General features: G+C 41.3%; 57 protein-coding genes, 1 tRNA gene and 1 pseudogene. 11 read left to right on the top strand and 48 right to left on the bottom strand.

What is annotated here, in order from left to right; all coding sequences use genetic code 11:
* Nucleotides 1-22: 22 nt before the first annotated feature.
* From G576_RS0107900 to G576_RS0107855, 10 genes are all read right to left on the bottom strand, one after another.
* Entirely contained in the window at nucleotides 23-211 is a 189-nt protein-coding gene (locus tag G576_RS0107900; protein WP_027974148.1) for a hypothetical protein, read from the bottom strand.
* Between the two features lie 9 nt (nucleotides 212-220).
* Complete coding sequence (locus tag G576_RS0107895; protein WP_027974147.1) at nucleotides 221-1,195, bottom strand: competence protein CoiA; 975 nt, start codon at nucleotides 1,193-1,195, stop codon at nucleotides 221-223.
* A gap of 66 nt (nucleotides 1,196-1,261) precedes the next feature.
* Complete coding sequence (gene rbfA, locus G576_RS0107890) at nucleotides 1,262-1,612, bottom strand: 30S ribosome-binding factor RbfA (protein WP_027974146.1); 351 nt, start codon at nucleotides 1,610-1,612, stop codon at nucleotides 1,262-1,264.
* A 351-nt stretch (nucleotides 1,613-1,963) separates the two neighbouring features.
* The gene (infB, locus tag G576_RS0107885; RefSeq protein WP_027974145.1) at nucleotides 1,964-4,804 is read right to left on the bottom strand and encodes a translation initiation factor IF-2; all 2,841 of its coding nucleotides are present in this window, start codon (nucleotides 4,802-4,804) and stop codon (nucleotides 1,964-1,966) included.
* An 18-nt stretch (nucleotides 4,805-4,822) separates the two neighbouring features.
* Complete coding sequence (locus G576_RS0107880; protein ID WP_027974144.1) at nucleotides 4,823-5,125, bottom strand: YlxQ-related RNA-binding protein; 303 nt, start codon at nucleotides 5,123-5,125, stop codon at nucleotides 4,823-4,825.
* 158 nt (nucleotides 5,126-5,283) lie between these two features.
* Entirely contained in the window at nucleotides 5,284-5,580 is a 297-nt protein-coding gene (rnpM, locus tag G576_RS0107875) for an RNase P modulator RnpM (protein ID WP_027974143.1), read from the bottom strand.
* Nucleotides 5,581-5,593: 13 nt separating this feature from the next.
* Nucleotides 5,594-6,802: a transcription termination factor NusA gene (nusA, locus tag G576_RS0107870; protein WP_027974142.1), complete on the bottom strand. Its 1,209-nt coding sequence runs from the start codon at nucleotides 6,800-6,802 to the stop codon at nucleotides 5,594-5,596.
* Nucleotides 6,803-7,153: 351 nt separating this feature from the next.
* The gene (gene rimP / locus G576_RS0107865) at nucleotides 7,154-7,639 is read right to left on the bottom strand and encodes a ribosome maturation factor RimP (protein ID WP_037618756.1); all 486 of its coding nucleotides are present in this window, start codon (nucleotides 7,637-7,639) and stop codon (nucleotides 7,154-7,156) included.
* A 126-nt stretch (nucleotides 7,640-7,765) separates the two neighbouring features.
* Entirely contained in the window at nucleotides 7,766-8,647 is an 882-nt protein-coding gene (gene scrK / locus G576_RS0107860; RefSeq protein ID WP_027974140.1) for a fructokinase ScrK, read from the bottom strand.
* Between the two features lie 142 nt (nucleotides 8,648-8,789).
* Nucleotides 8,790-10,733 carry a sucrose-specific PTS transporter subunit IIBC gene (locus G576_RS0107855; protein WP_027974139.1) on the bottom strand — a complete coding sequence of 648 codons (1,944 nt, stop codon included), beginning with the start codon at nucleotides 10,731-10,733 and terminating at the stop codon, nucleotides 8,790-8,792.
* A 296-nt stretch (nucleotides 10,734-11,029) separates the two neighbouring features.
* Between G576_RS0107855 and G576_RS0107850 the strand changes: the two genes are divergently transcribed.
* From G576_RS0107850 to G576_RS0107835, 4 genes are read left to right on the top strand one after another with little or no spacing between them, the layout of a single operon-like run.
* Nucleotides 11,030-12,463 (top strand): sucrose-6-phosphate hydrolase, encoded by a 1,434-nt coding sequence (locus G576_RS0107850; RefSeq protein WP_027974138.1) that lies wholly within the window; start codon nucleotides 11,030-11,032, stop codon nucleotides 12,461-12,463.
* Nucleotides 12,464-12,466: 3 nt separating this feature from the next.
* Nucleotides 12,467-13,429, top strand: a complete 963-nt coding sequence (locus G576_RS0107845; protein ID WP_027974137.1) for a LacI family DNA-binding transcriptional regulator — start codon at nucleotides 12,467-12,469, stop codon at nucleotides 13,427-13,429.
* 60 nt (nucleotides 13,430-13,489) lie between these two features.
* Entirely contained in the window at nucleotides 13,490-14,773 is a 1,284-nt protein-coding gene (gene pbp3 / locus G576_RS12555; protein WP_051178057.1) for a D-alanyl-D-alanine carboxypeptidase PBP3, read from the top strand.
* Nucleotides 14,767-15,645 (top strand): RluA family pseudouridine synthase, encoded by an 879-nt coding sequence (locus tag G576_RS0107835; protein WP_037618754.1) that lies wholly within the window; start codon nucleotides 14,767-14,769, stop codon nucleotides 15,643-15,645. The genes pbp3 and G576_RS0107835 overlap by 7 nt, the downstream gene beginning before the upstream one ends.
* Nucleotides 15,646-15,794: 149 nt before the next feature.
* Here G576_RS0107835 and ulaG read toward each other — a convergent pair whose 3' ends face one another.
* From ulaG to gla, 14 genes are all read right to left on the bottom strand, one after another.
* Nucleotides 15,795-16,886: an L-ascorbate 6-phosphate lactonase gene (ulaG, locus tag G576_RS0107830; RefSeq protein ID WP_027974135.1), complete on the bottom strand. Its 1,092-nt coding sequence runs from the start codon at nucleotides 16,884-16,886 to the stop codon at nucleotides 15,795-15,797.
* Between the two features lie 152 nt (nucleotides 16,887-17,038).
* Nucleotides 17,039-18,709, bottom strand: coding sequence for a BglG family transcription antiterminator (locus G576_RS0107825; protein ID WP_027974134.1), 1,671 nt, complete (start codon nucleotides 18,707-18,709; stop codon nucleotides 17,039-17,041).
* A 160-nt stretch (nucleotides 18,710-18,869) separates the two neighbouring features.
* Nucleotides 18,870-19,586, bottom strand: a complete 717-nt coding sequence (locus G576_RS0107820; RefSeq protein WP_027974133.1) for an L-ribulose-5-phosphate 4-epimerase — start codon at nucleotides 19,584-19,586, stop codon at nucleotides 18,870-18,872.
* Nucleotides 19,586-20,449 (bottom strand): L-ribulose-5-phosphate 3-epimerase, encoded by an 864-nt coding sequence (locus tag G576_RS0107815; protein ID WP_027974132.1) that lies wholly within the window; start codon nucleotides 20,447-20,449, stop codon nucleotides 19,586-19,588. The genes G576_RS0107820 and G576_RS0107815 overlap by 1 nt, the downstream gene beginning before the upstream one ends.
* A gap of 5 nt (nucleotides 20,450-20,454) precedes the next feature.
* On the bottom strand, nucleotides 20,455-21,117 hold the full coding sequence (locus G576_RS0107810) for a 3-keto-L-gulonate-6-phosphate decarboxylase UlaD (protein WP_024394540.1): 663 nt from the start codon (nucleotides 21,115-21,117) through the stop codon (nucleotides 20,455-20,457).
* Nucleotides 21,118-21,127: 10 nt separating this feature from the next.
* The gene (locus G576_RS0107805) at nucleotides 21,128-21,613 is read right to left on the bottom strand and encodes a PTS sugar transporter subunit IIA (protein ID WP_027974131.1); all 486 of its coding nucleotides are present in this window, start codon (nucleotides 21,611-21,613) and stop codon (nucleotides 21,128-21,130) included.
* 123 nt (nucleotides 21,614-21,736) lie between these two features.
* The gene (locus G576_RS0107800) at nucleotides 21,737-22,015 is read right to left on the bottom strand and encodes a PTS sugar transporter subunit IIB (RefSeq protein ID WP_027974130.1); all 279 of its coding nucleotides are present in this window, start codon (nucleotides 22,013-22,015) and stop codon (nucleotides 21,737-21,739) included.
* Nucleotides 22,016-22,128: 113 nt separating this feature from the next.
* Nucleotides 22,129-23,547 (bottom strand): PTS sugar transporter subunit IIC, encoded by a 1,419-nt coding sequence (locus G576_RS0107795; protein ID WP_027974129.1) that lies wholly within the window; start codon nucleotides 23,545-23,547, stop codon nucleotides 22,129-22,131.
* A gap of 240 nt (nucleotides 23,548-23,787) precedes the next feature.
* Nucleotides 23,788-25,413, bottom strand: coding sequence for a chaperonin GroEL (gene groL, locus G576_RS0107790; RefSeq protein WP_027974128.1), 1,626 nt, complete (start codon nucleotides 25,411-25,413; stop codon nucleotides 23,788-23,790).
* A gap of 13 nt (nucleotides 25,414-25,426) precedes the next feature.
* Complete coding sequence (gene groES / locus G576_RS0107785) at nucleotides 25,427-25,714, bottom strand: co-chaperone GroES (RefSeq protein ID WP_027974127.1); 288 nt, start codon at nucleotides 25,712-25,714, stop codon at nucleotides 25,427-25,429.
* Between the two features lie 76 nt (nucleotides 25,715-25,790).
* Nucleotides 25,791-26,330, bottom strand: coding sequence for a DUF1697 domain-containing protein (locus tag G576_RS0107780; protein WP_027974126.1), 540 nt, complete (start codon nucleotides 26,328-26,330; stop codon nucleotides 25,791-25,793).
* Nucleotides 26,317-27,246 carry a serine hydrolase domain-containing protein gene (locus G576_RS0107775; protein WP_027974125.1) on the bottom strand — a complete coding sequence of 310 codons (930 nt, stop codon included), beginning with the start codon at nucleotides 27,244-27,246 and terminating at the stop codon, nucleotides 26,317-26,319. Before G576_RS0107775 ends, G576_RS0107780 begins: the two co-directional genes overlap by 14 nt.
* Nucleotides 27,246-27,986, bottom strand: a complete 741-nt coding sequence (locus G576_RS0107770) for a CppA N-terminal domain-containing protein (RefSeq protein WP_027974124.1) — start codon at nucleotides 27,984-27,986, stop codon at nucleotides 27,246-27,248. Before G576_RS0107770 ends, G576_RS0107775 begins: the two co-directional genes overlap by 1 nt.
* Before the next feature lie 114 nt (nucleotides 27,987-28,100).
* Complete coding sequence (gene gla, locus G576_RS0107765) at nucleotides 28,101-28,988, bottom strand: aquaglyceroporin Gla (protein WP_027974123.1); 888 nt, start codon at nucleotides 28,986-28,988, stop codon at nucleotides 28,101-28,103.
* Between the two features lie 159 nt (nucleotides 28,989-29,147).
* Here gla and G576_RS0107760 point away from each other — a divergent pair, with 159 nt between their 5' ends.
* Together G576_RS0107760 and G576_RS0107755 are read left to right on the top strand one after the other, a co-directional pair.
* Nucleotides 29,148-31,436 carry a Xaa-Pro dipeptidyl-peptidase gene (locus G576_RS0107760; RefSeq protein ID WP_027974122.1) on the top strand — a complete coding sequence of 763 codons (2,289 nt, stop codon included), beginning with the start codon at nucleotides 29,148-29,150 and terminating at the stop codon, nucleotides 31,434-31,436.
* A 553-nt stretch (nucleotides 31,437-31,989) separates the two neighbouring features.
* Complete coding sequence (locus G576_RS0107755) at nucleotides 31,990-32,289, top strand: YbaB/EbfC family nucleoid-associated protein (protein WP_027974121.1); 300 nt, start codon at nucleotides 31,990-31,992, stop codon at nucleotides 32,287-32,289.
* A gap of 170 nt (nucleotides 32,290-32,459) precedes the next feature.
* On the opposite strand, the gene G576_RS0107750 is transcribed toward G576_RS0107755, so the two are convergent.
* Together G576_RS0107750 and G576_RS0107745 are read right to left on the bottom strand one after the other, a co-directional pair.
* Complete coding sequence (locus tag G576_RS0107750; RefSeq protein WP_027974120.1) at nucleotides 32,460-33,818, bottom strand: sensor histidine kinase; 1,359 nt, start codon at nucleotides 33,816-33,818, stop codon at nucleotides 32,460-32,462.
* Nucleotides 33,802-34,470: a response regulator transcription factor gene (locus G576_RS0107745; RefSeq protein ID WP_027974119.1), complete on the bottom strand. Its 669-nt coding sequence runs from the start codon at nucleotides 34,468-34,470 to the stop codon at nucleotides 33,802-33,804. The genes G576_RS0107750 and G576_RS0107745 overlap by 17 nt, the downstream gene beginning before the upstream one ends.
* A 186-nt stretch (nucleotides 34,471-34,656) precedes the next feature.
* On the opposite strand from G576_RS0107745, the gene G576_RS0107740 reads away from it, so the two are divergent.
* Both G576_RS0107740 and G576_RS0107735 read left to right on the top strand, forming a co-directional pair.
* Nucleotides 34,657-35,352, top strand: a complete 696-nt coding sequence (locus tag G576_RS0107740; RefSeq protein ID WP_027974118.1) for a CPBP family intramembrane glutamic endopeptidase — start codon at nucleotides 34,657-34,659, stop codon at nucleotides 35,350-35,352.
* A gap of 176 nt (nucleotides 35,353-35,528) precedes the next feature.
* The gene (locus G576_RS0107735; RefSeq protein ID WP_027974117.1) at nucleotides 35,529-36,338 is read left to right on the top strand and encodes a PrsW family glutamic-type intramembrane protease; all 810 of its coding nucleotides are present in this window, start codon (nucleotides 35,529-35,531) and stop codon (nucleotides 36,336-36,338) included.
* Nucleotides 36,339-36,590: 252 nt separating this feature from the next.
* On the opposite strand, the gene G576_RS0107730 is transcribed toward G576_RS0107735, so the two are convergent.
* Complete coding sequence (locus G576_RS0107730; protein ID WP_027974116.1) at nucleotides 36,591-37,898, bottom strand: uracil-xanthine permease family protein; 1,308 nt, start codon at nucleotides 37,896-37,898, stop codon at nucleotides 36,591-36,593.
* A gap of 212 nt (nucleotides 37,899-38,110) precedes the next feature.
* Here G576_RS0107730 and G576_RS0107725 point away from each other — a divergent pair, with 212 nt between their 5' ends.
* Nucleotides 38,111-38,692: a xanthine phosphoribosyltransferase gene (locus G576_RS0107725; RefSeq protein ID WP_027974115.1), complete on the top strand. Its 582-nt coding sequence runs from the start codon at nucleotides 38,111-38,113 to the stop codon at nucleotides 38,690-38,692.
* Between the two features lie 120 nt (nucleotides 38,693-38,812).
* Here the strand turns inward: G576_RS0107725 and G576_RS0107720 are convergent, their stop codons facing one another.
* From G576_RS0107720 to G576_RS0107700, 5 genes are all read right to left on the bottom strand, one after another.
* Nucleotides 38,813-39,622: an ABC transporter permease subunit gene (locus tag G576_RS0107720; RefSeq protein ID WP_037618751.1), complete on the bottom strand. Its 810-nt coding sequence runs from the start codon at nucleotides 39,620-39,622 to the stop codon at nucleotides 38,813-38,815.
* Nucleotides 39,606-40,535, bottom strand: a complete 930-nt coding sequence (locus tag G576_RS0107715) for an ABC transporter ATP-binding protein (RefSeq protein ID WP_027974113.1) — start codon at nucleotides 40,533-40,535, stop codon at nucleotides 39,606-39,608. The genes G576_RS0107720 and G576_RS0107715 overlap by 17 nt, the downstream gene beginning before the upstream one ends.
* Before the next feature lie 10 nt (nucleotides 40,536-40,545).
* Nucleotides 40,546-41,250: a MerR family transcriptional regulator gene (locus tag G576_RS0107710; protein ID WP_027974112.1), complete on the bottom strand. Its 705-nt coding sequence runs from the start codon at nucleotides 41,248-41,250 to the stop codon at nucleotides 40,546-40,548.
* A gap of 108 nt (nucleotides 41,251-41,358) precedes the next feature.
* Nucleotides 41,359-41,946: a 3'-5' exonuclease gene (locus G576_RS0107705; RefSeq protein ID WP_027974111.1), complete on the bottom strand. Its 588-nt coding sequence runs from the start codon at nucleotides 41,944-41,946 to the stop codon at nucleotides 41,359-41,361.
* Nucleotides 41,947-42,009: 63 nt separating this feature from the next.
* Nucleotides 42,010-42,507 (bottom strand): DUF536 domain-containing protein, encoded by a 498-nt coding sequence (locus tag G576_RS0107700; RefSeq protein ID WP_027974110.1) that lies wholly within the window; start codon nucleotides 42,505-42,507, stop codon nucleotides 42,010-42,012.
* Nucleotides 42,508-42,649: 142 nt separating this feature from the next.
* On the opposite strand from G576_RS0107700, the gene aao reads away from it, so the two are divergent.
* Nucleotides 42,650-43,822, top strand: coding sequence for an aminoacetone oxidase (gene aao / locus G576_RS0107695; RefSeq protein WP_027974109.1), 1,173 nt, complete (start codon nucleotides 42,650-42,652; stop codon nucleotides 43,820-43,822).
* Between the two features lie 224 nt (nucleotides 43,823-44,046).
* Here aao and G576_RS0107690 read toward each other — a convergent pair whose 3' ends face one another.
* Nucleotides 44,047-46,077, bottom strand: a complete 2,031-nt coding sequence (locus G576_RS0107690) for a surface-anchored 5'-nucleotidase (protein WP_027974108.1) — start codon at nucleotides 46,075-46,077, stop codon at nucleotides 44,047-44,049.
* A 247-nt stretch (nucleotides 46,078-46,324) separates the two neighbouring features.
* Here G576_RS0107690 and G576_RS0107685 point away from each other — a divergent pair.
* A tRNA-Leu gene (locus tag G576_RS0107685) sits at nucleotides 46,325-46,407 on the top strand.
* Nucleotides 46,408-46,452: 45 nt separating this feature from the next.
* Here G576_RS0107685 and G576_RS12545 read toward each other — a convergent pair.
* The 15 genes and pseudogenes from G576_RS12545 to G576_RS0107620 all read right to left on the bottom strand — a co-directional run.
* Nucleotides 46,453-46,989 (bottom strand): ElyC/SanA/YdcF family protein, encoded by a 537-nt coding sequence (locus G576_RS12545; RefSeq protein WP_051178055.1) that lies wholly within the window; start codon nucleotides 46,987-46,989, stop codon nucleotides 46,453-46,455.
* A gap of 384 nt (nucleotides 46,990-47,373) precedes the next feature.
* Entirely contained in the window at nucleotides 47,374-48,249 is an 876-nt protein-coding gene (gene rsmA / locus G576_RS0107675; protein WP_027974107.1) for a 16S rRNA (adenine(1518)-N(6)/adenine(1519)-N(6))-dimethyltransferase RsmA, read from the bottom strand.
* Nucleotides 48,246-48,713: an HIT family protein gene (locus G576_RS0107670; RefSeq protein ID WP_027974106.1), complete on the bottom strand. Its 468-nt coding sequence runs from the start codon at nucleotides 48,711-48,713 to the stop codon at nucleotides 48,246-48,248. Before G576_RS0107670 ends, rsmA begins: the two co-directional genes overlap by 4 nt.
* Before the next feature lie 12 nt (nucleotides 48,714-48,725).
* Nucleotides 48,726-49,256 carry a DUF1697 domain-containing protein gene (locus tag G576_RS0107665; RefSeq protein WP_027974105.1) on the bottom strand — a complete coding sequence of 177 codons (531 nt, stop codon included), beginning with the start codon at nucleotides 49,254-49,256 and terminating at the stop codon, nucleotides 48,726-48,728.
* Between the two features lie 13 nt (nucleotides 49,257-49,269).
* On the bottom strand, nucleotides 49,270-49,527 hold the full coding sequence (locus G576_RS0107660) for a Txe/YoeB family addiction module toxin (protein WP_027974104.1): 258 nt from the start codon (nucleotides 49,525-49,527) through the stop codon (nucleotides 49,270-49,272).
* Nucleotide 49,528: 1 nt separating this feature from the next.
* On the bottom strand, nucleotides 49,529-49,789 hold the full coding sequence (locus G576_RS0107655) for a type II toxin-antitoxin system Phd/YefM family antitoxin (protein ID WP_037618746.1): 261 nt from the start codon (nucleotides 49,787-49,789) through the stop codon (nucleotides 49,529-49,531).
* A 93-nt stretch (nucleotides 49,790-49,882) separates the two neighbouring features.
* Nucleotides 49,883-50,053, bottom strand: a complete 171-nt coding sequence (locus tag G576_RS12540) for an NUDIX hydrolase (RefSeq protein ID WP_245563029.1) — start codon at nucleotides 50,051-50,053, stop codon at nucleotides 49,883-49,885.
* A 169-nt stretch (nucleotides 50,054-50,222) separates the two neighbouring features.
* On the bottom strand, nucleotides 50,223-53,015 hold the full coding sequence (locus G576_RS0107645) for an SIR2 family protein (protein WP_027974102.1): 2,793 nt from the start codon (nucleotides 53,013-53,015) through the stop codon (nucleotides 50,223-50,225).
* A gap of 198 nt (nucleotides 53,016-53,213) precedes the next feature.
* Entirely contained in the window at nucleotides 53,214-53,441 is a 228-nt protein-coding gene (relB, locus tag G576_RS12535) for a type II toxin-antitoxin system RelB/ParD family antitoxin (RefSeq protein ID WP_051178052.1), read from the bottom strand.
* Complete coding sequence (gene rnmV, locus G576_RS0107635; RefSeq protein ID WP_027974101.1) at nucleotides 53,434-53,997, bottom strand: ribonuclease M5; 564 nt, start codon at nucleotides 53,995-53,997, stop codon at nucleotides 53,434-53,436. Before rnmV ends, relB begins: the two co-directional genes overlap by 8 nt.
* A gap of 163 nt (nucleotides 53,998-54,160) precedes the next feature.
* Entirely contained in the window at nucleotides 54,161-54,934 is a 774-nt protein-coding gene (locus G576_RS0107630; RefSeq protein WP_027974100.1) for a TatD family hydrolase, read from the bottom strand.
* A gap of 143 nt (nucleotides 54,935-55,077) precedes the next feature.
* Entirely contained in the window at nucleotides 55,078-55,248 is a 171-nt protein-coding gene (locus tag G576_RS13935) for a tyrosine-type recombinase/integrase (protein ID WP_245563028.1), read from the bottom strand.
* 43 nt (nucleotides 55,249-55,291) lie between these two features.
* Nucleotides 55,292-55,828: a hypothetical protein gene (locus G576_RS12530; RefSeq protein WP_245563027.1), complete on the bottom strand. Its 537-nt coding sequence runs from the start codon at nucleotides 55,826-55,828 to the stop codon at nucleotides 55,292-55,294.
* A 203-nt stretch (nucleotides 55,829-56,031) separates the two neighbouring features.
* A pseudogene (locus G576_RS13300) lies at nucleotides 56,032-56,205 on the bottom strand (IS982 family transposase); the annotation flags it as partial.
* Between the two features lie 92 nt (nucleotides 56,206-56,297).
* The coding region (locus G576_RS0107620; RefSeq protein ID WP_027974099.1) for an SEC10/PgrA surface exclusion domain-containing protein at nucleotides 56,298-57,671 on the bottom strand (1,374 nt) is incomplete at its 5' end.

The raw sequence follows: 57,671 nt of genomic DNA, 5'->3' as shown, positions 1-57,671 counted from the left end.
CTTTCCTGATATTAAAGGAGGTCTATTTTTCCACCTTGAGCCAGTTTTGATAGTGTTCAATGAGGTTGACAGCCATTTGGGTAGCTAGAGCCACCGAAAAAGCTTCCGTCCCCTCAAATTCTTCAGGCGCAATTTCTAACTTACTTTCCTCGTAGATGGACTTCAAGCTTTCCGCCGACAAGGTTTCTCTAAACGCTTCAAAGCTTTTCATAATATCACCTCATTTTTCTTTTATTGTAACATTTTCAGACGCTTTTGCAAGCGCTTTTTTATAAAAAATGGGCGGATAAAGCCGTTGATATTGTTTATTTTCCAGCTTTTTGTAGTATTGAAAAAAAGCGGTGCAAAAATCCGATAAGTCCTGACTAATCTGGCAAAAACTATCTTTAGCCACAAGAGGTCTAACCTGTGGAAAAAAATCATCGACTGTCTGCGCCAGCAGATTACCACCCAAAACGTAGGCTTCAGCCTGACGTGCCAGCCAACGGGGGTGACGTGCCATAAGACCACGCTGAATCACAGATAAAATAGTCTGATTTTGCTTGACTCTATAGCTGGGCAGAGGCTGGCTCGCAAAAGGACTTCTAAAAAAAGTCATCAAGTCACCATCAAGGGAAGAAACTTTCTCCAGATAGGACAAATTCCCTTCCAAATCTTCATAAATCAGGTATTTCAGCCGAATTTGGCGTTGCTCCTTATCTAATTCCCAGAGGTGAAAGCCCATATTTTGACTGAAATAGAGGAACTGTTTTTGCAAACTAGTGATTTTATTGCCCAACCAAAGCTTTTCTCCTAAAAGCCAGAGCACCTGATAACCAGCTTTTTGATAAGACAAGGTTCGCTCACGCAGACGCCCTTCCGATAAGCGTGAACATTGAACTTCCAGCGCTAGCTTTTCTCCCACAAAAAGGTCTGCAATCTGTCCCAAATCTGGTAAAAGCTTCTCTACCTGAACCATCTCGCTTTTGGCAAGACTCGTATAGAGATCCGCCTTTAAACTCAAGTGCTCCTCAGACTCATTTTCTTGAAAGAAACAACAATTTTTCAAGCTAATATGGGCAAAATGTGGCCGCATTACCTTTCCGTTTTTTAGACGAACAGCTTTTTGGCAAGCCGGGCATAAGAAGTCTTGAGGTTCAGGTATTCCCTCAAGCAGGTTGACTAACTTTCCATTTTTATCTTGTGCTACTAGCATGAATCCTCCTAATTGATTATTCGAAAGACTACAAAAAATAGCCGAAGTTATCGGCTATTTTTTGCTTTAATCACGGTTATCAAGGGCACGAAGCATTTGATCAATCTTGTTTCCGTACTCGATTGAATTGTCCTTCTCAAAAATCAAGTCTGGAATTTTGTACATGGTCAAGTTTTTACCCAGTTCACGCTTGATAGTGCCTGTGGCTTTTTCAAGACCAATTTGAGCTTTTTGATTATCAGAAGCAAGGGTACTGTGGATAGTGTAGTAAACCTTTGCCGCTGACAAATCGCCAAGCATTTGAACATCTGTAATGGTAACATCTTGAACACGTGGGTCACGAACCTTGAGACGCAAGATTTCGTTGACTTCACGCTTGATTTCCATACCAACACGGTCAATACGATGGTTTGCCATTTGATTTTCCTTTCTTTAATTCTTTGGTACTTTTCTTAAATAACAACACGGGCAGTAGAACTCGCTGCGGGATTCTCATCCTTTAGAAAGGATTTAGAGTCCCGTATTTCAGAGCTCATCCACATTCATAACTGCTGATGAACTTATTGCTATAGCGGAAAGTATCACATATTGCTTACTTTTAACAAAAGCTAGGCTAAACCTAGCTTTGTTTTATAAACTATCAACTCTTTAGACAAAGAAGATAAAAACGCGTTTAATCCAAGCACTGCTCCTTGCCTAGCTATAGCTAAGCAAGGAGTAATGACGACAAGTAAACATAGTGATTGCTGTATAAGGGTTAAGGACTCCTTATTTACGTTTAACTTCTTCCATGATATAAGCTTCGATAGTGTCATCTACTTGAAGGTCATTGTAGTTTTCAATCATGAGACCTCCCTCACGGCCGTTGCCGACTTCTTTGACATCATCTTTGAAGTGTTTGAGGCTGGCTAGTTTACCGTCAAAGATAACCACACGATCGCGGATGACACGGACATTTGAGTCACGAGTCACCTTACCTGAGATGACCATGAAGCCACCGATAGTACCCACTTTAGAGACTTTGAAGGTTTCACGGATGAGAGCTTCACCGATGATTTTTTCTTCAAATTCTGGATCCAACATCCCTTTCATAGCATCTTCGATTTCTTCGATAACTTTATAAATGATGCTATGCAGGCGGATTTCAACATCGTCAGCGTCAGCTTGGGCACGAGCCTGAGGAGTCGGGCGGACGTTAAAGCCGATAACGACTGCATTTGAGGCTTCGGCAAGGGTTACGTCAGATTCGCTAATGGCACCTACCGCTGAGTGAACAACATTGACTTTAACGCCTTCAACATCAATCTTTAGAAGTGAGCTTGCAAGAGCTTCAACAGAACCTTGTACATCTGCCTTGATGATGACATTAACAGTTTTCACTTCGCCAGCTTTAAGGGTATCAAAGAGGTTTTCAAGTGATACACGTTGCGTGTTTTGACGTTGTTTGAGAAGGGCACGTTTAGCGCGTTCTTCACCGGCTGCACGCGCAGCTTTTTCATCTTCGTAAACTGCAAAGTGGTCACCAGCCATAGGCGCTTCGTTAAGACCTGTTATTGAAACTGGCATTGATGGCTCAGCTGTTTTCACACGGCGACCAAGGTCGTTGGTCATGGCACGAACGCGTCCGAAAGTATTTCCGACAACGATTGGGTCTTGAACATTCAAAGTTCCCTGCTGAACAAGAAGGGTCGCTACCGCACCTTTTCCTTTATCCAAACGCGCCTCGATAACGGTACCGATGGCACGAACCGTTGGGTCAGCTTTAAGCTCTTGCAATTCAGCTACCAAGAGAACCGTCTCAAGGAGTTCTTCGATATTTTGACCGAATTTCGCCGAGATTTCAACGAACTCAGAATCACCGCCCCAGGCTGTTGACATAACACCATGCTCAGCCAATTCACCGATAACACGCTCAGGGTTAGCTCCTGGCTTATCAATTTTATTGATGGCAACGATGATTGGTACTCCCGCTGCTTTTGAGTGATTGATAGCCTCAATGGTCTGTGGCATAACACCATCGTCTGCGGCAACGATAAGAATAGTAATATCCGTTACTGAAGCACCGCGTGCACGCATTGACGTAAAGGCCGCGTGACCTGGTGTATCAAGGAAGGTAATCTTCTTACTGTTTGCTTCGATTTGGTAGGCCCCGATATGCTGAGTGATGCCACCAGCTTCACCTGTCGCCACACGAGAATTGCGAAGGGTATCAAGAAGAGTCGTTTTACCGTGGTCAACGTGTCCCATGATGGTCACGACTGGTGCACGCTCAATCATGTTTTCAGGATTGAGATAACTATCTTCCACAAAGAAGCGCTCAATGTCAGCATTATCGACTTCTACTTTTGCCTTAGCTTCAATACCATAGTCAACCATCAGAAGCTCAATCGTATCCCCATCAAGTGATTGGTTTTGAGTAGCCATGACACCCATCATAAAGAGCTTTTTAACGATTTCCGCAGGCTCACGTTTGATACGTTTGGCGATTTCCGCTACAGTCATACCTTCAGTATATTCGAATTCTTTTGGCAATTCATGGAACTTACGCTCAGTTACAGGAGCTGGTGCTTGGTTGCGTCCACGTTGCTTATTTTTCTTGTTATTATTCCAGTTGCTATTACGCTGATTTCTCACTTGGTTTTGGTTCCAGTTTTTCTTATTTTTTGTTTGCTTTGGCCCATCCTCATTGCGATCATCAAAATCGCGAGTCTTCTCAGAACGGCCTTGCTTTTTACGTCGGTTATCGACTGGTTGAGTTTCCTTGGTAGAAGGAGCCGGTGCTATAGTTGGTGTGACAACAAGTTCTTTTACAGCTTCTTCTTGAGCTTTTTCCGCCTCAGCTTGCGCCTTTAATTTTTCTTGGCGTGCCCGAGCTTGAGCTGCTTCAGCCTGACGCTTAGCTTCTTCTTGCTCACGGAAACGCAGTTCACTTTCACGTGAATATTCCGCATTTTGTTCAGCTTTTAAAGCCGCAGCACGTGCTTTAAAATCAATGCGTGGTGCTGCCTGCGCTGAGCGATTTTGTGAGCGATTTTCATTCCGATGATCACGACGTTCATTTCGGTTTTGCGTTTGATTGTCAGAACGGCGATCATTGCGACGATTATCGTTACGGTTGTTCTGACGATTACCGCCAGCTTGCCCATTGCGGTCACCGTTTTGTGGACGGTTTTCGCCACGATTATCGCGACGATCGCTACGGTTATTGCGGTTGCCTCCATTTTGGCGGCGTTCTGCTTGTTCTTTTGCCTTAGCCTCACGCTCCGCTTTGAAATTACGGATTTGCGGGCGAACTGGCGCTGCGTTTACTGATGATTTTTCTTCAACAGATTTTGGTGAATTTTCAGCTTTTGCTGGCTCTGCCACTTTTGCGACAGCTAGCTTGTCAGCCTTAAGATTCACCTTTTTCTCAACTTCTAGACTTTCTTTAGCCGCGTTTTTAGCAGCTCCGCCATTTCCAAAAGCTTCAACAATGCGTTTAGCACCGGCTTCGTCAACACTTGAGGCGTGCGTTTTAACCTCTAGCCCCAATTCCAGAGCTTTGGCTACCACTTCCTTACTGGTTTTGCCGATTTCTTTGGCGATTTCATTTAAACGTTTCTTAGACAAATCTTGTCCTCCTATTCTTTAGTTCATAAGAGTCCTCATTTTCTTTATAAATCCAGCGTCAACCACACAGACAACCTTTCGTGGTTTGCCTAGGGCCATACTTAATTCCAGCGTATCAAACACTGTGGAGACTTCTATTTTGTAATATGTACTTTTATCTGCTATCTTTTTAGTCAAATTTGCTGCTGCATCACTTGCTAGAAAGACAAGTTTAGCTTCTTGGTGCTGGATGGCTTTAACTACCAGGTCTTCACCGGAGATGACTTTGCCAGCACGTTGAGCTAAGCCTAACAGATTTGATAATTTATTTTTGTCAGTCATTAGGTTTACTTTTACAATTTTCTGCAAATCAAGTGGAAAACATCGAATCTTTGATGATATGCCTAGTGCACTATCCCAAGTCCCGAAATCTCCCTAATAGCAAGACTTTCCCACTCTCACTGTGGCAGAAAACTGTGGATACTGCTCACTTCGTTTGCTTATTCTAATCCAAGTTCTCTTCGCTTGACTTTGTGGTCAACATAAGCGATGAGTTCGTCGTAAAAACTATCTGGGATTTCCATTGAGAAGGAGCGATTAAAGACCTTTTTCTTCTTCGCTTGAATAGCTTCTGCATTATCCAGCTTAATATAGGCACCACGTCCATTGGCTTTGCCTGTCGGGTCAATAAAAATATCGCCCTCTTTATTTTTCACTATACGGAGTAGATCACGCTTATCAATAATTTCTCCTGAAACGACTGACTTGCGTAATGGGATTTTGCGTGTCTTAGCCACGGTAAACCTCCCTTTATTCTACGTTCTCAGCGTCAACCACTTCTGAAACCACTTCTTCTGCGGCTTGGTCATTGGTCAGAAAATCTTCAGTTACAGCTTCTTCAGTTTCGGTAGCGTCAGCTTCTTCCCACTGTGCCATGATTTCTTCATACTCAGATGCAGATTTGATATCAATGCGGTAACCTGTCAAATGAGCTGCCAAACGAACGTTTTGTCCACGGCGACCAATAGCTAATGATAGCTTGCTATCTGGCACAACAACCGTCGCACGTTTGGGATCTTCTGGATCAAAGATAACATAATCCACTTCGGCTGGCGCAATGGCGTTGTAGATGAAATCCGCAGGATCTTCTTGCCACTCGATGACATCAATGTTCTCTTCAACTGGAATAGCAAGACCGGTCTTAGCATCTGTACGCATTGGGTGGAAGTTGCTAATAACTTTCTTGATGTTAGCGCCCCCGCGCCCAACGATGGTACCGATAGCATCAACATTTGGATTGTGACTACGAACCGCAACCTTTGTGCGGTCACCCGCTTCACGAGACACACTCATGATTTCAACCGTTCCATCGAAAACCTCAGGAATTTCACGCTCCATAATACGTTTGATAAACTCAGGGTGACTACGGCTTACAAAAACGTTAACACCTTTTGGATTGTTCTCAACTTTGTAAACGTAAACGTCAATCATGTCGTGAGATTTCCATGTCTCACCAGGAATTTGGTCTTGATGAGAAAGCTGGGCTTCAATGCTTCCGAGGTTAACGTAGATGAAGCGTTGGTCAAAACGCTCAACAGTACCGGTCATAATCTCACCTTGATGCTCCATGTACTCGTTGTAAAGAATTTCACGGGTTTGCTTGCGCATTTTCTCCATGATGGTCTGCTTCGCTGATTGAGCTGCCACACGACCAAATTCTTTGACAGATTCTTCGAAACGAATCTTGTCGCCCAGCTCATATGCCGAACTGATAAGAAGGGCATCTTTGAGGCTAATTTCAAGACGTGAATCGAAAACTTCATCCACAACTTCACGAACGGTAAAAACTTGGAAGTCACCCGTTTTTTCGTTAAATTCAACCACACAGCTCTCAGATTGACCATAACGACGCTTGTAAGCTGACTTGAGAGATTCAGTGACTGCGTCAATGATATCCTCTTTTTTAATGTGTTTTTCTTCTTCCAAAATCTGGAAGGCTGCTAGCATTTCTTTGCTCATAAAATTAAGATACAGAAGGACGTTTCGCTTGCGAAAAATTTCGTAGAACATCAAATAGATCTGTGAACTATTTAAAGCCCAGACTTCAAAATCGGAAAGTAAGGAAGACTATCCGCTCTACTTTTGATTTTTTATTCGCCGGAAAATAAGATTTAATGGATCTTATTGCCCCTAGAAACTTAGTCCCGTGTTCAGTTCCTTTCAATTTAAATAATAATAGCGACTTGGTCGTGAAAGACTCTAAACTAACTCCACGAGCCATTTCACACCGCTCGCAGGGTCGTTTTAGTCCTTTTCAACAAATCTAACAGGGAAGAGCTGAGCTCTGTTTGGGATTAAAAAATGTAATACCTACAACTTCACAGCCAATCTAGCCTTAGCAACGCTGCTATATGGAATTTGAACTGTCTTCTTGCGAGTCTTATCCAAATAATCAAGGGTCAAGGTTTCACCATCAAAGGCAGTCAAATCGCCTTGAAAAATTTTAACCTTATCAATGGCCTTGTAAAGTGAAACATTAATGTACTGACCAACAGCAGCTTCAAGAGCTTCCCTAGTTTTTAGCGGACGTTCAAGACCAGGACTAGATACTTCCAACATGTACTGAGCTGGAAAAGGGTCCGGCTGAATCGTATCCAAAAGCGGACTGATGATGTCCGTCAAATCTGCCGTATCTTCAACGTTAATCCCACCTGGCTTATCCACTAAAATAGATAAAATGTAGTCAGAACCCATTTTCTCATATTCGACATCAACCAATTCAAAAGGCTGAGGAATGGCTGGCGCAATTACCTGTGTCACCAATTCTACAATATTTGCGATGAGAATCACCTCCATTTGACATAGATAAGAGGTCAGGACTTTTGTCCTAACCTCCTTCTCTATATATTTTCACCTATTATAGCAGTTTCTTTTAGGAATTGCAAGGAAAAAGCTGTGCATCACGTAGGAATTAAAATTAGCCTAGCGTTCTGACACTTGTTTTGCCAAAGCAAAATTTCCTAGCGTTGCTGAGCCATTTTCAGGAACCGCGGGTGTGACGATATACTCAGTCACATCTGGAACAGGCAGGTAGCCATTCAAAAGAGCCACGAATTTTTCGCGGACACGACGAAGCATGTGCTCCTGAGCCATAACCCCACCACCGAAAACAATAACTTGTGGGCGGTAAAGAACCGTTGCCTGCACCGCTGCTTGGGCAATATAGTAGGCCTGAACATCCCAAACGTCCGAATTCTGTTCAATCAATTCACCACGAATCCCCGTACGAGCTTCCAAAGAGGGACCCGCAGCAAGACCTTCAAGGCAACCTTTGTGGAATGGACAAGTCCCATAAAAATCATTAGCGTAGTCGCGCGGATGACGAGGGACATAGACATGACCTGCTTCTGTATGACCGATACCGCCGACAAATTCTCCGTTTTGAATAGCACCCGCACCGATACCCGTACCAATAGTGTAATAAACAAGAGACTTGACACCTTTACGCATAAGAGTTTCACCATAGGCAGATGAGTTCACATCTGTGGTGAAATAGAAAGGAATATTAAATTCCTTTTGAATAAGACCAAGCAAATCTACATTTGACCAGTGTTCTTTTGGTGTCGTCGTTACAAAACCATAGGTTTGAGAATTTTGGTCAATATCGATAGGACCAAATGAACCAATAGCTATACCAGCCAAACGATCTTCGTAGCGCTTGAAAAACTCTACTGTTCGTTCAATCGTTTCATAGGGGGTTGTCGTTGGAAATTGTGTTTTCTCAACAACTTGAAAATTGTCGTCACCAACTGCGCAGACAAATTTAGTTCCACCAGCCTCAAGACTTCCGTATAATTTCGTCATGTTAACCTGACACTAAGCCTAAACAGTCAAAATTGTTTTGAACAGACCTAGCTTCCTCCTCTTTCGTTTTATTTTTCTATTATACCAAAAATAATAAAGAAAGGGCTGAATTTTTCACTCAGCGCCTCACTTTATTGCATTATTATTTAACGTTGACGAGATCTGCACCAACAGCAACAGTTCCTTCAGCAACTGGAGTAACTTCTGTGAAGTCAGCTGTATTGGTTACGATGATCATAGTTGTATCATCAAGACCTGCTTCTGCAATAGCTGCGCGGTCAAATGTGGCAAGAACATCACCTGCTTTAACGCGTTGCTCAGCTTTTACTTTTGGAGCAAAGCCTTTACCGTCCATAGAAACAGTATCAATACCGATGTGCAGAAGAACTTCTGTACCTTTGTCAGATTTGATACCGTAAGCATGACCTGTTTCAAAAGCGATTTGAACCACACCGTCAACTGGTGAGTAAAGTGTGTCTGCGCTTGGCTTGATTGCGATACCTTTACCCATAGCTCCTGATGAGAAGACTGGGTCATTAACGTTTTCAAGGGCAACAACATCACCTTCAAGTGGAGATACAAGAGTTTCTTGTGCAGTAGAGACTTCTGCAGTTTCTTCAACTTCTTCTGAAGTTTCAACTACAGACGCTGTCACTGCTGCCGCAGCTGCTGTTGCTGCTTCATCAGCGAAAACTGCTGATGCTTTTGTCTTGCCATAAACGTAAGTAAAGGCAAAGGCTGCTGCAAAAGCAAGCACCTCAGCAACTACATACATTGGGATAGAAGATGCTTTGATTGAGAGGAATCCAATGAAACCTGCTGCTCCAAGAGATACAGCGATAACATGAGTCAAACCTGCAAAGAGGGCACCGATAGCCGAACCTGCAAGAGCACAGAAGAATGGGAATCTGTACTTCAAGTTAACCCCGAAGAGGGCAGGTTCTGTAATTCCAAGGAAAGCAGAAACTGCTGCTGAACCGGACAAACCTTTTGTTTTTGCATTTTTTGTCAAGAAATAGATAGCAAGAGTTGCAGCACCTTGTGCAACGTTAGCCATTGAAGCAACTACAAAGATGTAGTCTCCGTATCCTGTACCATTATTGTTGTAAGCAGACAAAAGTTGTGTCTCGATGGCTGGGAATGATTGGTGAAGACCAGTCATTACGATCAATGAGTAAGTACCACCAAAGATGCTCATACCCAACGCACCAGTTGTATCGTACAACCAAACAATTGCGTTAGTAATCGCATCCGACACTGTCAACATTACTGGCCCAATGACCGTAAAAGTCAAGAAACCTGTAATCATCACTGACAACAATGGTGTGAAGGTAAAATCAACTGCTGATGGCAGTTTTTTATGGAAGAATTTCTCAAGAACTGCAAGCAACCAAACTGCTACAAGAACTGGGATAACTTGGTAAGCGTAGTTTGTTTGAGCAACATTAAAGCCAAAGATATTCCAGAAAACTTCTTTACCACCCAAATCAGGAGTGGTCATAATCATACCGATAGCAGCACCTAGAAATTGGTTTGCACCAAAGCGTTTTGCAGCGGAAATACCTACAAGGACTGGCAAAAACATGAATGGTGCTGCAGACATCAATTGAATCATAGCAGAAATGCCTTGGATGGCAGGATACAATTCTTCAATCGATTTAGGACCAAACAAGTCTGGTGAGGTCAAGAAGTTACGAAGAGCCATCAACAGACCGCCAGCAACAAGGGCAGGAATGATTGGAACAAAGATATCTGATAATAGCTTAATCAAATCCATCAATGGGTTGAATTTCTTGTCTTGTGCGACAATCTGCTTCAAATCATCTGTCGAAACTTCCTTTAATCCCGTTGCCTTGATAATCTCTGCATACACAAAGTTTACATCACCAGGCCCGATGATAACTTGGTATTGGCCATTGGTACTAAATGTACCTTTGACATCTGCATTATCATCAAGTGCTTTTTGGTCTACTTTTGATTCATCCTTCAAAACCAAACGAAGACGCGTCGCACAGTGTGCTGCAGCAACAAGATTATCTTTACCGACTGCCTCAATGACCTGGGCAGCTACTTTACTATAATCCATTACAGTAATCTCCTTTAAGTAAGTATTTTTTGTTGAAAGCGATTAACTTTCATTTACGAGATTTAGTTTACCATGCTTTGAGAAATATGTCAATCGTTTTGCAGAAATTTTATTTTTTCGCTGTTTTTCGTTGATTTTTTGCGTGAAAACGTTTATCATAACAAGTGACATATCATATGACAGAGGCTTATTTGTGTCTCTTTGATTAATCTAATAGAAAGGAAGTGTTCAGTTAGTAAAACCGACTGAACACGGGACTCATTTTCGTAAGTAAAAGGTCCCTTTGTATCTGAATTATGAATTTACCTACTGAAGTACGCTACCGCCGTTATGAAGACTGGACGGAGCAAGAACGTTACGCCATCGCTGAAAATGTTGCTAAATCACCTTGGCATGCCACATATCACTTAGAACCTAAAACGGGTCTGCTCAACGATCCTAATGGTTTTTCTTATTTTGATGGTAAATTCCATCTCTTCTATCAAAACTGGCCTTTTGGGGCTGCACATGGACTCAAACAATGGGTTCACACCACTTCGACTGACTTGGTTCATTTTGAAGAAACTGGTGTGACTCTCTTGCCAGACCATGCCCATGACAGCCATGGTGCTTACTCAGGCTCTGCCTATGAGGTGGATGGCAAACTCTTTATTTTCTATACAGGAAACGTTCGTGATGAAAATTGGGTTCGCGATCCTTTGCAAATCGGCGCTTGGATGGATAAGGATGGGAACATTCAAAAATTTGAAGATGTTCTTATCCAACAACCAAGCGATGTCACTGAACACTTCCGTGATCCACAAATATTTGATTACAAAGGCCACTTTTACGCTATCGTAGGCGCTCAAAGCCATGACAAATCTGGATTCATAAAGCTTTACAAGGCAGTCGATAATGATGTCACAAACTGGCAAGAAGTTGGTAACCTTGACTTTGGAGGTACTGGTTCTGAGTACATGATTGAGTGTCCAAACTTAGTATTCGTTGATGGCAAACCAGTTCTTCTTTACAGTCCACAAGGTCTTGATAAAGCAGAGCTTTCCTATGACAACATCTATCCAAATACTTACAAGGTCTTTGACGACTTCGACACAGAAGCGCCAGCTTTAACAGGAAATGCCAAACTGGAAAATTTAGACTACGGTTTTGAAGCTTACGCTACTCAAGGTTTTAATACGCCTGATGGTCGGGCCTTGATTGTTAGTTGGATTGGTCTGCCTGATGTGGACTATCCGACAGACCGCTTCGACTATCAAGGAGCTATGAGCTTGGTCAAAGAGCTTTCTCTCAAGGATGGCAAACTTTACCAGACACCCGTGGCTGCTATGGAAGCTCTTCGAAAATCTTCTGAACCTTTAGCTAATAAAGCTGAGACTAGCAATACCTATGAGCTAGACTTTACGGTGGCTGCAAATCAGACTGCTGACCTTCTACTCTTTGCTGATGAGGCTGGAAATGGCTTGCGCTTAATCATCGATACCAAAACTGGAAAAATTGTTTTAGACCGCTCTGCTTGTGGAGAACAGTACGCTACTGACTTTGGTAGGACTCGTAGCTGTGATATCGCTCCGTCTGATACCAGCATCCGCCTTTTTACCGATAAATCGATCATTGAAATCTTTGTAAACGGCGGTGAGAAAGTCTTCACTAGCCGTGTCTTCCCTTCTGAAAATCAAATAGGACTGGTCATACCAGAAGGTGTGACAGGAACTTATTACGAGTTGGGGTAAGCTATGGTTGCTAAACTAACCGACGTTGCCCAGCTTGCTGGCGTCAGCCCAACCACAGTCAGTCGCGTCATCAATAATAAAGGTTATCTGTCTCAGAAAACTATCGACAAAGTTCGCTCTGCCATGAGAGAGCTCAATTATCAGCCCAACACGTTGGCTCGTAGCTTACAAGGAAAATCTGCCAAATTAATTGGACTCATTTTCCCTAGCACCAGCAATATCTTCTATGCCGAACTCATTGAGCTTCTGGAAAATGAGCTCTTCAAACGTGGCTACAAGACCATCATCTGCAATAGCGAGAGTGATCCAGGTAAGGAGCGTGATTATTTAGAAATGCTCAGCGCTCATCAAGTTGATGGTATCATCTCTTCCAGTCACAATTTAGGGATTGACGACTACGAAAAGGTGGAGGCACCAATCGTTGCCTTTGACCGAAATCTAGCACCCAATGTTCCTATCGTTTCCTCCGACAACTTTGCTGGAGGCAAAATGGCTACCCAGCTTTTAGAGAAATCTGGTTGTAAAAACATCATCATGATTACAGGTAATGACAATTCCAATTCACCTACTGGCTTACGAGCGCTTGGCTTTAACTATCCCCGCAAAAATCGCCCAGTCATCAATGTTCCGAGTAACCTTTCGACATTGCGTCGCGAGATGGAAATTCGTTCCATCCTTACCAGTCAAAAACCTGATGGGGTCTTTGCTTCTGATGATTTGACTGCCATTTTAGTCATGAAAATGGCGGAGCAGCTAGGTCTTTCTCTAGCTAATGACATCAAAGTCATTGGCTACGATGGCACTTCCTTTATTGAGAATTATTTCCCGCAACTAGCTACTATCAAACAGCCTCTAAAGGAAATTGCTAGCCTTCTGGTTGATGTTCTTCTGAAAAAAATTGACGGGCAACGAACACAAAAAGATTACATCCTTCCTGTTCAAGTTATCAACACATTTGCTCTGTAACCAAATTTTAAACTCTGCTTCCTTGGAGATGCAGAGTTTTCCTGTTATAATAGGTAAGCTATGAGGATTCAAACTAATCATTTCAAAAGCTCACTTTTACTGCTCGGTTTGATTATCAGCCTTAAAGGAGTAAGAATCTCCGCAGCCGATTTTGAGGTTCAAGCAGAGCATGCCATCGCCATTGAGGTCTCAACGGGTAAAATCCTCTATGAAAAGGATGCTAAAACGCCTGATGCTATTGCCTCTATCACCAAGCTTCTAACAGCCTATAGGGTTTACCAAGAAGTCTCCCAAGGAAACTTGACTTGGGAAACTAAGGTACCCATCTCAGACTACGCCTATAACCTGACTAAGAATCTAGACGTCAGCAATGTTCCTCTAGAGGCTAGGGAATACACTGTTAAAGATCTGGTCAATGCTAGTCTCACCGCATCATCAAATAGCGCAACCATTGCTCTAGCCGAATACATCTCAGGTAGCGAGCCTGCCTTTGTTGATACGATGATGGCGCAGCTGGAAAGCTGGGGAATCACTGATGCCAGATTAGTCAATGCTTCTGGACTCAATAATAGCTTTTTGGGCAACCATCTCTATCCCAATTCCACCAAGGACGACGAAAACTACATGAGCGCTCAAAGTGTTGCTATCATGGCTCATCACTTGATTACAGAATTTCCTGAAGTCTTGGAGATAACCAGTCTCCCTAGCGTGTCCTTTGCAGGGATGAACATAAACAGCTACAATTATCTGTTAGAAACCTACCCCTACTACCGCAAGGGTGTGACTGGACTTAAAACGGGAACCTCTGAAAAAGCTGGAGCGTCTCTGGTCACCACTTCTACTGAAAATGGCATGGAGGTCATCTCCGTCATTTTAAACGCTAAGGACAGCAACAAGGACACGAACTCACGCTTTCTTGCCGCCAATGCCCTCCTTGATCATGTGGCATCCAACTTTCAACTGTCAACCCTGATTTCAAAAGGTCAGGCTTTTGACAATAGCAGAGCTAACATCATAGACGGGAGAGAAGAGAGCGTCTTGGCCGTTGCCAGTCAAGATTTCAACGTGGTAACCTCAACAAAAAAACAAGTCAGTAACGCAACTTTCACTCAAGTCAAACTAACCGCTCCTATCTATGCCGGTATTTCAGTAGGAACCCTGACCTACCAAGATCCAAATCCAGTTGGAGATGGCTACATCGATGCTCCACCAGCTACCGAACTGGTTTCAGCAAAAGCGGTCAAACGTGATTCTTTCCTCAAAATCCAATGGAATCATTTTTCGAGTTATATTAATGACAAACTTTCAGATCTAATGACATCAAAACATCTAAAACTATGGTAACTTATCACATCACATTGCCGTCCGGACAAAATCCTCTAACCGTTAAAGAATTACTAGAAGACCACTGGCTGGTGCCACGGAAAATCAGACATTTTCTCCGCACAAAAAAACACCTCCTAGTCAACGACCAACAGGTCACCTGGCAGACTTCGGTTCAGACTAATGACAAGGTCAGCCTGACCTTTGACGACGAGGATTATCCTAAAAAAGCCATCCCCTTTGGGGATAAGACCCTCGTTGACTGCCTCTATGAAGATGAACATCTGATTATCGTCAATAAACCTGAAGGTATGAAGACGCATGGCAATGAACCGACTGAGCTCGCCCTCCTCAATCACGTTTCCGCCTATGTGGGAGCTACCTGCTATGTGGTACACCGCTTGGACATGGAAACCAGCGGAGCCATCCTCTTCGCTAAAAATCCCTTTGTCTTACCTATTGTCAATAGATTGCTTGAATGCAAGAAAATCTCGCGACATTATTGGGCTTTAGCGGAAGGGCATTTCGAGCAGAAACAGGTCACATATCGTAACAAAATCGGTCGTGACCGCCATGACCGCAGAAAAAGGGTGATTGATGCAAAACATGGTCAAAGAGCCGTCACCCACATCACTAATCTCAAAGCTTTCAAGGAAGCTAGTCTTGTTAATTGTCAGCTAGAAACAGGCCGTACCCATCAAATCCGTGTCCATCTTAGTCACCATAATCACCCTATCTTAGGTGACCCACTCTATAGTAAAAAAGCTGCGCCACGACTCATGCTTCACGCCCACCAACTTCAATTAACCCACCCCTTCACACGTCAAAAGATTACTGTAAAGGCAACGTCGGAAAGTTTTGAAAGAGGGCTACATAAATTGACCGAACACTAGATAAGACTTAGCAAAAACTCCTTTTTAATCATCAACAATATCATAAACGGCTTAGAATCAGGATTTACTTAAACCAGATTCTAAGCCGTTTTGCTTTTATATCAAGCAGCCTCACTTTTTGACACAGTCAGGTGACTGGTTTTATTAAACTAAAGGAGTGCTTTAAACTGAATATCTGAGTCTTCCAAGAAGTAGTCATCAAAACCTCGTGGGTGATGATACTCAATACGGTCTTTATCCAGTGGATAGGTGTACTTACCACCAACTTCCCAGATAAACGGGTGGAATTTATACTGAAGACGTTCTTTACGCATTTTCCAGAGTTGAAGAATTTCATCCGTCGATGCCATAAAGTTTGACCAGATGTCGTAGTGAACTGGGATAATTACTTCTGCTCCAAGATTTTCAGCCATGCGGAGGAGATCGATTGAGGTCATCTTGTCCTGAATTCCAATTGGGTTGTCTCCATAGTTGTTGATAGCCACGTCAATCTTGAAGTCACGACCATGTTTTGCAAAGTAGTTTGAGAAATGTGAGTCCGCACCGTGATAGATAGTTCCTCCCGGCGTCTCAAAGATGTAGTTGACCGCTTTGCTTGCCATCAGCTCATCGGTTACAGGGAGACCACTCAAGCTATTACCATTTTCTTCGTAGCCTTCGATTGGAAGAGTGACAAGGCAGGTACGGTCAAATGATTCAACAGCTGTGACCTTGATGTCTTTAAATTCAAAGCTGTCGCCTGGTTTTACGACTTGGATACGCTCCTCGGGAACTCCCCATTTTTTCCAAATGTCTGCACAGCCACTTGGGCCAACAAATTTCACGTGTGCTAGTTTTGGATTGTTGAGAATAGCTGCAGATGTAGAAATATCCATGTGGTCTGAATGAACGTGGGAAACTAGATAATAATCTAGTTCATTGATGGCAAATGGGTCAATTACCATTGGTTGCACACGCAAGTTTGGTTGTAATTTACGAACACCTGACATGTTTGCCATTTGATGCCCCCAAATCATATCTTTAACTTTTTTAGTTGATTTTCCGCGGTTTGCCCAGAGGTCCATAACCACATTAGCACCGCCGGGTGTTTTAATCCAGACACCACAGTTGCCTAACCACCACATAGCAAAATTGCCTTCTGGCACCACTTCTTCTTCAATTTCTTCATTGAGCCAAGTTCCCCATTCTGGGAAAGTTGACAAAATCCAAGATTCACGTGTGATGTCCTGTACTTTAACCATAATAACATCCTCCGAATTTTAGTTTAGTAGATTAGTTACAAGATTAGTATAACCCTGTAACCGCTATCAAAAAAGACCAAGAAACACACAGTTATGTGTTCAGAATTGGACTGATATCTGACACATGTTAAAAGACTGGTATCCCAGTCTTTCTAGTCTTGTCGATTCTGAAAATCAGTCATTACCTCTCGATAAACTAGCTTTTCAATTTGCAAAGTCAGTCGCTGAACTTCTTGACTATCCCTGACATGCTGACTAATCAAGTGAGTCAACTCACCGTGTAGTTGCCCCTCATCTGCTTTATTTCCATTCTTAGCAAAGCGAATGAGGCGGACAATATCGCTGTCTGAAAGCACTGCATGAACAGTCAAAACTGGTAAGTGAGTTTCTATCTGATCAATAGTTGAAATAATAAAATCAACCGTCACCAAATCTTTGACACTTTGAAATTGCTCGTAGGTGAATATGGCTTCAAAAATCACCTGAGGGAGATAAGTGCGACACTGAGTGAGTAGAAATTTCTGAATGGCCACGCCATCATCACAGATAATCAAGGCCCTTGGTTTAAGCACAGGCTTTTTCTGAGCCTCTAATTCGCCACCCAGATGTATGGCAAAATATCCAATATCATCATCAGTTAGATGAATAGACCAAGCCTTTTCTAAAATAGGAACTGCGACCTTTGTTGTCTCAAACAAATCACCATACTTATCTTTTAGATAAGGCAACAGCCCATTATGACTAGTTATACCATAGGTTTTACGGTAAATGAGGGCTTTACTATGGGTCAAAAGCTGGCGCAGCAGCTCTTGTCTCCGTTTAAAGCGTAAGCCTTTTTCCTCAGTCAGAAAGTCCAAAAAGCTCTCTAAAGTACGACGCATATCATCGTAATCATGACTCTCAACATGAGCATCCTTGTCCTTTCGGAAGGAAAGTAAAATCATGGCGATAAGACCTATCTCAATATCATCTAGCGTAAACCTTAATCTTTTTTTGAGCTGGTCAGCCAAATCCTGAGCCAACTTATACTCAATTCGCTGACGAATAAGGATAAAATCCGCCTGAACCAGTTCTCTCTCACTCGGCGTTACAAACATATTACGATAATTAAGTAGAAAATACGGCAGGGTTCTAACGATAAATAAACGATCTTGCTGACTAATTTTCTTACCGATATTGGTCTGCAAATTGGCAAAAAAGCGCTGGAAATAGTCCAAAACCTCAGTTGAGAAATAGTGGCTTGGAACTACAAACCTCTCTTTCTTGTATCCTAGAACTGTCCATAACTGCTGATTACCAGTGTCCGAAAAGTTTTGAGCTAACTCATAGAAAAATCGGAATTTATCCAAAGGATTACAGTCCAGATAGTAGCCCTGATTTCTCGTCACTTTAAGTGAGATTTGAAATGGTTTCTCAGCCAGATAGTGACGAATATCATTCAAATCATTGAGGATGGTATTTCGTGATACATCAGCTAGTAGCATGATTTTGTCAATGGTAACCCTCTCCTGAGACAGGGCAATGTAAGACATAATCAGCCAGCTTCGCTCTTCTCGACTCATGACATAGGAATAATCATCCACCTCAGCCAAAAGCTCACGGCAAGCTACTTTCTGAGCCTCATTTAACACAATACCTACACGGGGATAGGCAACAATGTGTGGCACATCTTCTGGCAAAGCCTCGTTTATTTTTTCAAGGTGATAGTAAATTTTTCGCCGTGATTGATTGAGAACCTTGGAAATGGCCATAACAGTCTCTGGTTCGTCCAATTGCAAAAGATACTTAACCAAGCCATGACTCTTCTTATCTAGTAAAAACATAAACCCCTCCCTGAACTTAAAAACTCTGAACTCTCATTCTACCATAAAAAAATTAACTTTTGTGAACGTTCTCAAGGACAACCAAAAGAGACTGACTGCTGCCAGTCTCCCCAATGATTAATGAGTTTAGAGTCTCAAATACATAGCGATTTTTAAAGTATCAATGAGCATCTCCCTTTTGTCCGTAGTAGGCATTTGGACCGTGCTTACGGAGATAGTGCTTGTCCATGATATAGCTTGGAGCTGGTTCCACCCGTGGATTGATTTGTTCTGTGTAGCGGTTCATCCTAGCCACCTCCTCTAAGACAACGCTGTGGTAAACTGCCTGAGCAGGATCCTTGCCCCAAGTGAATGGACCGTGATTGCGGACAACAATCCCTGGTACAGCAACTGGGTCGATGCCTCGACGTTTAAATTCCTCGATGATAACTGAACCTGTTTCTTTTTCATAGGCAGTGTTCACCTCTTCAGCCGTTAAGGAACGAGCGCACGGTACTGGACCGTAGAAATAGTCCGCATGAGTTGTCCCATAAAATGGAATGTCACGACCAGCCTGAGCCCAACCCACTGCTTCTGTCGAATGGGTGTGAACAATAGCATGGACATCTGGCCAAGCCTTGTAGAGGGCAACGTGGGTCGCCAAATCAGACGAAGGGTTGAGGTCTCCTTCCACCACATTGCCATCCAAGTCGGTCACCACCATGTTTTCTGGGGACAATTTTTCATAGTCCACACCAGATGGCTTGATGACGATGCGACCAAGTTCACGGCAGACTTCTGATACGTTGCCCCAGGTGAATTTAACAAGACCGTGGGCAGGTAGGGCGATATTGGCTTCATAGACCCGCTGACGCATTTCCTGTAAATCTTTTGGCATTAGTTCAACCCCGCTTTCTCAATCAATGGATAGAGGAAATCCTGTGCTTCTTTGATAGCCGCTCGTGTTTCCTCAACTGTTTGGCAGTTTTCAGACCACATCTCAATCAAGAATGGTCCTTGGTAGTTAGTCTTTTTCAAGACTGCAAACATATTGTCCCAGTCCACGCAGCCCTGACCGAATGGTACATCGCGGAATTGACCTTTGGAGTTTTCAGTTACCGCATAGGTATCTTTGAGGTGAAGGGCTGCAATAGAGCGATGTCCTAGGTAAAATTCGCTGTAAATGTCATTGTGCCAAGCAGACACGTTTCCAGTATCTGGATAGACAAAGAGATAAGGCGAGTCGATTTCTTTTTCAACGGCTAGGTATTTTTCAATGGAGTTGATAAATGGATCATCCATAATCTCGATGGCCAACATGACCTGAGCCTGTTCTGCCCAGTCGCAAGCCTTACGGAGATTCTTGATGAAACGCTCTCTGGTTTCAGGTGATTTTTCCTCGTAGTAAACGTCGTAGCCAGCCAACTGGATGACACGAACGCCCAAATCCTGAGCCAGTTCGATACACTGTTTCATGGTTTCTAGCGACTTAGCTTCAAGAGCAGGATCATTGGAACCCAATGGATAGCGACGATGGCCTGAGAAGCAGATTGTCGGAATGCGGACACCTGTTTCATAGATAGCTTTAACCAAGTCTAAGCGTTCTTCCTTGGTCCATTCCAAACGAGCCAAGCGTGCATCACTCTCATCCACCGACATTTCCACAAAGTCGAAACCTAATTCTTTTGCAAACTCCAAGCGTTCTTTCCATGTGAAATGCTTGGGCGTTGCCTTTTCATATATTCCGATTGGTCGTGCCATAGGCCTTACCCCCAGATACGACGGATTTCGTCTTTGAATTCACGCGCTGCAGCTGCTGGATCTGCTGCTTCTGTAATACCGCGACCTGCGATAAAGGTAAAGACATCTACACCCTCGAAGAGTTTGAGGGTATCCACATCCAAACCACCTGTTACAGAAACACGGAAGCCCATTTCAACCAATTTTTTCACCTTGTTCAAGTCTTTTTCGCCCCAGGTTTCGCCAGCAAGGAGGGCGTCACGCGATTGGTGATAAATTGCTTGGGAAATGCCTGCGTCCAACCAAAGCTGAGCTTGTTCAAACGTCCAATCACCGTAGAGCTCGATTTGGATTTCACCCTTATCACCACGCACTTCCTTGATGGCCTTCAAAGCCGCTTCCATAGTTGGAATAGTTGCAGAACAGATACAGGTCATCCAGTCCGCACCACGAACAGCATTGTTTTTGGCAACCGTACCACCCGCATCCGCACACTTGGTATCTGCAACGATAATTTTGTCTGGGAAAAGGCTACGTAGCACTTCTACCAATTCGCTACCAACTTGAAGCAAACAAACGGTACCTGCCTCGATGACATCCACTTCATGACCAACGGAGACAGCTGCTTTAATCGCTCCCTGCAAGTCTGAATGGTCAAGGGCAACTTGTAAATTTGGAATATGTTTCATGTTTTTTCTCCTAACTTTCTAAATCTAAACCTTCTAGGTAAGGACTGTTTTTGGACTCTTCCACCATTGCCAAGACTTCCTCTGGTGTCTGACAAGCAATCAAACGCTCAATCGAATTTTCCAATTCAAAGAGGGCAATGATTTGCGGAATAGCCACGGAAGTGTGGATTCTAGGGTCAGCCGCTGCAAGAGTTAGCAGGACAGAAACCTCCTTACCGTCTGAAAAGGCTACTGGTTTTGTTAAGGTAATCAAGGCAAAGGAATCCTTCAAGACACCGACACCTGCTTGGGCATGAGGCATAGCCATGCCAGGCATGAGAATGTAGTAAGGACCATATTCTTCAGTTGATGCAATGATGGCATCGTAGTATTCTTCCGTTGCGGCGCCACTTTCAATCAAGGGCTCAACTGCCAAGTGAACAGCTTCCTGCCAAGTTTCAGCTGTCAAACCCAAACGGATAGAATTGTTTTCAATAAAGGATTTTTTTAAATTCATAAGACTACTCTTTCTATAGCATTTTGTCTAAAGATAAGAGGCTAGAAGAATCTCCCGGCCTCTGACTTCTTGGGTGGCGAAATACCCATGCTGTTTAAAAATTCGCTGTTTTTCAGCAAATCATTAGAGAATTTCGCCAAGTTTTGTCTTTATTTCATTGTCGTCCATCAGGTTGTCAAGACCAACTAAGTGACCTTTTGTGCGACCTTCAAGCTCTTTAATCAAGTGATTTGATGCCACAACGATGTCGTAGCCAGAAGCTAAACCTTTGGCTTCACCGACGGAACAAGAAGCAGATTGAATATCGGTCACACCGAGGTCACGAAGAGCTTTTTCAACTTTCATTTTAATAACCATTGATGAACCCATACCGTTTCCACACGCTGTAAGAACTTTAACCATTATATTTTCCTCCGGAGATTTAATGTTGATAATAGCAGAGCTATTAAATTGATTGAGAATCTGATTTTTTGATATGACTGATGAGACGCCATAGGCTTAGCGTATCATTTGTATTATTGGGCATCGCCTCGGTAGTAAGCCTCTTTGTCTTTTGCTTTTGCAAATTGGAGTTGTGGAATAGCCAATAAGAAAATACATACCAAAGCATAGCCAGCAATACCAAGATATTTAAATGCATAACCAAATGGTAACCAAGGAAGGACGAGGTCAATATTACCATGATAACCACCAGTTAAACCAAGAAGGGAAACTGCTAGGGCACCGAGAGATACTTGAAGAATTCCTGAAATGAATGATAGAATAGCCGCTGCTTTCCAACCTCCACGTTTATCCGCATAAACAGCGATTGCCGCATTATCGAAGAATACTGGAACAAAACCAGTGATGATAAGGATTGGGTTTTTGAAAATAACCAAAAGAGCAATGGTAATCAACTGACCGATAAGACCAAAGGTAAATCCTGAAAGAACTGCATTGGCAGAACCAAATCCATAAGATGCTGCAACATCGACTGCAGGAAATGAACCAGGAAGAAGTTTGTTTGAGATACCTTGGAAGGCATTGGTCAACTCAGCGACAAACATACGCACACCTTGCATCAAGATGAAGAGGTAAACTGAGAAAGTAAGAGCTGTTTGAATCACATACATGAAGAATGATTTAGCCGGGTTGTAAGCACCTGCACCAATCGATTCAGCGTTAGACATAATTTCTGGACCAAGGACAGCAAGGATTCCGCCAAAGAAGACCAGCATCAACGTTGCTGAAGCAACGACTGTATCATGGAAAATATTTAAAAAGGTTGGCAATTTCAAATTATCCAAATTTTCTTCTTTTTTACCAAAGAATGGAGCCACCTTATCAACAAACCAAATAGCAAATTGTTGTTGGTGTCCGATGGCAAAGCCTCCGCCACCAGTTAGACGTTGTGTTGCCTCCACAGTCATATTTGAGCTGACTGCCCAATAAAGACCACAGATAATCCCAACTGCCCAAGCGCCAGCGGCATTTTGCAGCTGCGGAATAAGAAGAAGAACAAAAACTGAAATAGTCGCAGCCTGCTGAACCATGATGTGACCAGTGATAAAGAGAGTGCGAATTTTTGTTACTTTACGAAGGGCGACCAGAAGAATATTGACACCAAAACCAATCAACAGTGCTGTTGTGGCAACATCAATGAAGCCCATTTCAGTTAATTTTTCATTGGCTGCCGCCAAACCAAAGTAAGGGTCAATAACGGCTGCTTCAAGGTTGAATTTTTTAGCCAAAGCAACAAGAATTGGACGGAAGGTAGAGACCAAACCACCAGCTCCAACGTTCAAGATTAGGTAACCAACAGTGGCCTTGATAAAACCAGCAAAAACTTCATGCGCTGGTTTTTTAAGGAGAATGTATCCTATCAAAACCAAAAGACCAACAAAGAAGGCTGGGTTCTGCAAAATGTTAGTTGAGAACCATTGTAAGATATTCATAAGATATACCTCGCTTTTTGAATTTATTTATGATGTTTATCTACAAGTTCATTATAGATAAATGTAAGCGCTTAAAAAAGACCAAGAAACACACAGTTAAGTGTTCAAAAATAGGCTGAAGCAATGTGAGAAGCAAAAAAGCTCCCCCGTTTCAAGAACGAGGGAGCTTAGGGAGATATGAAAAAGTTTTAGGATAAGTTAGAGTATAAGACTGTTAGCTTAAAAAAATCTAAAAGTACCTTAGTACATGCCGCCCATACCCATTGGATCCATTGCTGGTGCTGCTGGAGCAGCTGGTTCTGGTTTGTTGGCTACGACAGCTTCAGTTGTTAAGATAAGACTAGCTACTGAGGCTGCATTTTGCAAGGCTGAACGAGTCACCTTAACTGGATCAATAATACCAGCTAGTACCATATCAACCCATTCACCTGTCGCCGCATTGAAGCCTATTCCAAGCTCAGAGTTTTTCAAACGGTCAATAACGACAGAACCTTCATAACCAGCATTGTAGGCGATTTGACGAACAGGTTCTTCGAGAGCACGAAGGACAATATTACGTCCTGTTGCATCATCTCCTGACAAGTCAAGCTGAGCGACTTTTTCAATAACATTGACGAGGGCTGTCCCACCACCAGCGACAATCCCTTCTTCAACCGCTGCGCGAGTGGCATTAAGAGCGTCTTCGATGCGGAGTTTCATTTCTTTGAGCTCCGTTTCTGTGGCAGCGCCGACCTTGATAACAGCAACACCGCCAGCTAGTTTGGCTAGACGCTCCTGCAGTTTTTCACGGTCAAATTCTGACGTTGTTGTTTCTAGTTGTGATTTGATTAGGTTGACGCGGTTGGCAATACTTTCAGTTGAACCTGCTCCTTCAACGATGACCGTGCTATCTTTATCAACGGTAACTTTAGCCGCTTGACCAAGCGCAGCCATTGTCGCATCTGAAAGCTCGAGGCCTAGATCTTCAGTAATCACGGTAGCTCCAGTCAAGACTGCAATGTCTTCTAGCATTGCCTTGCGACGATCTCCAAATCCAGGAGCCTTAACGGCTACAACGTTGAAAGTGCCACGAATTTTGTTAAGAACAAGTGTTGGCAAGGCCTCACCATCCACATCGTCAGCGATGATTAGAAGTGGGCGGTTGGTTTTAAGGATTTCCTCCAAAAGAGGCAGGATGTCTTGAATGTTTGAAATCTTTTTATCCGTAATAAGGATAAATGGATTTTCAAGATCAGCTACCATTTTCTCGTTGTCTGTTACCATGTATTGCGATAGGTAACCGCGGTCAAACTGCATCCCCTCAACCACTTCAAGTTCTGTTTCCATACCGCGTGACTCTTCAATAGTGATGACACCGTCTTTACCAACACGCTCCATGGCTTCAGAGATATATTCCCCTACTTTTTCTGAGCGTGAAGACACAGCTGCAACTTGAGCGATAGCCTCTTTATTAGCGACGGGTTGAGCGATAGCTTTGAGCTCCTCAACCGCTGTCGCAACAGCCTTTTCAATCCCGCGACGGATTCCGATTGGATTAGCACCAGCAGTCACGTTTTTAAGTCCTTCACGAACAATGGCTTGAGTTAAAACGGTCGCAGTTGTTGTCCCATCACCAGCAATGTCATTGGTTTTTGAAGCAACCTCAGAAACCAATTTAGCTCCCATGTTTTCAAAGTGGTCTTCAAGTTCAATTTCCTTAGCAATGGTCACACCGTCATTCGTGATAAGTGGTGAACCAAAGGCTTTTTCAAGGACAACGTTTCGTCCTTTTGGACCTAGGGTGACCTTGACCGTATCTGCTAAAATATCGACGCCACGCACCATAGCTGCACGTGCATCAGCGGAAAATTTGATTTCTTTAGACATGTTTTCTCCTCTCCTATCCTAAAATCGCTAAAATATCGCTCTCACGAATGATGGTCACTTTTTGATCTCCATCTTTAGCTGAGATTCCTACACCATTTTCGACTAAAATCTTATCACCAACAGCCACACTAGGTGCCACCAAGTCACCGTTCAAGGTACGAATCCCCTGTCCGACAGCCAGGACACTGGCTACTTTAGTCGCTTCTTGATGGTTAGCAGCCAAAACAAATCCTCCAGCTGTTTTTTCTTCCGTTTCTTCAAATTGTACGACCACGCGGTCGCCAAGTGGTTTTAAACTCATGTGTTTCCTCCTTTTTGGCACTCTTATACAGAGAGTGCTAATTGATAACCCTATTCTATCACTTGGTCAGGAATAGTCAAGTCAAAAACTCGCCAATTTTAGCAAAGGTCTTATGGTTTCTAATCGTCAGGGTCTTATAAAAGCTGTGCTTTATCAATTCCTTGTGATAGGCTGTCTTCAGATAGGATTTCTCATCATATTTTCCCCAGAAAAGAGCTGTCGCACCAAAATACACAATTTCCTCACCCAAGGTCATCTGAGAAACGACTCTTTCGACTTCTTCTTTCTGATCAAAATCCGTATAAAAAAGCACGTCCTTTCGCGCCAAATCCTCAGCCCACCAATCTGGTAAAGCAGCAATTTCCTTGACATAATCTTCCTGACTGAGCAAGGTAAAACGCTCCACAAAGGGATAGTAGGCAAACAAACACTCCTCAATCAACCGAGTTAGCTCTGCCATCTCCCCAGAAAAATCAAAGAAAAGATTACCAGAATTGATGTATGACGCCACTTTTTCCAAACCAAGTTCTGACAGACGCTGACGAAGCCCTACCATGGATACCTTGTTATGACCTCCAACATTGATGCCGCGTAAAAGCAAACTATACCTCATCAAAAGCCTCCTTAATGGTATCTCGTAATTCCCGCCTTTTGGCAATCCAAAGCGGTCGGTCATCGTAATCGTGGGTTCGATTAGTAAGGAAAATAGCGGCTCTTTGCGCTTTACGATTAACCATGATAAACGGCCCCGTGTAGCCTGTATGATCAATCCAATCCCCCTCTAAATTCCATCCGATAGAACGTGGCTTACTGCCATGACTGATATTTTGCCAAAGCTGAGCAGCAAAATCATCTTGCAGGTAATGCTGGCAAAAGAGTTTTAAATCATCAAGGGTTGAGAAAAGCCCTGCTGAGCCTGCATGAACCCCTAACACCCGAGCCTTAGGATCATGGACCAAACCAGCCACCTCACCTTGGACTGTGGGCACCGCCTTTTCACGAGGGCCAAAGGAGGTCTCGGTCATCCCCCAAGGTTGAAAAACCTCCTCTTCAAAGATGGCATCCAAAGACTTTCCGTAAAGCTCCTCCAACATAAAACCAAGGAGGAGAAAATTGATATCTGTATAGAGAAAATCCTTCTTACCAGTGACTTTAATCCCATTGATGGCTCTTTTGAGCTCCGTCGCTGACAGACTATCTCGATTTGGAATAAAGGGGTCAATTCCAGTTGTATGAGTCAAAAGCTGGCGCAAAGTCACCGTCTCGTCCTCAAAGGCGGGGTAGTAAGATGCCAGCGATTGATCCAAGTCCAAACGCCCCTGATTGATTAAAAAAATGCAGACGGTCGCGACTCCCACTACCTTTGATACACTAGCCAAGTCATAGGTCAAACCTGAAAAAACGGGCTTTTGCCCGTCTTGACTTCCTAGATAATATTCGGTCCAACGCCCCTCTTCATAAACAGCCAAACTAGCACCAGGATAGAGATTGTCAGCCATTTGCTGTTCAATCTTGTCTAAAATCTTTTTCATTATTTGCTAAACCAAATTTCAATATTGCTAGTGTCCTTAATCACAACAAGATGCTTATCTTCAAAAATAATTGAACAGCCAAGTTGTTCCAATGCTAACTTAAGGTCTGCTAGAGTCACATCTTCTGGTACAGTAAATTCTAAGTACTCCAAGTCCCAAACTTCGTCAGGGTTAGCCTGCAAATCGACACCCTGAGCTTGAACAAAATCAATATCCAAATTGAGCTTAAGTTTTTGATAAAAAGCTGACGCTACTGTCACATCTGGTACATTTAATATCAGACCTTCGATCTCAAAATCTGACAAACCCTGAAAATCTGGCTGGGCAGTGAATTCGTTCCCCTGAACCTTTTCCAAACTAGAACAATCATTCTCCGCATGTAAGAGATAGGTGTAGCCTTGAGGCGATGTCGCTTCAAAAGCGTAGCCATTTTCCCCCTTAAAAATCACATCAACAGCAAGCCCACGAGCAAGGAGAGCTTCAATATCTGATGCTTTTTTAGCCTTGATAATGGTCTTCTTGTGCTTGAGGCTGCCGTTAACAGCACGTGTACGGTAAATTGGCGACTCTTCAATGATAAAAGTGCGTTCAGAGTTTTCATAGCCAGAAAAAATAGCGATAGCATTTTCTTCAGAAACCAACTTAAACCCTAAGGTTTCTTGATAAAAAGAAATATTAGCATCCTTGTCAAAAACCCTGACAACAGGCGTTTTGAAGGACGCTTTTGTTACTAATGTCATATCATTCTCCAATCCTTTATATTGTAAAATAAAGTTCAGATTTCTGCAAGAATTTAAAAGCATATCAGCTATATTTACAAACAAAAAAGAACTCGGAAAACCGAGCTCTAGGCCTTATAGGTAAAGGTATTTAAAGAGTGCTACTGCTGCGATTGAAGCAAGGATTGGGGCACAAACACCTACCCAAGCGTACCACCATTTAGAATCTGATTTGTTTTCACCAAGGATTGATTTTGGCAAGAGATGGTGAACGATACGTGGACCAAGGTCACGCGCAGGGTTAAGACCAGGACCAGTTGGACCACCAACACAGGCTACCAATGCCATAACAAGGAATCCAATACCCATGTGAGCAACTGATTGGCTTCCATTCACTGCTTGCGCAAATTGCACTTTCACAGCCTCTGCAATCTGGTCATCTGTAACAGCTTGACCTAAACTTGCTACTTGAGAGCTAATATTTGATTGAATAATGCTATTCAACTCTGCTCCAAAGAAATGCTTAGTCAAAGCAAGTGCTCCGAAGAAAAGAACAAAGGAACCAAGGAATTCGTTCAAGAAACCGTTAATTGTTGCAGCTTTACGGCTTTCTTTAGTGCCATCATCAAGCGCGCTAATCGTTGAGAAAGAACCAAGAATATGGTTTGGATTTTCCGTCTTCATAAAGTATGGACGGTAAACCATAACAACCATAAGCTGACCAAACATTGCCCCTAGAAGTTGAGCGATAATGTAGGCAGCTACGTGTTTCCAAGGGAAAAGTCCTGAAATAGCAAGACCAAGCGTAAAGGCAGGGTTGATGTGGTTACCAGAAACGTTACCAAACATAAGAGCTGGCATCATAACTGCCAAACCATAACCGATAGCAATCAAAATCCAACCAGAGTTGTTTCCTTTTGTGCCTTTAAGGTCAACGTTAGCAACCGTACCGTTACCGATAACGATAAGAAGGGCAGTCGCCAAGAATTCAGTGATATATTTCACTGTCCATGTAACATCCATGTGTCTTAATTTCCTTTCAAAATGCAAAATGCGAATTTTTTAGACAATAACCATTTTATCAAGTATAATAAACAAAGTAAAGTTATATCCTAAAATAAAAACGTTTACTTTTGTAAGTAAGCAAACAAAGAGATCATTTTCTACATAAGAAAGGACCGTATGAAATATAATCAATTTTCTTATTTTTCAGTTTCTGAGGACATTGCAGAGCAAGAACTTATTTTTCTAGGCTTTGATCTCTCAGCAGAAAAGACATTTAAGTCTAACTTTGAAAGTTTCCTTCGCAAAGTTTTGTCGCTACGCTATCAGGATACCGACTATGCCCTGTCAATGTGGATTGCAGATTTTGAAACAGATTTGTTGACCTTCTTCCAATCAGAGCGTGAGGTCACAGAAATCATATTTAATACAGTAGCTCTACAACTTCTGGGTTTTGTCCCAAATGTAGACTTTAAAAATACCGCTGAATTCGTCGAAAAACTTAACTTTCCCGTCACCTTCAATGCCAGTCTCACTGACATTTATCAATTACTGGCTACACGTTGCCAATCTGGTAATACTCTTATCGACCAGTTAGTGTCTGAAAATTTAATCCCTATCACTAATGATTATGCTTTTTTCAATGGTAAATCTCTAGCCACCTTTGATACTAGTGATCTTATTCGCGAAGTGGTTTATGTGGAATCATTGGTTGATACGGACGGGGATGGACAAACTGATTTGATCAAGATTAATATCATTCGTCCTAAGACAAGTCACAAACTTCCAGTCATCATGACGGCTTCTCCTTACCAACAGGGTGTCAACGGCCCAGCTTCCGATGCTCTGACTCATAAAATGGAAAGAGAACTCCTCGTCAAAACTGCGTCAGCCATTTCCCTCAAAGAGGAAAATATCCAAAAACTAGCTAGCCAAAATCAAGCTCAACTGGTGACTGAGACCGAAGAAAGCTTCACGACTCTTCCTCGTCCTAGCTACACTCTCAATGATTATATGCTGGCACGTGGCTTTGCTAATATCTACGTGTCTGGTATTGGTACGCTTAATTCTGATGGCTTTATGACCACCGGAGATTACCAGCAGGTTGAGGCATATAAGAGTGTTATCGATTGGCTCAATGGCAGAGCTATAGCCTTTACTTCTAAGACCAGAAAACGTCGTATTGAGCCCACTTGGGCGACTGGTAAGGTAGTCACTTCTGGGATTTCCTATCTGGGAACCATGTCAAATGCACTCGCAACGACTGGTGTTGATGGGCTTGAAGTCATCATCGCAGAAGCTGGTATTTCCTCTTGGTACGACTATTATCGAGAAAACGGTCTCATCGTCAGCCCTGGCGGTTATCCAGGGGAAGATTTAGACAGCCTAACTGAATTTACCTACTCACGCAATCTTTTGGCAGGTGACTACCTCCGCCAAAATGCCAACTATCAAAAACTCCTGAAAAAACAAGGGCAAGATATGAACCGTGTGACTGGGGATTATAATCAATTTTGGCACAATCGCAACTATGTCAAAAATGCGAAACAAGTCAAGGCAACTGTAGTCTTTACCCACGGCACTCAGGACTGGAATGTCAAACCTATCCATGTTTTTAACATGTTTCATGCCTTGCCAAAAAGTCTTGATAAACACCTATTCCTCCATCAGGGAGCCCACGTCTACATGAATAACTGGCAATCTATTGATTTCCGAGAAAGTATGAACACTCTCCTCTCGCAAAAGATTTTAAGGCAAGACAATTCATTCAAGCTTCCCAAAGTCATCTGGCAAGACAACCGTCAGGCTCAGGCTTGGCAAACTCTTGAGACTTTTGGGCAAGAAACTTACCAAAACTTTGAGCTCTCTAGTGATGTGGCCACCATTGAAAATCACTATCAAGAGGAGATATTTGCTCAGTACGGCAAGGATTTCAACAGCTTCAAGGCAGATTTATTCAACCAAAAAGCCAATGCCATCACCATCGATATTCCTGTTGAAAAAGCTCTGCTCCTCAACGGACGTGCCAAACTAAGCTTATCCGTCAAATCCTCAACCAATAAAGGTATGCTCTCTGCTCAGCTTTTAGAAGAGGGCAAGAAAAAATACCTACAGGACAGCCCGACTGTTGTTGCCAGCAAATCTGTCGATAATGGTCGCCTCTTTGAACAAGAGCATCTCGTCGAACTTCCTGAGCGTGAGGCTGCTAACCGCGTCATCGCCAAAGGACACCTCAATCTGCAAAACCGTGATGGTCTCCTGAACATCAAGGATGTGGCAGCAGATTGCTGGATGGCTGTCAGTCTAGAACTTCAACCGACCATCTATGCCCTAGAAGAAGGCAGCAAGCTCCGTCTTGTTCTCTACACTACTGATTTCGAACATACTGTACGTGATAATAGCAGCTACCACCTAGATATTAAAGAGGTGATGCTGTCGCTTCCAATCCAACCAAGTATAAAAAAATGAAGGACTATCGTTAGAACTGATTTTCTGACAAAAACCTCCTCTTGACCGTATGTGAACAGCTTCCTGTCAAGTAGACAGCCAAATAGTATACGACAAACGCATGAAGAAAAGAGTTCCAATAAATTTCTGAAATACAAAAATTTATTCTGAAAAGTTAGGCAGTCAAGAACAATAGTTACAGAAAGCAATCTTTTCAAGAGTTATTAGACTTGTTCGGTAACTGATTTAAACGACTCTATCGCATCCTCACTTGTCCCTTCCAAATAGTCACTTTCAGCTGGTATTAGTGATGTCATTATTATCTGCTTATCATTTTCGACTGGAAAAAAATATCGCTCTCCCCCTCGCCACCTTGCTCCTCTATACCAAGATTATTATCTGATGTTTCAAATGAATGAAAGAGTCAAACAAAGCTTTTTCTAGTTAATTTGGCGTACGGACAGACAAATGACTAAAGTCTACTCAAAATTGTCGGTGATATTCAAGGTTTAAGTTATCCTTTAAATGTGTTATAATCTAAAAGTCAACAAGATACGAAAGGAACGTAACCAAATTGATGAACATGCAAAACCTGATGAAACAGGCACAAAAGATGCAAAAGCAGATGGAATCAAAACAAGCTGAACTGGCTGCCACTACTTTTACTGGAAAATCTGCCCAAGACTTAGTCGTGGCTGAATTGACTGGTGATAAAAAAGTAGTGTCTCTTACCTTCAACCCTGCTGTCGTTGATCCAGAAGACATCGAAACCCTGCAAGACATGACCACACAAGCCATCAATAGTGCTCTCAGTCAAATTGATGAGGCGACTAAAAAAACAATGGGTGCCTTTGCAGGTAAATTACCATTCTAAGAACTAAAAAATGGACTGGTTTTCCAGTCCATTTTCATCATTCCTAACATAAGGTCATCACAATCCAGTCACACTTTATACTCTTCGAAAATCAAAATTATCCGTTGTCAACTTGTCTTGATGAACTCAAGTTCTATCGTCGGCTTCATTTCCTAGGCTACTTTTGATTTTCATTGAGTATTAAAGTAGATTGTGAAGCTGACAAAGTCTTCTTGACTTTCCATTTGATAAGCAAAACCTTGCTTGTCAAGAATTTGTTTGACCATGTAAAGTCCAATACCAGTTCCCCCATCTTTTTTAGCTCGGCTAAAGTCTGGTCGATAAAAAGGTAAAAAGAATCTATCTAACTCCTCTTGCTCAGGTAGATGCTCTGCTTGATTGTCAACGCGCAGATAGTTTTCCATTAAGACCACGCGAATCCTGCCCCCCTCCTTGGTGTATCGAAAGGCATTGTCCACAATGTTTTTGATGGCTTTCAAGAGATAGGTAGCATTTGCCGTCACCGTAACAGGAGAAAGAGTGACCTGAAAATCATAGGCATGGAGTTCTGCAAGAGCATAATAAGTTGCCAGATGCTGCTCAATCAACTCTTTCAAATCAAGTTGCTCCTGATGACTTAACAAAGTAAGGTCAAGATTTGTCGCTTCCAAAATTGATTGCACTAGCTGGGACTGATCCTGCAAAATATCACGGCATTTATTTAAGTAAGTATCATGATTCTTGAAATCCCCAACATTATAAATCATTCCTTCCACCAACCCTAGCATGCTGGAAATGGGAGTCTTTAGCTCATGAGCCGTTACCCGAAGAAAATCAGCCTGCTGTCGCTCACGCGCAGCTGTTTTTTCATTTTCAGACTTTAAATCCTTAATACTGGTTAAAAGTCTGGTATATAGACGATTGATATCCTGAGCCAAGGTGGCAATTTCGTCTTGACCACCTACCTGACAAGTCACTCCTTCTTCCAGAAACTGCATCTGCCGAGTCGTCTGAGAAATAGCCGTAATTCGCTGGTTGGAAAGACGACTGTAAACATAAGCAACAACACTCGATAAAGCAAGGATGGCTAGAAAAACAAAAGGATAGGAGGTTGCCAAAACGCTATTGACACCAGATAAGGAGTGAAAACCGTACTCACCCTCGACCGCATATCGGTCACCCTCAGCACTCGTAATTAAACTTGACCAGTGTCCAATCTGATCAAAATCATCTTTCTTCAAATAGTACTTACTTTGCTGGATAATTTCCTCATCAGACAAATTAGGATAGACTTCCTGACCAGATTCCGAAATCAAAATGAGCAAAATATTAGGGTAGTCGTCATCGTAAATTTTTATATTTCTAAGAATAGCCTCTTTAGGCTGCCCATCTAATTTCTTCACAATAGACGTGTAATCCTTTTGTAAGTCCACCAATTTGCTTTGATTATAGTAAATTGGCATGGTATAGGCTAAAATTCCCAGAAGAATGACGATTGTCGTTACAATCAGCGTACTGACAATCAAGAAATGCTTACGAACAAGTCCCATATTCTCCCTCCACAATCTGATAGCCACGCCCGATCACGGTTTTAAGCGGAAGAGTTGGCAATTTTTTCCGTAGATTTTTCATGTGATTATCTAAAACTCGACTGTCTAATTCTTCATAGCCCCACAAAGCCATCATCAGCTGGCTTCTGCTGATAACCTGCCCCTTTCTTTTAACTAAATAAAGTAAAATATCGTACTCTTTTCTTGTCAAAGCAACGCTCTGTTCAGCCATCACCACACAACCCTCTTCAGGAAAAATCCGAATATCAGCTACTGTTAGGCTATCGGGCGCAAGCTTGTCTCGCAAAATATTTTCTACCCGCTTCATTAAAATCAAAGGGGAAAAGGGTTTGGTAACATAATCGCTGATTAAGTGATTAAAACTAACGAGCTGAGTATATTCATCGTCCATAGCCGTCAGCATCATAATAGGAACTTGAGATATCTGTCTGATTTCCTTTAACACCTCAATTCCTGTCATCGACGGTATCATGACATCCAGAATAATCAGATCAAACACGTCCTTTTGAAAAGTTTCTAAGGCCACTTTACCATCAAAAACCGCCTGAGTTTGGTGACCCTGCTCCCTCAAAAACTCACAAACAACTTGATTGATGACAAGATCGTCCTCAACCACCAGAATCCTTGCCATGATTTTCCTCCTCATCTAATCTTCCTTTTTATTATAAAGAGTCAGAGACTGCTAGGCAAGTTTTGTCGGAACAAATGCTGTGCTTTTCCCCAAAAAACAGACAAAAAACAGATGGAATACAGAAAGACCACAGTCACTCTTGTTATAATCATTACTAGAATTCTAGAAATCTTGGGAGGAAATCTCATGAAGGCCAAATTAACAACTCTAAAATGGTTTGATCTTATCGTTATCACTCTAATCATGTTTGGCGAGGGCATTTACAATTCAACCCTTCAATACTTGGCACTCATCAATCACACAACCACACTAGAAAGTAATCTGAGCTTTTCCAGCCTGCAAAATTATCAGGCTTTAGCAATGCAGTTGATTTGGCTCTTCCTAGCCTTCATCTACCTACTTTGTCGTAACTTTGATTTTTCCGTATGGACTCGGCAAATCAAACTTGAGGCTTGGCTTCCTTTTAAAATTATCGGGCTCTTTCTCATATCCGCCTTAGCTATGGATGCCTTTACCTTCCTTAGCTACAATTTGATGGTTCCAGTCACCCCAAGTATGGCACAGCTTGTCTCAAACCTGGATTTGTCCCTGATTCTCTACTCTCTGCTCAATGGTTTTTACGAGGAAATTTTCTTCCTGGGTGTCTGTATGACCGTCAAACCTCAACACGTCAAGTGGACTTTCCTTTACTCACTTTTAATTCGTTGCAGTTTCCATACCTACCAAGGGCTTGGCAATGCTATCGCTCTGGGACTTTTATTGGGTATCATTTTCTTTGTTTGTTATAAAAAATGGAAACCCAAAAACCTCCTCCCATTCTTCTTGGCACACGCCATTGCCGATATTATCGGTCTAACCGTTCTCGCTTACATCCTATACTAATCGTTTTTGTCAAAGCGGCACTTTCATGAAAGACCTGATCATTACTTACAACCAAGTTATTAATGCTGATTAAATAGAAATCTAAAGAAACCTGATTGAACTTTTCAGTAAGTGTCAAAACATACTCATTTTTAGATTGAATACACTAGTTTAAAAAACACAGAAAGGGCAACCTAATGAAACAGTTGTTTAAAAATTACAAAGCTTACCTCCCTGTCATCCTTGCAACCACTGGATTTGTTAGTGGCTGTAAAATCATCTTCGGAGAATTTGGAAAACCAAATGGAATGGAAGATAAGTACCCTCTCTTTCTCCTAACCATATCGCTAGTTGCAATTTATCTTCTTCCTCTTCTCTTTCTCACTTGCTACTTGGCCAAACGCTATCAGATGTCAAAAAAAGTTACCAATCTCTCTTGGTTGCTGGGGTTGACAGCAGGTATGGCATTCTCAGAAGTGGGGCATATGGCAATTGGATACTTTTTGCTTGAAATTGTCAAAGTCAGCGATGCCTTTAGAGCTGATTGGGGAGCTGCTGTTTCTGCTCCATTTGCTGAAGAGTTTGCTAAAGGATTGGTTGTCCTCCTTGTCTTACTCATCTGTAGAAAAGTAACCCTAAAACACGCTTTGGTCAGTGGAATCATCGCTGGACTTAGCTTCCAACTCATCGAGGATTGCATGTTTACTTTCCGAGATATGTTTATGGGAAAACTAGACGGCTTTGAAACCATTATCGAACGTGTTGGTCAAGCCGGATGGACACATTGGGTATTCACCATGCTCTTTGCAATAGGTCTAGTTGCGCTGTTGACAAAAGATTCAGGCATGTCTAAGGCTCAAGGAGCAGGTTGGCTACTGGCTAGTATGGGACTCCACTTCCTATTCAACTCTCCTTTCAACACTGGTATCTTTAGTACAGTATTCCCAGTAATGAGTATCCTACTTGGTTTACTTGCTTATCAAATAGTCGATAAACTTCCTGAATAAGGCTTTAAAAATCCGCTTCAACTGATATCAAATGTGATAAAAGTGGCTATCCACTCCATTCTCTGTACACAAGATAGAAACTAGAGAAGTTCTAAAACCGCAAAAGACTTGAAATCAATGTTCCTACAAACTTGATTTCAAGTCTTTTTAGTATACCTGCAGACTCAATTCAACATTTTGCACACTCTCTTAGACTATAAAGTCTTTCACGTGCATTTGGAATTTTCTAATAGATTGCCCTTGCTTTCATGCTTATTTTTCTTTTAAAACAAGGTTTAGAATCAAGGCTACTAGGGTACCTGTCGAGATTCCTGATGAGAAGATCATCTTGAGGGCGATTGGTAGGTGTTGTAAGAGGTCTGGGCGAACCGTTACCCCAATTCCCAAAGCAAAGGCAACTGAGATAATGAGCAGTTCGCGATCACCGATTTTGACCGTTGCTAGTGTCTTAATCCCCTGAGCAGCAACAAGTCCAAACATAATAACCCCAACGCCACCTAAAACAGGTTGTGGCATGATTGAAATGAGAGCAGACAGTTTTGGAAAGATGCCTAAAACTGTCAGAATAATACCTGCCAATACCATAACATGACGACTGGCAACCTTTGTCAGTGTGATTAGTCCAACGTTTTGAGAGAAAGCTGTATTTGGTCCAGCACCAAAAACACCCGCAACGAGAGAACCAACACCATCCGCTAGAACTCCACTAGCCGCTCGTTCAGAAGAAATGTTTTCATTTGAAGCTTCTCCGATTGCCATCATAATACCGACTGTACCAATCAAAGATACCACATAAGCTGGAACAAAAGCTAAAATTGATGACAGTTCAAATTTAACGCCATAGTGGAAAACCTTTGGTAAAGCAATCCATGCCGCATCATTGACTGCCGATAGGTCGATTTTCCCTAGAAAAAGGCAGAGCAGATAGCCAAAAACCATCCCAAAGAATACAGAAGCTGTGGAGAATAATCCTTTCCCATAATGGTTCAAAGCAAGAGTGAAAACCATCACCACAAATGCAATAGAAACATTTTCAACAGAGGCGTAGTCTGGTGCGCCTGAACCACCTGCAGCCCAATCCATACTAACTGGCAAAAGAGTAATACCAATCAAAGATACAACCGTTCCTGTAATCAAAGGCGGGAAAAAGCGCATGAGCGGTTTGATAAAGCGACTGAGAATAATCTCAACCAAGGAACCTGCCAGAGTTGCCCCAACCACTCCAGCCATACCAAACTGGCTACCAACACTGATAACAGGATTAGCAAAAGTAAAGTCTGTTCCCATCATACCTGATACACGAGAACCAATGGGACCTAATCCTTTTGATTGTAAAACCGTTGTTAAACCAGCTACAAAAATGGAAGCTGAAACCATTAGAGAAGTTTCCTCGACAGACAAGCCTAAAGCCGAACCCACAACCAAGGGAACCGCAATAATACCTGCAAAGGCTGCTAGGATATGTTGGAGTGCCAATAAAATGGAAACACCCAAAGGTGGTTTTTCTTCAATTTGATACAACATAGATGATTTTTGAGCAGCGCTCTTTTCAAGTGACATGAATCTCTAACTCCTTTTTTTGAATAGGAGCTTAGTTTAACAAATAAAAGCAAAAATATCAAACGTTTTTTTGATTTAATAAAAAAACATTCGCTTTTGTTGTGTATTTTGTGTTTTTTTTGAACCTTTTCAAAGAATATTGGCTTTTTTCTTGTCTTTTTTACCTGAGATGCTAAAATAAAAAGAGGAATTATGACACAGAGGTTTTACACATGAAAACATTAGAAGAACGCATTCTCAAAGACGGAAACGTCATTGGACAAAACATCTTAAAAGTTGACTCCTTCTTGACCCACCAGGTGGACTATCAGTTGATGAAGGAGATTGGACAAGTTTTAGCAGAAGGCTATGCTAATCAGGGGATTACCAAGGTTGTCACCATTGAAGCCTCTGGCATTGCCCCAGCCGTTTATGTGGCTGAAAGTCTCGGTGTCCCGATGATTTTTGGTAAGAAGCACAAAAACATTACTATGACTGAGGATATCCTAACAGCTGAGGTTTATTCATTTACCAAACAGGTCACTTCTACGGTCTCCATCGCTGGAAAATTCCTGTCACCTGAGGATAAAGTCCTTATTATCGATGATTTTTTGGCAAACGGACAAGCAGCTATGGGGCTTGCCCAGATCATTAAACAAGCTGGCGCACAGGTTGTTGGCGTCGGAATTGTCATTGAGAAATCTTTCCAAACAGGACGTCAGCTTCTTATCGACAATGGCCTCAAAGTAACTTCCCTAGCACGAATTGACCGCTTTGAAAATGGTCAAATTATCTTTGGCGCAGCAGATTTGTAAATCTATCGCAGCACACAAAAGTCTTTTAAACTAGGCAACCGAAAGCAACACGTATGATACAGTCTCATTCACTACTCTTTCTAAAAATCCCTCAGCTATCAATGTAACTGAGGGATTTATTTATTCTGCGATGTATTTTTCAACATTGAACGTTTTTGAAATACCAAGATAGGCTATTCCATTTAAAATCAAGAGCACTAATGCAATCCCTAAACTTATGGAAGGATTTAACAACATGAGACCCGACGACTGTGAAATCAGTATTCCAATCAAAGGAAAGAGTAAAAAGAGAGATACCGATTGAGCTGATTTACTCGATTTAACATAGGGTGATATTCCAAAGACGAGTAGGGTTGAGAGTGTCACTAGAAGTGGAGAAACAACCAGTCCTACAATAGTCCAGATACTGTTAGGAAAAAGAGCTATTCCAAAAATTGACTTTCCTAAACCATTGACAATCATTCCATAGCACAGATGAGCTATCCAAGTGGCTAAAAGTGATGGCAAGATGGCAGACAGGAGTTTCCCAGCAATCAATTCTTTAGCCGAGACAGGAGTACTCAACAAGCCCTCCAAGGTATGATTTTCCTTTTCTCCAACAAAGGCGTAGGCTCCAATCAGATTTGAAAACATCACCGGCAAGATCATAAACATGGGCAATAAGAAATAAATTAAAATAGCATAAAGGGCTAAACTTTCTGTTTGTAAACTCTTGGGCAAGGGCAGAGCAGATAAATGTTTCAAGAAACTTTCCAAGCCAGTAATGGAGGCAGTCAGCTCCGGTCTTGCCCCCAACTTTAAAATGACTATCGGTAAGATAACACTAAAAATGAGAGGCAACAGAACAAAAGGTACCAATAAGGTCTTATCTTTAAAAAAATCCGACATGTCTTTTTTAGCGATTAACCAAATCCTAGTCCAAATCATCATTTTGCCCTCCAATAATCTCTAAATAAAATTGAGTTAAAGTTGGTTTTAGCTCAGACAACTGATAAAGTTGACAACCTTGTTCAACCAAATCAGAGACCATCTGAGGAAGATATGTTCTTTCTTCCACCTTTAAAACCAGCCTATTCCCCGTTTCCGAAACATGTCCCCACTTTGTCAAGACACTCTTTGCCTTATCAAGAGGCAAAACCTCTAAAATAAGCTTACGATGGGGATAATAAGCATCAAAGAGCTGAGACAAATTTCCTGAAACAAGAATCTTCTGTTTTGACAAGATAGCAACCTCATCCACTATATCTTCCAAGCCAAAAAGATGATGAGTGCACATAAAAACAGTCATCTTCTGCTCAGATACTAACCTTTTCAAGTAGGTCAGAAACTGCTCCGTCATCTGCGGATCAAGACCAGTTGTCGGTTCATCCAAAATCAATAATTTGGGCTGATGGAGGACAGCCCTAGCTAGAGCGGCCTTTTGTCGGTTTCCCTTGCTTAGTCTCTTAATTGGCACTTGAACATAGTCCTGCAAATCAAAACTTTCAACAACTTCAGGAAGCCTCTCTTTGAGTTTTTCAGAAGACATCCCATAAATCCGTCCCCAGAGTTTAAGGTTTTCTAAAACCGTTAAATTTCCGTAAAGATTGCCATCATTTTGCACCCCAATGTCAGATAATAAATCACTTCGGTTTGCTGGCGTCAGCTTTTGTCCAAAAAGCTCAATATCTCCGCAATCTGCAGTCAATAGCCCCAAGATAAGACGAATAAGAGTGGTTTTCCCCGCACCATTTGGCCCAAAAAGGGCAGTGATTTTCCCCTCTTCTAGGCTCAAATTGAGATTCTGTAAAACTAGCTTCCCTCTAAAAGATTTAGACAGGTTTTGACAATTTAAGATTTTCATAAAAACTCCTTCACTTAAGCAATTCTAAGCAGTAGGATTTAGTCTGGCAATGTGAACAAGTCAGCTTGCGCGTACGAGGCGTATGACCTGCTAAAGCAAATTCCGTAATCTTCACCTCAAAGGTCTTGTGACAATTCGGACAAAGGTAACAAACATCTTTGTAGTAGCGATAAATGAAATAAAGGAGGGCTGAGATGTAGACTGGAATTAGAAGATAAACCCACCAACTGTCCTGTAAAAGAAAAACTCCTAAAACAAATAGCACAACTGTCCCAAAAATCTCCCCTAAAAAAAGATATAAGTGACGACTCCAAGATTTCTGATTTTTCATTGAAAGAGAAATGTCTTGCAAATTGACTAGCGAATAACTTGGTTCTTTTTTGAGTCTGTCAAGCAAGTTGACAGCTGTGTCAAGTTTTGATTTTTGCTCTGCCACTTGACTCTTTAAGTTGGAAATCTGATCTGCCAACAGCATCTCAAGAACAGCGTCAGCGTTTTCTTCAGAAAGAACCCGCTTAATTTGCTCAATAGAAAAATCTAAATCGCGTAGGAAGCAAATCACCTGAAGCTTTTGAAAATCCTGATCAGTATAAATCCTACGCCCACCCTCAGTCAAGTCTGATGGTTGTAAAATGCCACGCTGATCATAATATTGAACTGTCCTTACTGAAACGCCAGCCAACTTAGCTAATTCCCCAGTCGAATAACAAGACATCCTACACCTTCTTTCCTCTCAAGATACAAGGTTTATCCCTCGTTCACCCCTATCTTACAATATTCCCCTAGGTCACAAGCAAGAGGTGACCCTAGGGGATTTTTTCGTTTAATCAAAAAGTCCACCTAGCGCAGCGAAAGGATTATTACCATGACTTTCTTCTTGTTGGTTCAAGTAGGACTTGTTATCATCCAATTCAAGAAATTTTTCATAGACCAGAGCAGTCATTCGCGCATCTTCCAGACTATTGTGACCGCGTCCTTTTATCCCTAAAAACTCAGCCACACTGGTCAATTTAAGATTGATAATACCGTTAAGGTCTGTGGAACGACGCTCAAAGGCCTCATCATAAAGGTCAACACGGTATTGTTCTGTCAAATCAAGCCCGTTTTCTGCTAAGAGTGGTAAATCAGATTTTCCAGCATTGTAACCGACCAACGGTAGTTCCCCAACAAAAGAGACAAACTTACTGATGACCGTCTCAATTTTGGGTGCACTAGCAATTTTTTCAGCTGTAATTCCCGTTAGACCATTGATAAACGACTGAAGAGGGACCTCTGTGAAAACATAGGTATCAAAGGTCTCAGCCTCTGTATGATCAATAAACTTGACTGCTGATAGCTGAATGATATGACTGACCTCATCGACAGTGTTAAATTCAAGGTCAAAAGCAACGTAGGTCTTTAAATTTTCCATTATTTCTCCATTCTCTAAAATGACTTTTTGATAGCCAAAAAGCCCTAACGGGCTCTTGACTTATTATTTACCAAAAAGACGGGCGAAAAAGCCTTTTTTGACTTCTTCAGTCTGTGCTTCTTGCAAAGCTTGATCAAGTTCTAACTTGAGTTGCTCCTTATCCTGCATGGCAGTCAAGGTCAACTGTTGCTGCTGATCCAGCTGCTTATCCTTCTCGGCAATCTGAATATCTTTAACACGGAGTTGCTCATCTTTGGCAGCCAACTGTTCATCTTTAGCTTTAAGCTGTTCAAAAAGACGGGTAATCTCAGAATTTTTCTCATCAACCAAAATCTCTAAAAGCTCACGATGTTTTGCCTCATCACTAACTGGCTCGTCTTCAAAAATGGTCTTCTTGTAGATTTTTTCCAGCTTAATCAAACCGCTACGTTTAACCACCGTCACACCTTTGTCATTTTTTTCAAGGTCTTCGGCTGGCAAAGTCTTCACACGATTGTTAATGGCCTGACGGCTCACTCCTAAAATTTCAGCCAATTCGCTGACTGTCTTTTCAATCTGCATTTTTACTTCCTTCAACACGTGTAATGATTTTCCATCACTGCTAGCTTATTTTTCATACTTTCCAAGACAGCGAAGAAAAACTTCTATCTTATAAATGGTATCACATCAGACCTTTAATGTCAATTTATGCTAAAATAGAAACATGACGCATTTTGATACAATTATAATCGGAGGAGGACCCGCAGGTATGATGGCAGCTATCTCCTCAAGCTATTATGGTAAAAAGGCTCTGTTGCTAGAAAAAAATCGCAGACTGGGCAAAAAGTTAGCTGGAACAGGCGGTGGCCGTTGCAACGTCACCAACAACGGGACTCTAGAAGAACTCATGGCTGGTATTCCTGGCAATGGCCGCTTTCTATATAGTGTTTTCTCCCAGTTTGATAACCATGACCTCATTCGTTTTTTTGAGGAAAATGGCTGCGCGCTAAAAGTCGAAGACCACGGGCGTATGTTCCCAACAACCGATAAATCCAAAACCATTATAGATACCCTAGAAAAGAAAATCCGAGAACTTAGCGGTCATATCAAGACCCAATTCGAAGTAGTCTCCGTGAAAAAAATCGACAATCTCTTTCACGTCAAGTCAGCTGAGGAAGAACTGACCTGCAATCAGCTGATTGTCACCACTGGAGGTAAATCTTACCCATCAACAGGTTCAACTGGTTTTGGCTACGACATCGCCCGCCACTTTAAGCTGGAAGTGACTGAACTTGAGGCTGCCGAAAGCCCACTCTTGACCGATTTTCCTCACAAGGCTTTGCAGGGGATTTCCCTTGACGAAGTCACTCTGACCTATGGTAAGCACGTCATCACCCACGACCTGCTCTTTACTCATTTTGGCTTGTCTGGCCCGGCAGCTCTCCGTATGTCTTCCTTTGTCAAAGGAGGTGAAATCTTAGAATTAGATTTGATTCCACAGACCTCGTCAGAAGAATTGCTGAGCTTTTTTCATAAAAATCGTGAAAAGTCTGTCAAGAATGCTCTAAAGCTTCTTATTCCCGAACGTGTCGCCGACTTTTTAGCCCAAGGCTATGCTGAAAAAGTCAAACAAGTCTCACCTAAAAGTCTAGAAGAACTAAGCCAAAAGCTCAAGGCTCTGCCAATCCCCGTGACGGGAAAAATGAGCCTAGCCAAGTCCTTCGTAACCAAGGGCGGTGTGGATTTGAAAGAAATCAATCCCAAAACTCTGGAAAGCAAAAAGGTACCAGGCCTTCACTTTGCAGGGGAAGTTTTAGATATCAATGCCCATACAGGTGGGTTTAACATCACTTCTGCCCTCTGCTCAGGCTGGGTCGCTGGAGCTATACACTACTAGCTTTAAAGCGTCTCCGACCTCAATTATAAAAAGCGAACAAAATTGTTCGCTTTTTATTGTTAATTTATCAGTTTTCAGAGTTATTGACAAAGAATCTCAAAGCTCAAAATCTTTTATCTGAGGTTATCTATTAGTCTAACATCAGACGAGGAGACATTGATGTCGAAGGAACTAGGCTTCACCAACTCAGGTCATTCAGGATCAAGTCTGATTTTTAAAACGAATTAATTCTCTTCTTTACGTTTAAGATAGGCCGCAAGGCTCAATGCTGCCAGACCACTCATGCTGAAGAGCAAGCTGTGGAGTGATTCGTCACCAGTTGCTGGAAGTTTTTTCTCTTCTGGAGCTTTAGCTGGATCAGCTACTGGTTTCGTACCAGGCTTATTGTCAACCTTATCTTGTGATGGTTTGTTTTGAGGATTATCATCTTCTGGTTTCTCAGGAGTTTTATCTTTCTCAGAATTATCATCTGGTTTAAGCTCATTGTTTTCCTGCTCTACTGAGCTTTCTTCCACATAGTTTTCAACGAATTTTTTCGTCCCTTTGATGTCAGCTTGAATTTTTTGCCCTGCTTTTTCCAAATCACTCAAATAGTCAACAAATACTTCTGTGTCAGGGTCAATAGCGCCGATAAGTCTTGCTTCTTTGAAGATTGAGAAGCCATCACCACCACCAAAGAGGAAATCATTGATGAGAACCTTGTAAGTTGCTTTTGGATCAATAGGAGTTCCATCTGATTTAAAGGCTTTAGCAACCTTGAATGCTTGATTTGGAGTAGTGTCGTCAGCCTTGGTGTAAACGTATTTCAAGCCAGACATTTGGAGGAAGTATTTTTCTTCTTCGTCGTATTGTTGGTTGAGGGCTGTGTAGATTTGTTCGCCCGTCATTTCAACGACTTGGAGAATATTTCCAAACGGTTGGACAGCCTGTGCTGCGCCCCAGGTTACTGTTCCATCAGGTTGTACTTTTAAATCTGCACGGATACCGCCATTATTAGTCATGGCAAAGTCAACATCATAACCTGATTTTTTCGCGATAGCCATTTGAGCAGTTGTTACCAGATTACCTACTGGACTTTCCTTAAACTCATTAACTTCACGAGTGATATCACTAGCTTCAGCAGCTGTACCAATTTTTTGTTCAGTGACTTGTTTAACAATACCATTTGCTTCGTCAACGATAGCCTTGATATTTGCGCTTGGAGCTTTTTTATCTGGCGCTACAGCAATAATTTTTGCTGTTGGAGTTGCTTTAAAGTCACTAATATCAGTGTCATATACGGCGCGAACATCTGAATAAGCCTTCCCCTGTGAAGTCGCTTGAACAATCAAGGTTTTTCCAACAATCCCATTTGTATAGGCATGATTGTGACCAGCAAAGACAATATCAACTGAATGCTCTGGGTAGAGTTCATTCAGTTTAGCAATCACATTGGCTGCATCGCCTTCTGCTACCCCTTCTTTACTGGTTGCAGGAACGTGAGCTAAGACAGCAATCGCATGAACTCCCTTTTCATTCAATTCACGAGAGTATTTGGCAATCGTTGTAGCTTCATCAAGGAAGTCGTATTGTTCATAATTTTTTTTCAAGACAAGATTTGGAATTTCTGTGGTCACAACTCCAATAAATCCGATATTAGCCACCTTGTCGTTGACAGGAATTTCCTTAATCGTATAAGGCTTCCAGTTAAAAGGGATTTCTCCCGTTACTTTGTCCACAACATTGGCAATCACCACTTCTTGTTTAGAAGCTTCATGTGTGTAATTATCTACAATTTCGTTGAATTTACCAGGTTCAGGAGCTTGGCCGGTCATGATACGATTGTATTCTTCCAATCCTTCGTCAAATTCATGGTTTCCAAGAGTTCCATATTCTACTTCCATCTCGTTAAAGACTTTTACCGTTGGCTCATCTTGCAGAAGGCCAGAGTTTGAAGGACTTGCTCCAACCATATCTCCTGCTTGAACACGAATAGATTCATTTGCATCAGCCGCTACAGTTTCTGCGTCAGCTTCAAATTCAGCTTGTGAGTCATCCATATACGTATCAAGCAAAGCAGCGGAACCTGCATTACGAACTGTTTCACCTTCAAGTCGAGCCGTTCCTGTCGTATCAAGTGCACCGTGGAAATCATTGACTCCCATGATTTGCACAGCTACATCATCCGCAAAAGCGGTCTGCGAAGCTGCTACGCTCAACCCAGCAACAACAGCTAAGATACTACTCTTTAAAATGATCCTCTTATTGTTAGCCATAAATTGTTAAACTCCCTAATTTTTTTCTGTCATATTCCGACGTTATTATAGTAACTCATTTAATAGTGAATTTCAATAGATTTTCCAACGTTTTAGGAAAGATATCATAAAATCGTTCGATTTTGGGGTATTTGAAAATATTTTTCCTGAAAACATTCAAATTTTCATTCGTTTTCCTTGTTTTCACAAATAATAGGATTTGTACTTGCCAAGCTTCGCTTTTTTGTGTATCATAGACATATCTCAAGCGGAGGTGGTGGAACGGCAGACACGCATGCTTCAGGCGCATGTGCCCGTACGGGTGTGAGGGTTCAAATCCCTTCCTCCGCATGATGTACAAGAAACCCAAGTCAGTTGAACTGGCTTGGGTTTTGCTTATCCTGCATATTTGGGGTTGGCTTTGCGACTGGCTAAGCCTGTCTTTTCTTGGACCAGTTGGTAGCTTTCTTCCACTGCTTGTGGAATGTCGACATGAGCCAGATAGTTGGCCCCTCTTGGTCCGTATCCCTCTTCGCCATCTCGCAGGCGGGGAATTTCACCTAAAAGCAGGCTAATGTAGCGGCCCATGTCCCACATACCAAAGGGAGCATTATCAAACTGGAGCTGGCCCTCTTCCTCCCTGACAGTCGCTTGATAGCTGGCGTAGTTGAGCAAGAGCTTATCCGCTGCGTACTTTTTCATAGTCGCCCACATCCGACGCTGCATAGTGGCATCTTGCATGAGCAGAATGGACTGAAAATCAATGCCCTTCTCAGCCAGCAAGTCCAGTAGGTAGGTGACATTATTGCCACAGTTGGTAGACTGGGTTTCTAGAAAATCGGCTGACAGACCGTACTTCTGCTCCAAGTAGGCTTGAAAAATCTCTGCTTCGGTCAAACCAGTTGGATCCAGCTGGGGAAAATGGTCCCACACTTGTTGGCGAAGTCCGTCGGTCGTGTGACCTGCTCCACCTGCGATGACGTAGGCCTTAGCAATTTTGTTTCGAACGGCTTCTGCCAGTTGGTCACCACCAGCTAGAATGGAGCCACCAAAAAAGAGGCTGGGCAGAAAGTCTAGCCTCGATTCTCAGAGTTCGTGTCAACATCTCAGCGCAGTGGTTGATTGGCAGATTTGTTCGTGTTTCACACTCCAAATCTGACCTAATCAACTGTGCGGGGGGTGGGAAGACGAACTCTTTTTAGACTGGTCGAGTTCTTTCCCACTCCCCTTGCTCTGTTTGGAGAGCTTGCATTATCAAGGAAGACAGTTATCTCAATCCACAAAACTGGGCTAATTGATTGACTGCCTGCGATAGTATCATGCTAAACCTGCTTCTTGGAGGCTGTCAGACAGACGTGCGAAGTCAGCCATAGAAAGTGCTTCTCCACGAACACTGGCTTCCAGCTCTGCCATGCCAAGTGCCTGCGTCAGCTTGTCCTTGACCTCGTCGGACTTACCAAAATGGTTGGTCAGGTTGTTCCACAAGGTCTTACGGCGGTGAACAAAGCTGGCCTTGGACACCCGGAAGAAGAAATCTTCGTCCTTAACGCTCACCAGGGGTTGGTCACGGCGGACCATTTTGAGAATGGCGGAATCCACGTTTGGAGCGGGCACAAAGACAGTGCGAGGCACGATGAAGGCCACCTTGACAGTCATGTAGTACTGGACCGCAATGGACAGGCTACCGTAAGCCTTGGTGTTTGGCTCGGCAGAAATGCGGTCGGCCACCTCTCGCTGCATCATGACCACGAACTCGCTGAAGGGAATCTTACTCTCAATCAGGTGCATGAGGATAGGGGTGGTGATGTAGTAGGGCAGGTTGGCCACGACCTTGATAGGCAGGTCAGGGTTCTTAAAGTTCTGAATCTGGGTCTGCAGGTCGGTCTTCAAGATGTCTTGGTTGACCACAGTCACATTGTCAAAGCGACCCAAGGTGTCCGCCAAAATCGGAATCAGGCGGTCGTCAATCTCAAAGGCCATGACCTCGGCAGCACTCTCCGCCAAAAACTCGGTCAAAGCTCCGATTCCAGGACCGATTTCGATGACATTGACATTCTGGTCAATCTCTGCCGTGTCCACAATCTTCTGTAAAATATTAGTATCGGTCAAAAAGTTCTGACCGAAGGATTTCTTAAAGGTAAACCCGTGGCGTTCAAGGACGGCACGAGTAACGTTTTTGTCTGCGATTCTCATTTATTTTTCTTCCTATTTTCAAACTCTGCTAATAGACGTTTTTTCAACTTTTCTAGCTCTTGTCCCTTCACACACTTTTTATCTGCATACATTTCATCAAATGGCAACCACCAAACTGGCCCTTTACCATTACGACCGTAAGCGCCTAAATCACCAGATTTTCTTGGAAAAATATGCCAATGTAGATGACTATCTCCATTCCCTAGACTCTCAATATTTATTTTATCAGCAAAAAAAGCTTCACTAACAAGTTCCGATACGTCCGCCATCTCGGATAAATGTTGATTTCGAAAAAGAGGAGGTAAATCATGCAATTCAGTGACGTGCTCCTTACACAAAAATAAAGTATACCCTTTAAAATGTTGGTGATCCCCAATAACGACATACCCTGTCTCAAGTTCTTTTACAAAATACGGATTTTCATTTTGCTTAATCCATTCAATCCTTTCACAGATAAGACACATAAAATTCTCCAATCACACGGTCATCTCACTCAATCGTGAAATAACACTTAGTTTTCTCATCGTTGCTGTAATGTCCAGCTGTTTTTCTAAATAATTGGTATTTAGTTTTTTCTTTCGAGCATCTCTCGGAAGATACATGTATAGACATTGACTTCCCAGACGCAACTCCTCATCGCCAAAGTCTTGGTGCAATAATTTGTTTAATTTTTCACCATTTATCTCATCATTGGTAAAGACCAAATGAACACGAGAAGGATCATAGCCCTCACCAAAAGAATTTTCAGCAACTGCTTGTGTTAACTCCATCTGATGTTTGACAATGATAGCTAACTCTGCACCTATTTTTTCTTTAATGGTTTGATGGATAAGCCGACTGAGTTGTTTATCTGATAAATCAGTTTCACAAACAACATTTCCACTTTGAATATAGGTTTGAACAGAAGTTAAACCAACTTCCGTCAAAATTTCCGCCAGATAGGACATCTTAGGAATTTTATTCTTGCCAACAGGGGTAACACCTCGAAGGAGGGCAATTTTTTTCATTTGTTAATCCCCCTCACCCATAATGGTCCTTTAACGACAAGATATACAACTGGTCTGCTTCTACCATATAAATCAACCGATTCTCCGCATCAATCCGTCTCGACCAGGCTCCTTGATAATCATACTTCAAAGGTTCTGGCTTGGCAATGCCTTCAAAAGGATGTCGTTGCATATCCTTGATAATCTTATTGATTCGCTTGAGTGTTTTCTTATCCTGACCCTGCCAATAAAGATAGTCTTCCCAGGCATCCTCTGTGAAATGGATTCCCATGCTAGTCCGCCTCTATCAGATTGCGTTCTTGGGTTTGTCCCGCTTTGACTTGAGCCATACCACGTAGAACTTTTTGAGATAGATAGGCGTTCCGAGCAACAACAAGGGTTTCTTGTAAGCTATCCCACTCACTCTTTGACAGTACAACAATATCTTCCTCTGGATTTTTATTAACCACGACCAAAGGCTCAAACTCGTCATTGACCTTTTTCATGTAGTCCTTTAAGTGATTTCGAAAATGGGAATATACAATAGCTTCCATAAGCAATACCTCTCATCATTTCTAGGCTTACTATAGCATAGAAAAAAAGAGTTGTCAAACTTATTGTACAACTCTTTAGCAATTCTCCACCTTCTACTCCCCGTCTTCAAACCAGTAAAAATTCTCCGTCAGCTGTGGCTGTTCAAAGATTTCCAACATAGTTTCAAAACCATCTGCCAACGAAACATTCTTCAAATCCGCACAATCAATCCAGAAGACCTCCCCCTCATCAGAAAATTGGATAGAAGCATTAAGAAAAAGCATTCCTTATCGATAATATCCTTTCAATCGGTATCCCTCAGCTTCCAGTCTTTTTCATATTCAACCAGATAGATACTACTTAGGTAAATCTTCCATAATGAACTGTCAGAAATTTACTTTACATTAATTTGTTCATATTTTTAAATGGTTTCATGAACAAAAGTTTCGTTTATTATCTATTATTGAATTCTATTTTCCTCTCATCAAGCAACCTAACGATAAGACTATTCAACCGTTCCTTGTCTTCTTCAGTTGTTGCAAAGTATTTTTTAATATCGCTAGGTGTTCTATGTTCTAATAGCATTTTCATTACTCTGTCACTACGGTCATTAAACCACTTCCAATCAACTTCAGGAAAAATCCCTTTAATATCTTTCTCAATATCCTGAATCATATCAGTTATACTAATTTCTGCAAAATAACCTTTATTTTTTAAATTAAACAAATTAGATAGTGAGGTTTTCAAAGGATCTGGATATGATTGAATAGCTGATTCCTCAGCATTTATTCTACCCATCAAATATGTATATATATCCTTTTGAATTTTAGAGAAATCAAAAATTTCTGAAAGCATTAATTCAATGATTTCGTGAAACCTTATTTCTATCGACTCCTCTTCTTCATATTTTGCGAAAAATTCAATAATGTCTCCTTGTGTCTCAACACTTAAATATTCAAAAAAATTAACAAAAAATTTTGTATACTTAAAAATCTCGCATATATCTACATCTTCATATTTTAATTTTAGAATATCTACTCTTAATTCCTCAACGGATATAATAACATTAGTTCCTCCTAATTTACACAAATGAAGCAATTCAGCATATAATTCAAAGTTATTATAATGAATCTCTAAAGTATCCTTAATAATATCATTAATATGTCTCTCAATAATCGTAATTAATTGTTTTTTCTCCAAATCACTACTTATGCATTCTATATTAAGAATAATAGTTTTTAATATTCCTTTTATCTCGTCACTCAAGTCAAAGTACAAAATTTGTCTATCCAGAATAGTAATCAATTGAGAGATGTTATCGTCCTTATATTCAATAAACGAAAGAAAGCTCAATAAATGTTTACATTCTTGATAAATTTCAAGATTATCTAATCTGTCAATTTGTTGAAGCTCCTCAATTTTATCAAATAAAAATCTTCTTGTTTCATTACTGATTTTTATCTTACTAAATGAATAATTACGCAAATACATTCTTAACAATTTAAGATTTAAACTTGGAAGAATTATTTTAGCATCATTCAATTCAAGCTCTTTAATAACAGATGATACATTATAAAATACATCACTTGAATTTGATTTTTTTAAGTTTGAATTATCATAACTTAGAAGTAATATTTCAAAATATCTATTAATGATAGCTTTATATGGTCTATACTGTTCAACACAAATACAGTTTAACTCAATAAAATCCTGTAAATTTTGTATTTCATATTCTGCGTTCCATAGATTATTATTATACGAAGAACCACCTCTTTTATACAAGTTATGTTCCTCTCTAATTTTATCAAATAAATCATTTATGCACTCTAGTTTTCTATCCAGAAAACTCATATTTAAGATTGTATCTCTAAAATATTCAAGAATCTTTTTGTCATTCCCAGATGTTGAATCTATTATCTGTTGAGTTAACTCACTTAATTCCTCTAAGAAAATTGGTTCTTGATAATCTTCCTCATCATGCCAAAAAGTATGGATATGTTTAAAATTAAATTCACACAGTAAGAAAGTAAAGTAATCTTTTCTGCGATACGAAGCATTCGCTAATTCTCTAAATTTAGCCTTTGCTAGAGAATACTTCTTTTCTTGATATAGTACAAATACTTCCGCCAGATATTTGTTAGCAGTCAGATTCCTACTCTCATTCAATTCTAAATCAAAAAAATTATTGAGTATTGATTTTTTTTCAATTAAATCTTTTATTTTTCCATGATTATCGATTTCAAAACCAACTCCCTCTCTCGTACTCCAAAAGTATCCTCCGGAATCTATATATACACTTCCTTTTAAGTTAGAATACTTTAAAAAATCCCTAAAATCTATAAAGTATAGCTTATCTAAAAATGAAATCTGATTCCATAAATCATCTGCATTTCTTATTTTTTTTCTTTTCGAATTAGTAATATCCTCTAAAAAATTTTTCGTTCTTTCAAATAACTCAAAATCCCTATTCCCTTTAGATGAAGAATTATCTGATATACAACTCTCCTTAAAATCATTAGAAATAATAAATATCCCTTTTTTCTTATAATAGTCTCTGACAATTGTTGACGGACCATCTGGGGTATAAAAATAGGCAACTTTTGCATCCAACTCAAAATTATTTTGTATTAACCTAAAGATAGAATTAAACGTAGAATCGCTTAAAGAATATCCTACAAATAGAATTGTATGATTCATTATGAGTGATTGGATGAGTGTAGAAATCATGGGAAAGTTTAAATGATAATCAAGATAATCATCTTCCTTCAATACAATATTTTTCTTTCTAAAATCTCCATGCATTTTAATTAGATATTTTTCTGATTTCACGTATGGAATATCTCTGTCCGAAGCTACAACATTATACCTTAACATACCATTTTCAAACTGTTGTTCAAGTAAAGTATCATAATTAGTCGTAATAATGTGTTTAGGAGAAAGAATCTCTATCAACTCGTGTAATCTGTTTGGAACAGTCACCCCCTTACTTGAAAAAACTTCCTCAATTCTTTTCATGTATTGATTCTTACCAAAAGTATCATAGTAATATTGTGCTATCCTTAAATAATCAGATAAGTCGGGCGATTCTTCGGAAATATTCAATTCAGCGGAGAAAATATCTATCAATTCTCCCCATGTAGGTAATCCAGAATTCTTCGAAATGCCTGAACCAACGAACAAAATTAACGAATCATCTTGTATTGCATCTATTAGTCGATTTTTAGCTAAATAATAATTCCCTTTCATACTCTCTCCTCGAATTTTATAGCTATTCTGCTACTTTTTATTTCGACTTAAAATATCTGAATAGCCTGATGTATAAACCATTTTGAAAAATACGTAAAACAGTTAAAACACTTTGAACAGAAACTCTAACACCTTGATAAGTCTATATTACTTTTCCCTTCCTTCTCCACTGCTACAGCAAGTATCACTGAATAAAACTCAAATTCCATACTTCTCTTTGACACGCTCTAGGCTGATCCCTTGACCTGCCTCAATCGCCTGCTGATTTTCCCGGATTTCCTTCTGTAACTGTAAAAACAACTCTTCTGCTGTCAGAATTGGAAATTCATTTTTTACAGCAATGTTTTGTAAGAAGAGATTGAAGCCAGCAGTCAAATCCAGCTGGTTCATAGCAAATACTTCCTTGCCTGATTCCAATTCACTCATATTCCCCCATACACTCTTCCACCTCCTCCAAACTTATCCCAAACAGTTCCAAGCGTTTGAGCAGTTGTTTGCCATTGCAATATCCAATGCGCAGCTTTTCTCCTAGATATTCGCGGCGTTTTCGGCTATCCGCCTCCATAAGGAGGCCTAAGCGCACGAGGTCTGATTGACTAATATCAAACTGGTTATCATCATCATATGCTCCAAGGACTGTGGATAGAGCTTTCTGTAAATCCTCAAAGCTAGCGTGCTCAACACCTAGAGAGCGCCCTTTGTTTTTGGACTTTGGTGCTGCTTCGTCACGGTTGAGAAAAGCGTGCTTGGCCGTTGGGATGGCCTGCATGATGATTTTGCGGATACGCTCCCCACTGTAGTCGGGATCAGTAAAAACGATGACCCCGCGCAAATTGTTAAGCCGGTCAATTCGCTCTAAATCGTCATCTGTAATGGCAGAGCCTCTGGTTTCGTAGGTATCCACCTCGTAAAAACGCTTCAAGTTTGCCGTATCGTCCTTGCCTTCTACCACAAGAACTTCATGTATTTTAATTTTTTCCATAATTCTCTTTTGGGTAGTTTCCTCAGATGATGGGGATATAAGCGACTGCCCACGGTGTTCCATTACTTATTTTTGAACTTAACTTTCCTAACGGCATGGATACTGTTACTTTCATCACGATGGAAACTATCGGTTTAGGACCTATGGTCGCTATTCTTCTCATCTACTTTTTCACTCCAAATACCCGCATAGCATTGTCATAGGTTACTTCTGCTACTTCTTCCACGGACATGCCACGAAGCTCAGCGATTTTCTCGACCACGTAACGGGTGTAGGCGGTTTTGTTTTCACGTCCTCGCTTTGGCACGGGCGCTAGGTAGGGGGCGTCCGTTTCGACTAGGATTTTTTCTGAGGGTAAATGCTGTGCACACTCTTGGAGTTCGATTGATTTCTTAAATGTGACAACCCCTGAAAATGAAATCATCATCCCCAGCTCCATAAAACGCTCTGCCATTTCCAAAGAACCTGAATAGGAATGCATAATCCCACCACGAGGTCCAACGCCAACTTCCTTAATGACCTCATAGGTGTCTTTGAGAGCATCACGGGTGTGGACCACAAAGGGTAGGTCCAGTTCCTTAGCCAGCGCTATCTGGCGCTTGAAAACCTTATTTTGTACTTCCTTTGGATCCTCCATCCAGTAATAGTCAAGTCCAATCTCGCCCAAAGCGATAACCTTTGGATGTTTAAGAACTTGACGCAGGTAGCTTTCCACTTCGTCATTGTAAGAGCCTGCTTCAGTCGGATGCCAGCCAAGAGTCAGGTAAATTTCGGGATGAGCGTCTGCCAGTTCAATGGCTCGCTCGATAGTTGGACGGTCAAAACCGACCACATTATGAAGGGTGACCCCCATCTCCTTAGCTAAGGCCAATTCTTCTTCCACTGTCTCATTAAAATTTTCCACGTTGAGGTGGGTATGGGTATCGAATATTTCCATGGTTTGATTTTTCATAATTCCTCTTACTTCCTAACGGTATCTCAATAAGCTCTACTAAGCTTTTTTCAAATTTCCATACTTCCCCATGTTTCCCAATTATTTCCCCTACTATGGTTAATTTGTGGTTAATCTCATGGTTAGTTTTATAAAGAAATTTGATTAAGTTTTTTCCTGACTTCATCATGTATATTCTGTGTCACATGACTATAAATCTTGAGGGTTATAGATTCATCAATATGACCGACACGTTCCATGATAGCTTTTATAGGAACACCTAGCTCCGCTAATAAACTAATATGAGAATGCCTGAGCATGTGAATATTGTACGCCCTCCCCTCACCCAAAACCGTGTCACATCTATCTTTGATAAATTGATATAGCTGTAATCACGCTTAACTCTGGTATCACAACATTTTTAACAGGTGTTTTTATAATATAACCAATTCGCTCTGCATAACCGAAGATTCCGTTGAGATAGATTTTCCTATTTTTACGAGTAATATTCGCAATATTTAACCCCAATAAATACGATTGTATCTGCGGTGTTGTATCATCCGAAAGTCGTAAGTCTCCAACTTCTTCTATAAAGCAGCGTAGAAAATTCATCTCGCTTTTAAAGCTAGCTGGTTTGATTTCACTTCTACGAACATCCTGCCACTCTTCCAGTAATTGGCTGAATGTCATATTTGAGATTTTTTGAAGTTTCAGTTCTCTCTTTGTTGGTGCAGATAAAATGTTATTTATTTTTACAGCCAGCCGTCTTTTTGCTTCTGCTTGTGACACTCTTGACTTAGAGTTCATTGTCACAGTGACCTGTTTCCACTTTTGCTCTCGAATGTCATAAAATTTTTTATAAAAACGGTACTTGCCATTTGCTAGTTGTTTATAAAACATATCTTCTCCTTATATAAAGAAAAGCTATGTAGCATAGCTTATTATACCATAACTACATAGCTTTCTCACGCTTCTCTTGTTTGAATTGAAGGAACTTTCGATAACCTTCAACACTTATATACACCCTCTTATGAGTTGGTCTCAAAATTGCACTTTCAAATTGAGATAATCTTCTCATTTCTATAAGGTCATTATTTAAAGTCTTCAGCTTGTAACAAAAGCAAGACAAGGAGCGATTCATCTGAAACTTTAACTAAGCTAACATTACGCCGATATTTGAAGGAATCTGCGCAATAATTTTGGTAGAAGTGATGACAAATTTGTGATAATTGGCGTACATTCCATTGCAAATGATGAGATTTAGCAGTATAGTCCATTTGGGCTTTTTATTGTATGTTGAAATTAACTAGCACCATGGGTAATACCTTTTTCCTTTCTTTTCTAGTTTTACGACATTGCGGTCATAATTTTAGTGTGATTGCTTCTTAGACTTAACTAATCCAAATGTTGACATAAGAGTTAAGACAAAACCAAGCAAGCCAAGAGCAGATTCAGAATCCCCTGTAGCTGGTAAGTCAGCTTTTGCTTGGCTAATAGGCTCATCTGTAGACTTAGTAACAGGCGATACCTGACTAGCCAACGCTACACCACCTAATACTTTACCAGTATTGTAAGTAATAGGTACAGTAGTTTTATTAGAGTTAATTTCTTCTTTACGCTCTTTTTCAAGTTGTTCTTGACGTTTAGCCTCTTGTACCTTTTGATAAGCGTTTAATACTACCTTATAATGGTTGGTAGCTTCTTTTTCAATCGCTTTTAGTTCTTCTAAGCGAGAAGTAGCCGCTGCCAAAGCAGATTTTTTATCTTCTAATCGTGAAACAGATAGTTTCAAAATAGCTTGAGCATCCTTAAGGACTGCTGGAGCATTTAGGAGAACTTTCAAGTCATTGTTAGCTTCAGCTAATTTTTCCTTAAGCTCTGATAAAGTATTTTCAGCTTTCTTAACTTTGAGTGTTGCTTCGGACTTAGCCAATTTAGCTTGTTCCAAGACTTTCTTGTCAGCACTTAGTAACTGTTGGAGAGCTTCCAACTCAACTTCTTTTGCTTTCAAGTAGGCATTTGCTGCTTCAACATTAGCTTGTTTTTGTTTAACGTCAGCTTTAAGAGTTTTCAGTGCTTCCTGAGCTTTCTGATATACCCCATTTGAAGCTATTACTTTTCCTTTAGCCAAAGTTACCGCTTTTTCAGCCAACGGAGTTTGTACTGGGGTAGCTAACGCTTTTTCTAAAGACTCCTGAGCAGTCTTAGCAGTAGCTTCGGCTGTACCCTTTTCAGCTTGTTTAAGTGCTAGAGTTTCTTGAGCTTTTTTATTAGCTTCCTCTGCCTTAACTAGGGAGTCCTTTGCTTTTTGATATACTTCTTGAAGTTTTTCGATTGTGCTGTTGTTAGCAATCGCTGTTTTATCAAAAGTTGATTCTGAAACCAAGTCCTCATCTCCTACCAGTAGAAAATGTACAGAATTTGCATCAGAACGAGATGATAGATCAATCCCCAAGTAACGTGTGTCATTAGTTAGACCAGAAATTGATTCAGCATGTAAATACTCATAACCATTAAACATGAAACTAATAAGGCTCTGATAGATTTTACGTTTAGCATTTGCAAGCGTTACTGTAGCGCTTGGATTGCTAAAGGTGTTCATATTTTCATAACTTTGGAATCCCTGAGCCTCATCTTCAGCTGAAGTTGTTTTGAGTCCAACTTCTTTAGCTGCAGCATTAACCGCCTTGGCATCATGTCCGATTGTACGTGTCTGAGCAAAAGACCAGTTGTCAGCAACATA

Source organism: Streptococcus porci DSM 23759 (assembly GCF_000423765.1).
GTDB lineage: Bacteria > Bacillota > Bacilli > Lactobacillales > Streptococcaceae > Streptococcus > Streptococcus porci.
Note: the sequence above shows the minus strand (reverse complement) of the source record. Positions and strands in the feature narration are given on the sequence as shown.

Coding starts and splice junctions, on each gene's coding strand:
- G576_RS0107700 (WP_027974110.1), bottom strand. CDS start 42,507: ATGCAGATTGAAAAGACAGTCAGCGAATTGGCTGAAATTTTAGGAGTG.
- G576_RS0107725 (WP_027974115.1), top strand. CDS start 38,111: ATGAAAACATTAGAAGAACGCATTCTCAAAGACGGAAACGTCATTGGA.
- G576_RS0107715 (WP_027974113.1), bottom strand. CDS start 40,535: ATGAAAATCTTAAATTGTCAAAACCTGTCTAAATCTTTTAGAGGGAAG.
- groES (WP_027974127.1), bottom strand. CDS start 25,714: ATGAGTTTAAAACCACTTGGCGACCGCGTGGTCGTACAATTTGAAGAA.
- G576_RS0107810 (WP_024394540.1), bottom strand. CDS start 21,117: ATGAAACATATTCCAAATTTACAAGTTGCCCTTGACCATTCAGACTTG.
- G576_RS0107630 (WP_027974100.1), bottom strand. CDS start 54,934: ATGGAAATATTCGATACCCATACCCACCTCAACGTGGAAAATTTTAAT.
- rbfA (WP_027974146.1), bottom strand. CDS start 1,612: ATGGCAAACCATCGTATTGACCGTGTTGGTATGGAAATCAAGCGTGAA.
- G576_RS0107690 (WP_027974108.1), bottom strand. CDS start 46,077: ATGGCTAACAATAAGAGGATCATTTTAAAGAGTAGTATCTTAGCTGTT.
- G576_RS0107805 (WP_027974131.1), bottom strand. CDS start 21,613: ATGAATTTAAAAAAATCCTTTATTGAAAACAATTCTATCCGTTTGGGT.
- G576_RS0107855 (WP_027974139.1), bottom strand. CDS start 10,733: ATGGATTATAGTAAAGTAGCTGCCCAGGTCATTGAGGCAGTCGGTAAA.
- G576_RS0107770 (WP_027974124.1), bottom strand. CDS start 27,986: ATGACATTAGTAACAAAAGCGTCCTTCAAAACGCCTGTTGTCAGGGTT.
- G576_RS0107665 (WP_027974105.1), bottom strand. CDS start 49,256: ATGAAAAAAATTGCCCTCCTTCGAGGTGTTACCCCTGTTGGCAAGAAT.
- G576_RS0107705 (WP_027974111.1), bottom strand. CDS start 41,946: ATGGAAAATTTAAAGACCTACGTTGCTTTTGACCTTGAATTTAACACT.
- ulaG (WP_027974135.1), bottom strand. CDS start 16,886: ATGGTTAAAGTACAGGACATCACACGTGAATCTTGGATTTTGTCAACT.
- G576_RS0107720 (WP_037618751.1), bottom strand. CDS start 39,622: ATGATGATTTGGACTAGGATTTGGTTAATCGCTAAAAAAGACATGTCG.
- rimP (WP_037618756.1), bottom strand. CDS start 7,639: ATGGAGGTGATTCTCATCGCAAATATTGTAGAATTGGTGACACAGGTA.
- G576_RS0107645 (WP_027974102.1), bottom strand. CDS start 53,015: ATGAAAGGGAATTATTATTTAGCTAAAAATCGACTAATAGATGCAATA.
- rnmV (WP_027974101.1), bottom strand. CDS start 53,997: ATGGAAAAAATTAAAATACATGAAGTTCTTGTGGTAGAAGGCAAGGAC.
- G576_RS0107660 (WP_027974104.1), bottom strand. CDS start 49,527: ATGGGAATCCATTTCACAGAGGATGCCTGGGAAGACTATCTTTATTGG.
- G576_RS0107760 (WP_027974122.1), top strand. CDS start 29,148: ATGAAATATAATCAATTTTCTTATTTTTCAGTTTCTGAGGACATTGCA.
- G576_RS0107655 (WP_037618746.1), bottom strand. CDS start 49,789: ATGGAAGCTATTGTATATTCCCATTTTCGAAATCACTTAAAGGACTAC.
- G576_RS0107835 (WP_037618754.1), top strand. CDS start 14,767: ATGGTAACTTATCACATCACATTGCCGTCCGGACAAAATCCTCTAACC.
- G576_RS0107845 (WP_027974137.1), top strand. CDS start 12,467: ATGGTTGCTAAACTAACCGACGTTGCCCAGCTTGCTGGCGTCAGCCCA.
- G576_RS0107815 (WP_027974132.1), bottom strand. CDS start 20,449: ATGGCACGACCAATCGGAATATATGAAAAGGCAACGCCCAAGCATTTC.
- pbp3 (WP_051178057.1), top strand. CDS start 13,490: ATGAGGATTCAAACTAATCATTTCAAAAGCTCACTTTTACTGCTCGGT.
- G576_RS0107740 (WP_027974118.1), top strand. CDS start 34,657: ATGAAGGCCAAATTAACAACTCTAAAATGGTTTGATCTTATCGTTATC.
- G576_RS0107900 (WP_027974148.1), bottom strand. CDS start 211: ATGAAAAGCTTTGAAGCGTTTAGAGAAACCTTGTCGGCGGAAAGCTTG.
- gla (WP_027974123.1), bottom strand. CDS start 28,988: ATGGATGTTACATGGACAGTGAAATATATCACTGAATTCTTGGCGACT.
- relB (WP_051178052.1), bottom strand. CDS start 53,441: ATGAGTGAATTGGAATCAGGCAAGGAAGTATTTGCTATGAACCAGCTG.
- G576_RS12530 (WP_245563027.1), bottom strand. CDS start 55,828: ATGTTTTATAAACAACTAGCAAATGGCAAGTACCGTTTTTATAAAAAA.
- G576_RS0107850 (WP_027974138.1), top strand. CDS start 11,030: ATGAATTTACCTACTGAAGTACGCTACCGCCGTTATGAAGACTGGACG.
- G576_RS0107670 (WP_027974106.1), bottom strand. CDS start 48,713: ATGTGTCTTATCTGTGAAAGGATTGAATGGATTAAGCAAAATGAAAAT.
- scrK (WP_027974140.1), bottom strand. CDS start 8,647: ATGACGAAATTATACGGAAGTCTTGAGGCTGGTGGAACTAAATTTGTC.
- aao (WP_027974109.1), top strand. CDS start 42,650: ATGACGCATTTTGATACAATTATAATCGGAGGAGGACCCGCAGGTATG.
- G576_RS0107825 (WP_027974134.1), bottom strand. CDS start 18,709: ATGTTTTTACTAGATAAGAAGAGTCATGGCTTGGTTAAGTATCTTTTG.
- G576_RS0107735 (WP_027974117.1), top strand. CDS start 35,529: ATGAAACAGTTGTTTAAAAATTACAAAGCTTACCTCCCTGTCATCCTT.
- G576_RS0107880 (WP_027974144.1), bottom strand. CDS start 5,125: ATGACTGACAAAAATAAATTATCAAATCTGTTAGGCTTAGCTCAACGT.
- G576_RS0107775 (WP_027974125.1), bottom strand. CDS start 27,246: ATGAAAAAGATTTTAGACAAGATTGAACAGCAAATGGCTGACAATCTC.
- G576_RS0107800 (WP_027974130.1), bottom strand. CDS start 22,015: ATGGTTAAAGTTCTTACAGCGTGTGGAAACGGTATGGGTTCATCAATG.
- G576_RS0107820 (WP_027974133.1), bottom strand. CDS start 19,586: ATGCCAAAAGATTTACAGGAAATGCGTCAGCGGGTCTATGAAGCCAAT.
- G576_RS0107750 (WP_027974120.1), bottom strand. CDS start 33,818: ATGGGACTTGTTCGTAAGCATTTCTTGATTGTCAGTACGCTGATTGTA.
- G576_RS0107745 (WP_027974119.1), bottom strand. CDS start 34,470: ATGGCAAGGATTCTGGTGGTTGAGGACGATCTTGTCATCAATCAAGTT.
- groL (WP_027974128.1), bottom strand. CDS start 25,413: ATGTCTAAAGAAATCAAATTTTCCGCTGATGCACGTGCAGCTATGGTG.
- G576_RS0107795 (WP_027974129.1), bottom strand. CDS start 23,547: ATGAATATCTTACAATGGTTCTCAACTAACATTTTGCAGAACCCAGCC.
- G576_RS0107895 (WP_027974147.1), bottom strand. CDS start 1,195: ATGCTAGTAGCACAAGATAAAAATGGAAAGTTAGTCAACCTGCTTGAG.
- G576_RS13935 (WP_245563028.1), bottom strand. CDS start 55,248: ATGCTCAGGCATTCTCATATTAGTTTATTAGCGGAGCTAGGTGTTCCT.
- nusA (WP_027974142.1), bottom strand. CDS start 6,802: ATGAGCAAAGAAATGCTAGCAGCCTTCCAGATTTTGGAAGAAGAAAAA.
- G576_RS0107710 (WP_027974112.1), bottom strand. CDS start 41,250: ATGTCTTGTTATTCGACTGGGGAATTAGCTAAGTTGGCTGGCGTTTCA.
- G576_RS12540 (WP_245563029.1), bottom strand. CDS start 50,053: ATGCTTTTTCTTAATGCTTCTATCCAATTTTCTGATGAGGGGGAGGTC.
- rsmA (WP_027974107.1), bottom strand. CDS start 48,249: ATGAGAATCGCAGACAAAAACGTTACTCGTGCCGTCCTTGAACGCCAC.
- G576_RS0107730 (WP_027974116.1), bottom strand. CDS start 37,898: ATGTCACTTGAAAAGAGCGCTGCTCAAAAATCATCTATGTTGTATCAA.